The sequence below is a fragment of the Blautia sp. MSK17_66 genome (assembly GCF_020538025.1).
GTDB lineage: Bacteria > Bacillota > Clostridia > Lachnospirales > Lachnospiraceae > Blautia_A.
In genome coordinates, this window is record NZ_JAJBNQ010000020.1 from 1 (window position 1) to 57671 (window position 57671).

Annotated in this window: 44 protein-coding genes and 2 tRNA genes (1 of these 46 running past the window's edge); 43 read left to right on the forward strand and 3 right to left on the reverse strand. The window is 44.3% G+C overall.

The window, feature by feature from the left end; translation table 11 throughout:
• Positions 1–81: 81 nt before the first annotated feature.
• The 32 genes from LIR34_RS11455 to LIR34_RS11610 all read left to right on the forward strand — a co-directional run bounded on the left by LIR34_RS11455 (position 82) and on the right by LIR34_RS11610 (position 41488).
• Positions 82–816: a hypothetical protein gene (locus LIR34_RS11455; protein WP_173902807.1), complete on the forward strand. Its 735-nt coding sequence runs from the start codon at positions 82–84 to the stop codon at positions 814–816.
• Positions 817–841: 25 nt separating this feature from the next.
• Entirely contained in the window at positions 842–1270 is a 429-nt protein-coding gene (locus LIR34_RS11460; RefSeq protein ID WP_173902808.1) for a hypothetical protein, read from the forward strand.
• A 103-nt stretch (positions 1271–1373) separates the two neighbouring features.
• Positions 1374–3182 carry a translation elongation factor 4 gene (lepA, locus tag LIR34_RS11465; protein ID WP_173902809.1) on the forward strand — a complete coding sequence of 603 codons (1809 nt, stop codon included), beginning with the start codon at positions 1374–1376 and terminating at the stop codon, positions 3180–3182.
• A gap of 63 nt (positions 3183–3245) precedes the next feature.
• Positions 3246–3713, forward strand: a complete 468-nt coding sequence (locus LIR34_RS11470) for a hypothetical protein (RefSeq protein ID WP_173902810.1) — start codon at positions 3246–3248, stop codon at positions 3711–3713.
• Positions 3664–4839, forward strand: coding sequence for a radical SAM family heme chaperone HemW (gene hemW, locus LIR34_RS11475; protein ID WP_265107726.1), 1176 nt, complete (start codon positions 3664–3666; stop codon positions 4837–4839). The genes LIR34_RS11470 and hemW overlap by 50 nt, the downstream gene beginning before the upstream one ends.
• 69 nt (positions 4840–4908) lie before the next feature.
• A complete protein-coding gene (gene uvrA / locus LIR34_RS11480) occupies positions 4909–7746 on the forward strand; it encodes an excinuclease ABC subunit UvrA (RefSeq protein ID WP_173902811.1) in 2838 nt (945 codons plus the stop codon).
• A gap of 81 nt (positions 7747–7827) precedes the next feature.
• Positions 7828–8817: a rod shape-determining protein gene (locus LIR34_RS11485; RefSeq protein WP_161284977.1), complete on the forward strand. Its 990-nt coding sequence runs from the start codon at positions 7828–7830 to the stop codon at positions 8815–8817.
• A gap of 98 nt (positions 8818–8915) precedes the next feature.
• On the forward strand, positions 8916–11150 hold the full coding sequence (gene recD2, locus LIR34_RS11490) for an SF1B family DNA helicase RecD2 (RefSeq protein ID WP_173902812.1): 2235 nt from the start codon (positions 8916–8918) through the stop codon (positions 11148–11150).
• Positions 11151–11179: 29 nt separating this feature from the next.
• A complete protein-coding gene (locus LIR34_RS11495) occupies positions 11180–11875 on the forward strand; it encodes a ComF family protein (protein WP_173902813.1) in 696 nt (231 codons plus the stop codon).
• A gap of 194 nt (positions 11876–12069) precedes the next feature.
• Positions 12070–12504, forward strand: coding sequence for a hypothetical protein (locus LIR34_RS11500; RefSeq protein ID WP_161284974.1), 435 nt, complete (start codon positions 12070–12072; stop codon positions 12502–12504).
• Positions 12501–13613, forward strand: a complete 1113-nt coding sequence (locus LIR34_RS11505; RefSeq protein ID WP_173902814.1) for a hypothetical protein — start codon at positions 12501–12503, stop codon at positions 13611–13613. Before LIR34_RS11500 ends, LIR34_RS11505 begins: the two co-directional genes overlap by 4 nt.
• Positions 13614–13705: 92 nt before the next feature.
• Positions 13706–14593 (forward strand): diadenylate cyclase CdaA, encoded by an 888-nt coding sequence (gene cdaA, locus LIR34_RS11510; protein WP_173902815.1) that lies wholly within the window; start codon positions 13706–13708, stop codon positions 14591–14593.
• Positions 14571–15851, forward strand: coding sequence for a CdaR family protein (locus LIR34_RS11515; RefSeq protein WP_173902816.1), 1281 nt, complete (start codon positions 14571–14573; stop codon positions 15849–15851). Before cdaA ends, LIR34_RS11515 begins: the two co-directional genes overlap by 23 nt.
• Positions 15852–15867: 16 nt before the next feature.
• Positions 15868–16131: an HPr family phosphocarrier protein gene (locus LIR34_RS11520; RefSeq protein WP_173902817.1), complete on the forward strand. Its 264-nt coding sequence runs from the start codon at positions 15868–15870 to the stop codon at positions 16129–16131.
• A 29-nt stretch (positions 16132–16160) separates the two neighbouring features.
• Positions 16161–18785, forward strand: a complete 2625-nt coding sequence (locus tag LIR34_RS11525) for a L,D-transpeptidase family protein (protein ID WP_173902818.1) — start codon at positions 16161–16163, stop codon at positions 18783–18785.
• Between the two features lie 59 nt (positions 18786–18844).
• Positions 18845–19927 carry a dTDP-glucose 4,6-dehydratase gene (rfbB, locus tag LIR34_RS11530; protein ID WP_173902819.1) on the forward strand — a complete coding sequence of 361 codons (1083 nt, stop codon included), beginning with the start codon at positions 18845–18847 and terminating at the stop codon, positions 19925–19927.
• A 75-nt stretch (positions 19928–20002) separates the two neighbouring features.
• A complete protein-coding gene (locus LIR34_RS11535) occupies positions 20003–22126 on the forward strand; it encodes a pyridoxal-phosphate dependent enzyme (protein ID WP_173902820.1) in 2124 nt (707 codons plus the stop codon).
• Positions 22127–22128: 2 nt separating this feature from the next.
• Positions 22129–23316 (forward strand): ATP-grasp domain-containing protein, encoded by a 1188-nt coding sequence (locus LIR34_RS11540; RefSeq protein WP_173902821.1) that lies wholly within the window; start codon positions 22129–22131, stop codon positions 23314–23316.
• 15 nt (positions 23317–23331) lie between these two features.
• A complete protein-coding gene (locus tag LIR34_RS11545) occupies positions 23332–23712 on the forward strand; it encodes an EamA family transporter (protein ID WP_173902822.1) in 381 nt (126 codons plus the stop codon).
• Entirely contained in the window at positions 23712–24059 is a 348-nt protein-coding gene (locus LIR34_RS11550; RefSeq protein WP_161284964.1) for a DMT family transporter, read from the forward strand. The genes LIR34_RS11545 and LIR34_RS11550 overlap by 1 nt, the downstream gene beginning before the upstream one ends.
• A 20-nt stretch (positions 24060–24079) precedes the next feature.
• Complete coding sequence (locus tag LIR34_RS11555) at positions 24080–25018, forward strand: glycosyltransferase family 2 protein (protein ID WP_173902823.1); 939 nt, start codon at positions 24080–24082, stop codon at positions 25016–25018.
• Between the two features lie 44 nt (positions 25019–25062).
• Positions 25063–26190 (forward strand): dTDP-4-amino-4,6-dideoxygalactose transaminase, encoded by a 1128-nt coding sequence (rffA, locus tag LIR34_RS11560; RefSeq protein WP_173902824.1) that lies wholly within the window; start codon positions 25063–25065, stop codon positions 26188–26190.
• Between the two features lie 14 nt (positions 26191–26204).
• A complete protein-coding gene (locus LIR34_RS11565) occupies positions 26205–27461 on the forward strand; it encodes a D-alanyl-D-alanine carboxypeptidase family protein (RefSeq protein ID WP_173902825.1) in 1257 nt (418 codons plus the stop codon).
• Between the two features lie 31 nt (positions 27462–27492).
• The gene (rfbA, locus tag LIR34_RS11570) at positions 27493–28371 is read left to right on the forward strand and encodes a glucose-1-phosphate thymidylyltransferase RfbA (protein WP_161284960.1); all 879 of its coding nucleotides are present in this window, start codon (positions 27493–27495) and stop codon (positions 28369–28371) included.
• A gap of 1 nt (position 28372) precedes the next feature.
• Positions 28373–28942, forward strand: coding sequence for a dTDP-4-dehydrorhamnose 3,5-epimerase (rfbC, locus tag LIR34_RS11575; protein ID WP_161284959.1), 570 nt, complete (start codon positions 28373–28375; stop codon positions 28940–28942).
• Positions 28939–29745, forward strand: a complete 807-nt coding sequence (locus LIR34_RS11580; RefSeq protein ID WP_161284958.1) for an ABC transporter permease — start codon at positions 28939–28941, stop codon at positions 29743–29745. The genes rfbC and LIR34_RS11580 overlap by 4 nt, the downstream gene beginning before the upstream one ends.
• Before the next feature lie 13 nt (positions 29746–29758).
• Positions 29759–31015 (forward strand): ABC transporter ATP-binding protein, encoded by a 1257-nt coding sequence (locus tag LIR34_RS11585; RefSeq protein ID WP_161284957.1) that lies wholly within the window; start codon positions 29759–29761, stop codon positions 31013–31015.
• Positions 31012–33195, forward strand: coding sequence for a methyltransferase (locus LIR34_RS11590; protein WP_173902826.1), 2184 nt, complete (start codon positions 31012–31014; stop codon positions 33193–33195). Before LIR34_RS11585 ends, LIR34_RS11590 begins: the two co-directional genes overlap by 4 nt.
• 10 nt (positions 33196–33205) lie before the next feature.
• Positions 33206–35623, forward strand: a complete 2418-nt coding sequence (locus LIR34_RS11595; RefSeq protein ID WP_173902827.1) for a glycosyltransferase — start codon at positions 33206–33208, stop codon at positions 35621–35623.
• A gap of 22 nt (positions 35624–35645) precedes the next feature.
• The gene (locus LIR34_RS11600) at positions 35646–38090 is read left to right on the forward strand and encodes a glycosyltransferase family 2 protein (protein WP_173902828.1); all 2445 of its coding nucleotides are present in this window, start codon (positions 35646–35648) and stop codon (positions 38088–38090) included.
• A gap of 13 nt (positions 38091–38103) precedes the next feature.
• The gene (gene rfbD, locus LIR34_RS11605; protein ID WP_173902829.1) at positions 38104–38952 is read left to right on the forward strand and encodes a dTDP-4-dehydrorhamnose reductase; all 849 of its coding nucleotides are present in this window, start codon (positions 38104–38106) and stop codon (positions 38950–38952) included.
• A 4-nt stretch (positions 38953–38956) separates the two neighbouring features.
• A complete protein-coding gene (locus LIR34_RS11610) occupies positions 38957–41488 on the forward strand; it encodes a YfhO family protein (protein ID WP_173902830.1) in 2532 nt (843 codons plus the stop codon).
• A 64-nt stretch (positions 41489–41552) separates the two neighbouring features.
• Here the strand turns inward: LIR34_RS11610 and LIR34_RS11615 are convergent, their stop codons facing one another.
• The gene (locus LIR34_RS11615; protein WP_173902831.1) at positions 41553–42812 is read right to left on the reverse strand and encodes a D-alanyl-D-alanine carboxypeptidase family protein; all 1260 of its coding nucleotides are present in this window, start codon (positions 42810–42812) and stop codon (positions 41553–41555) included.
• A 229-nt stretch (positions 42813–43041) separates the two neighbouring features.
• Here LIR34_RS11615 and LIR34_RS11620 point away from each other — a divergent pair, with 229 nt between their 5' ends.
• The 10 genes from LIR34_RS11620 to LIR34_RS11665 all read left to right on the forward strand — a co-directional run bounded on the left by LIR34_RS11620 (position 43042) and on the right by LIR34_RS11665 (position 56826).
• Entirely contained in the window at positions 43042–44916 is a 1875-nt protein-coding gene (locus LIR34_RS11620) for a glycosyltransferase family 2 protein (RefSeq protein WP_173902832.1), read from the forward strand.
• A gap of 1 nt (position 44917) precedes the next feature.
• Positions 44918–45871, forward strand: coding sequence for a glycosyltransferase family 2 protein (locus tag LIR34_RS11625; RefSeq protein ID WP_173902833.1), 954 nt, complete (start codon positions 44918–44920; stop codon positions 45869–45871).
• 183 nt (positions 45872–46054) lie between these two features.
• Positions 46055–47458 (forward strand): undecaprenyl-phosphate glucose phosphotransferase, encoded by a 1404-nt coding sequence (locus LIR34_RS11630; protein WP_173902834.1) that lies wholly within the window; start codon positions 46055–46057, stop codon positions 47456–47458.
• A gap of 16 nt (positions 47459–47474) precedes the next feature.
• Entirely contained in the window at positions 47475–48992 is a 1518-nt protein-coding gene (locus LIR34_RS11635) for an LCP family protein (RefSeq protein WP_173902835.1), read from the forward strand.
• 80 nt (positions 48993–49072) lie between these two features.
• A complete protein-coding gene (locus LIR34_RS11640) occupies positions 49073–49996 on the forward strand; it encodes a glycosyltransferase family 2 protein (protein ID WP_173902836.1) in 924 nt (307 codons plus the stop codon).
• Positions 49997–50091: 95 nt separating this feature from the next.
• Positions 50092–51543, forward strand: a complete 1452-nt coding sequence (locus tag LIR34_RS11645; protein WP_173902837.1) for a S1C family serine protease — start codon at positions 50092–50094, stop codon at positions 51541–51543.
• A 159-nt stretch (positions 51544–51702) separates the two neighbouring features.
• Positions 51703–53127 (forward strand): ATP-dependent Clp protease ATP-binding subunit ClpX, encoded by a 1425-nt coding sequence (clpX, locus tag LIR34_RS11650; protein ID WP_173902838.1) that lies wholly within the window; start codon positions 51703–51705, stop codon positions 53125–53127.
• A gap of 28 nt (positions 53128–53155) precedes the next feature.
• A complete protein-coding gene (locus LIR34_RS11655) occupies positions 53156–53764 on the forward strand; it encodes a zinc ribbon domain-containing protein (RefSeq protein ID WP_173902839.1) in 609 nt (202 codons plus the stop codon).
• Positions 53765–55114 (forward strand): serine hydrolase, encoded by a 1350-nt coding sequence (locus LIR34_RS11660; protein ID WP_265107727.1) that lies wholly within the window; start codon positions 53765–53767, stop codon positions 55112–55114. It begins immediately after the preceding gene.
• A gap of 20 nt (positions 55115–55134) precedes the next feature.
• Positions 55135–56826, forward strand: a complete 1692-nt coding sequence (locus LIR34_RS11665) for a hypothetical protein (protein WP_173902841.1) — start codon at positions 55135–55137, stop codon at positions 56824–56826.
• Positions 56827–56922: 96 nt separating this feature from the next.
• Here LIR34_RS11665 and LIR34_RS11670 read toward each other — a convergent pair.
• Both LIR34_RS11670 and LIR34_RS11675 read right to left on the reverse strand, forming a co-directional pair.
• Positions 56923–57006: transfer RNA gene (locus LIR34_RS11670), tRNA-Leu, on the reverse strand.
• A 41-nt stretch (positions 57007–57047) separates the two neighbouring features.
• Positions 57048–57131: transfer RNA gene (locus LIR34_RS11675), tRNA-Leu, on the reverse strand.
• Positions 57132–57373: 242 nt separating this feature from the next.
• Here LIR34_RS11675 and LIR34_RS11680 point away from each other — a divergent pair.
• Positions 57374–57671, forward strand: partial view of a carbamoyl phosphate synthase small subunit gene (locus tag LIR34_RS11680; protein ID WP_173902842.1) — the 5' portion only. Its footprint extends 791 nt past the window's final position; only the first 298 of its 1089 coding nucleotides appear in the window; its start codon is at positions 57374–57376; its stop codon lies beyond the right edge, outside the window.

Here is a 57671-nt window from a genome sequence, read left to right on the forward strand (position 1 = left end):
ATCCCGCATAAAATCAAGGTATATTAGAATGTAGAATTTACTTTTTCATTCAAGCTAATAAAGAATGGATAAGGAGAATGTATGAAACAGTTAGAAAAGGCCAGGAAATACGAAGAACTGTATAAGGAATTGTTTGACAGGAACAGTAAGGTAACCACGATTTGTCTGCTGTTGTGTGGTGCTTTTTGGGTGTTAAAACTCTACGTGTTGAGTGAACAGTGTCTTATATTGTTTTTCTTTTCTGGCGGACTGTATGGGGTGAGGCGAATTCATCGAGAGCATGTTCAACTGGGCGAATATTATTTGCCAGATCAGCTAAGAACATCATCTATCTGTAACAAAGTACTGTATAAAGGTAATGTAATTCCTGTTAGCAGGGCAAATGTAATTGATGTCTGGATATTGGTATGCTGTTTGGGGGCGGCGACGCTTTTATTATGGATTGAATGCATCTTCGGTAAAGATATTGAAGGCACTCCGGCACTTATAATGTTTTATGGCATTGTGCCTGTTATATGTCTGGAATATATTTCTGGGTTTTGTACAGTGCATAGAAGGCTCAAACGTCTGACATGGAAAAATTTTCGATATCATATAGGTTGGTGTAACATCGGTGAAAAACTGCCGAAACAATATAAACTGGGAAATTGTGAGATAATAAAGGAAACCAGGATTTTTTTCAGGACATACTATACTGTAAAGACAACCAAAACTAATAACATCTATAAGAAAGTCATGTATTGTGGAAAAGAAGAGATAAATATAGGGTCTGTATACGTTCTGTACGAAATCTGCGGTGTCCGATATATACAATAGCAAATCCATAAATCGAGGGCAAAATATGTGGAATAAAGTGATCGATGATAAAACACGTACTGTTTTGCTAGAAGAAGCAGGATTTTTTCATGACACCTGTCTCACGGAACTGAGATATATCAGTGGTGCATACGTTGGTAAAGATCTGGCAATGTATCCGATCAATGATAAGCGAAAGGTAAATGTTTTTATTCAGCGTCAGGAAGTGGAAAGAAATACAATCGAACTGGAATTCTCGGGCATTGAGTATCTGAAATTATTTCCGTATGATGAAGAATATACCTGTGAAATCTTTGGAGTAACTCTGATATTGGAAGATGGCAAAATTTTCTGGTGTGACTGTGATGGCATATCAAAAGAAGAATTTCCAGATTACAGGGGAATTTCAATTTGCGCGTCGGAACTTAGGTGGCGCTGGGGAGATGGAAATAATATAGAAACAGAGCGGGAATAAGGGGCTAAATGGCTGGACGAAACGCGAATGGCTATGCTATAATGACCCACGATATAGAGAATTTTCGTGAAGCACATATATATAGAAGGGAGCACATCCAAGAATGATAGATCAGAGCAAAATCCGTAATTTTTGTATCATTGCACATATAGACCATGGCAAGTCTACGCTTGCTGACCGAATTATTGAGATGACTGGTACGCTGACTGAGCGTGAGATGCAGTCACAGGTTCTTGACAATATGGAACTGGAGAGGGAGCGTGGTATCACGATCAAATCCCAGGCAGTCCGTATCGTGTACAAGGCGAGTGACGGGGAGGAATATATCTTCAACCTGATCGATACCCCAGGACATGTCGATTTTAACTATGAGGTTTCCAGAAGCCTTGCCGCCTGTGACGGCGCAATCCTTGTCGTGGATGCGGCACAGGGAATCGAGGCACAGACACTGGCGAACGTATATCTGGCACTGGACCATGATCTGGATGTTCTTCCGGTCATTAACAAGATCGATCTTCCGAGTGCAGAACCGGATCGAGTTGTCAATGAGATCGAGGATGTGATCGGAATCGAGGCACACGATGCACCGAGGATTTCTGCCAAGACAGGACTGAATGTAGAGGAAGTTCTGGAGCAGATCGTTACGAAGATCCCGGCACCGAACGGGGATGTGGATGCACCGCTCAAGGCGCTGATCTTTGACTCCATTTACGATGCATACAAGGGCGTTATCGTATTCTGCCGTGTGCTGGATGGCCGTGTAAAGAAAGGTACACAGATCCGCATGATGGCAACAGGATTTACAACGGAAGTTGTAGAAGTAGGTTATTTTGGTGCAGGGCAGTTTATTCCGTGTGATGAGCTGACAGCAGGTATGGTTGGATATATCACTGCAAGTATCAAGAACCTTGGAGATACCAGAGTTGGTGATACAGTAACAGATAATGAGAGACCATGTGCCGAGGCACTTCCGGGATATAAGAAGGTACAGCCGATGGTTTACTGCGGACTTTATCCGGCAGATGGTGCCAGATATGGTGATCTGAGAGATGCACTTGAGAAGCTGCAGTTAAACGACGCTTCTCTGTTCTTTGAGCCGGAGACATCCGTAGCACTCGGCTTTGGTTTCCGCTGTGGTTTCCTTGGACTTCTTCATCTTGAGATCATTCAGGAGCGTCTTGAGAGAGAATATAATCTGGACCTCGTAACGACAGCACCGGGAGTTATCTACAAGGTCTACAAGACCAATGGAGAGATGATCGAACTGACCAACCCATCCAACCTTCCGGATCCTTCTGAGATTGAATATATGGAAGAGCCGATGGTAAATGCCGAGATCATGGTAACAACCGAGTTTATCGGTGCGATCATGGATCTCTGCCAGGAACGCCGTGGTCAGTATATCGGAATGGAATATATGGAAGAGACGAGAGCACTTCTGAAATACAAGCTTCCTCTGAATGAGATTATCTATGATTTCTTTGACGCACTGAAATCCCGTTCCAGAGGATATGCTTCTCTTGATTATGAACTCTGTGGCTATGAGCGCAGTGAACTGGTCAAATTGGATATCCTAGTTAATAAGGAAGAAGTCGATGCGCTTTCTTTCATCGTACATGCAGATACTGCTTATGAGCGTGGACGCAAAATGTGCGAGAAACTCAAAGAAGAGATTCCGAGACAGTTGTTCGAGATCCCGATCCAGGCAGCGATCGGAAGCAAGGTTATCGCCAGAGAGACTGTCCGTGCCATGCGTAAGGACGTACTTGCCAAATGTTACGGTGGTGATATTTCCCGTAAGAAGAAACTTCTGGAGAAACAGAAGGAAGGTAAGAAGCGTATGCGCCAGGTAGGAAACGTAGAGATTCCACAGAAAGCGTTTATGAGTGTTCTGAAACTGGATGATAAATAATTATTGTAACTGGGGTAAACAGTAACAATGAATGATCATCCGGAGATCGGAGGATAACAGAGAATGAAAAAAATAAGATCACGTTTATTGCTGACAGGAGCAGTTCTTCTGATGTGTACACTTCTGGCGGGCTGTGGATGCGGTAAGAAGAAGGCGGTTGATCCTGAAACGGAAGAAGTTATCAAGATCAGCATTACACCAGAGCCGACACCTACAACTGCACCGGAGCAGGTAAATTCCGCTGCGGTTGTTTCAAGCGGAGGTGTAACGATGGTGAACAGCTATCTTGATGAAAATGCCGGTTCTACATCGGCTAATACCACAAGTGGTGCAGCGGCTGTGTCAGACAGTACGTCAGCAGCAGATGCCGCGAATTCTGCAAATAATACATCTGCGGATGCAAATACATCTTCAGATACAGAAGGAGATTCTTCTGACAGCGGAGACAGCCAGGAATATTCAGAGGACGACAGCAGTCAGGATGATTCTGAATATGATGACAGTGAGGATGCTTACAGTGAGGAATACTAAGACACCACTGGAATTATATGTGCACATTCCGTTTTGCATCCGTAAATGCCAGTACTGTGATTTCCTTTCCGGGCCGTCAGACCAGAGGACACGGGACAATTATGTAGATGCACTGTGCCGGGAGATCAGGAGCATCTCACAGAAAGAATCATATGAGGTTGTCTCCGTATTTATCGGCGGCGGAACGCCATCTGTGCTCAGTGGGGAGCAGCTTTGCCGGATCATGGATGAGATAAGACAGGCATTTGATCTTAGCGAAGATGCGGAGATTACAATGGAGGCGAACCCGGGGACAGTCAGTCTGGAGCAGATGAAGCTCTGCCGTAAAGCCAGTATCAACAGAATCAGTCTCGGACTTCAGTCCACGGTACAGCAGGAACTTGATATGCTTGGCAGGATCCACACCTATGAAGAATTTCTCCAGAGTTATCAGTGGGCGCGGGAAGCAGGATTTGACAATATCAATGTGGATCTGATGTTTGCGATACCGGGACAGACCTGCGAGAGTTGGAAGCATAATCTGGAAACTGTTGCAGAACTTTTGCCGGAACATATTTCTGCCTACAGTCTGATCATCGAGGAGGGAACTCCTTTTGCCAGGAAGAAGCTGATTCTTCCGAATGAAGATGAAGAATACCAGATGTACGAGGATACTGCAGAGATTCTGAGAAAATATGGATTCCATCAGTATGAGATATCCAATTATGCCCGTAACGGATTTGAGTGCAGACATAACAAGGGATACTGGCAGCGTACAGAATATCTGGGAGCCGGTCTGGGAGCAGCATCGTTATTTCAGGGACAGCGGTTCAGCAATACATCTGATATGAAAGTGTACCTGTCTGACAGTACAGATCCGGAGAAAATCCGGGAGGATGTCACAACGCTTTCCGGCAGTAATGAGATGGAAGAATTCATGTTCCTGGGGCTGCGTATGACGGAAGGAATCTCAGAAAGACAGTTTGAAAGAAATTTTGGCTGCAGGATAGAGGATATTTATGGTTCTGTTCTGACAAAATATAAAGACATGGATTTACTGGAACACACCGGCGAGTTCTGGCGTTTTACCAGAAAGGGAATCCATGTGAGCAATCCGGTTCTGGCAGATTTTCTGCTGGATGAGTGAAAGAACAGTAATATTACAGAGAAACAGTGCAAATTAGATATAATGAGAAAACAGAGGAGCATAAGAACCATGGCGGAACATACAACAAAGAAGAAATTTATCCGGATTCGGGGTGCGAATGTAAATAACCTCAAGAATCTGAGTGTGGATATCCCAAGAGATGAGTTTGTAGTGCTGACGGGAGTCAGTGGTTCCGGCAAGTCTTCTCTTGCTTTTGATACGATTTATGCAGAGGGACAGAGAAGATATATGGAATCTCTGTCTTCCTATGCACGACAGTTTCTGGGACAGATGGAGAAGCCGGACGTGGAGTCGATCGAGGGACTGCCGCCGGCAATCTCTATTGACCAGAAATCAACAAACAGAAATCCGCGTTCTACCGTAGGAACTGTAACGGAGATTTATGATTATTTTCGTCTGCTGTACGCAAGAATCGGAATCCCGCACTGTCCGAAGTGCGGTAAGGAGATCAAAAAGCAGACGGTAGACCAGATGGTGGATCACATCATGTCTCTGCCGGAACGTACAAAGCTCCAGCTTCTTGCACCGGTGGTCAGAGGACGAAAGGGAACGCATGCGAAGCTTCTGGATCAGGCAAAGCGAAGCGGCTACGTCCGTGTCCTGATCGATGGAAACCTGTATGAGCTTTCCGAAGAGATCAAACTGGACAAGAATATCAAGCATAATATTGAGATCGTGGTAGACCGTCTGGTGGTGAAACCGGGAATTGAGAAACGACTTTCAGATTCTATCGAAACAGTTCTTGATCTTGCAGACGGGCTTCTGATGGTGGATACCATGGATGGGAATGTCATAAATTTCAGCCAGAGTTTTTCCTGTCCGGACTGTCAGATCAGTATTGATGAGATTGAGCCGAGAAGTTTTTCTTTTAATAATCCGTTTGGAGCCTGCCCGGACTGTTTTGGTCTGGGATATAAGATGGAATTCGACATTGATCTTATGATACCGGACAAATCATTGAGTATTTCAGAGGGTGCCATAGCTGTGATGGGATGGCAGTCCTGTACAGATAAGGGAAGTTTTACCAGAGCAATCCTGAATGCTCTGGCTGAGGAATACCATTTCAGTCTGGATACACCGTTTCAGGATTATCCGGAGGAGATTCAGAATATTCTGATCCATGGAACCAACGGACATGCAGTCAAAGTCTATTATAAGGGGCAGCGCGGAGAGGGAATCTATGATGTGGCGTTTCCGGGACTGATCAAGAACGTGGAGCAGAGATATAAAGAAACAGGTTCCGATGCGATGAAGCAGGAGTATGAATCCTTTATGCGCATCACACCGTGTAAGATATGTAAGGGACAGCGACTGAAGAAGGAATCACTTGCTGTCACAGTTGGAGATAAGAATATTTATGAAGTAACAGCACTTTCTATTGAGAAGCTGTGCGTTTTTCTGAAAGATCTGAAGCTTTCCAGCCAGCAGGAACTGATCGGAAAGCAGATCCTTAAGGAAATCCGTGCGAGAGTCGGCTTCCTTAAGGAGGTGGGGCTGGATTATCTTTCTTTAAGTCGTGCAACCGCGACACTTTCCGGCGGGGAGGCACAGAGAATCCGTCTTGCCACACAGATTGGTTCTGGTCTGGTCGGTGTTGCCTATATCCTGGATGAGCCGAGCATCGGACTTCATCAGAGAGATAATGATAAATTACTGAGAGCACTGATGCGTCTGCGTGATCTGGGCAACAGTCTGATCGTTGTGGAGCATGATGAGGATACCATGCGGGCTGCGGACTGCGTTGTGGATATCGGCCCGGGAGCAGGAGAGCATGGTGGAAAACTTGTCGAGATTGGTACAGCCGAGACTCTTATGAAGAATCCGGAGTCTGTCACAGGGGCATATTTAAGCGGCAGAATCAGGATTCCGGTGCCGACAGAACGCAAACATCCCACAGGATGGCTCAGGGTCCGCGGAGCGGCGGAGAATAATCTGAAGCAGGTCAATGTGGATGTTCCGCTGGGAATTATGACGTGTGTAACGGGAGTCAGCGGCTCCGGTAAGAGTTCACTGATCAATGAGGTTCTGTACAAGACGCTGGCAAGGGATCTGAACCGTGCAAGAACCATTCCAGGTAAACATAAGGAGATCCAGGGCCTTGACCAGTTGGATAAGGTCATTAATATTGACCAGTCACCGATCGGACGTACACCGCGCTCCAATCCGGCGACATATACAGGCGTGTTTGATCAGATCCGGGATCTTTTTGCTGCCACTGCAGATGCCAAGGCCAGAGGATACAAGAAAGGCCGGTTCAGCTTTAATGTCAAGGGCGGACGCTGTGAGGCGTGCAGCGGTGACGGAATCATCAAGATCGAGATGCATTTTCTGGCCGATGTTTATGTTCCGTGTGAGGTATGCAGGGGCAAACGATATAACAGAGAGACTCTGGAAGTCAAATACAAGGACAAAAATATCTATGATGTCCTGAATATGACAGTCGAGGAGGCTCTGGAATTTTTTGAGAATGTGCCGTCTATCCGCCGCAAAATACAGACATTGTATGATGTGGGACTTTCCTATATCCGTCTTGGTCAGCCTTCGACCGAACTTTCCGGTGGAGAGGCACAGAGGATCAAGCTTGCGGCAGAACTCAGCAAACGCAGCACCGGCAGAACGATCTATATTCTGGATGAGCCTACGACAGGACTTCATTTTGCAGATGTCCACAAGCTGGTGGAGATTCTGAAGCGGCTGACAGATGGTGGAAATACGGTTGTGGTGATCGAGCATAATCTGGATGTGATCAAGACAGCTGATTATATTATAGATATGGGACCGGAAGGCGGTGACCGTGGAGGTACGGTCATTGCGACAGGTACACCGGAGGAGATTACTTCCTGCCAGGAATCTTATACCGGACAATATGTAAAGAAATATCTGTAAAAAGAACAAAAAGTAAAGATTCAGCAGGTAATATCCCGAAACCGGGCTGAACATCTGCAAAATAACAGGAAGGGAATAATTATGCCAGCGAATGATATTGGAATAGATATGGGAACCAGCAGCTGTCTGGTTTATTCTACCGGAAAAGGCCTTGTTCTTAAGGAACCGACGGTGGTAGTATATGACAAAGATACCGAGAAGATCAAAGCCATCGGCGAAGAGGCAAAACAGATGGCGGGACACGCATCTTCTAATATAGAGGTGATCCGTCCGATCCGACAGGGTGTGATCACAGACTTCATTGTAATGGAAAAAATGCTGAAATATTTTATTCCCAAGGCGATGGGACGAAGAGCTTTTCGTAAGCCGCGAATCAGCATTTGTGTACCAAGTGGAATTACAGAGATTGAGCGTCACGCAGTAGAGGAAGCTACTTATCAGGCTGGTGCAAGAGAAGTTTTTCTTGTGGAAGAGCCAATCGCAGCGGCAATAGGTTCCGGTGTGGATATTACAAAGCCTTTTGGAAATCTGATCGTGGATATCGGGGGCGGTACAACAGATGTTGCTGTGATCTCACTGGGAGGAGTTGTTGTTTCCTCTACGATCAAGGTAGCGGGAGACACCTTTGACCAGGAGATTATGAGTTATATCCGTCAGGCACATGGACTTTTTATTGGTGAGGATACTGCAGAGATGATCAAAGTCAGGATCGGTACTGCAATCGAGGAAGCAAATCCAAGAGTTATGGAAGTCAAGGGAAGAAACATTCTGACAGGTCTTCCCAAGACGATCAAACTGACCTCGGAGGAGATTCGTGTGGCGCTTAAGGATGCAATAAACCAGATCACAGAGACGGTTCACAGTGTTCTGGAAAAAACACCTCCGGAACTCGCGGCAGATATTGTGGATCGTGGAATTGTTCTTGCCGGCGGCGGAGCAATGCTGAGTGGAATGGACACGCTGATCGAGCAGAGAACAGGAGTGAATACACTGACCGTGCAGAACGCCATCAATGTAGTGGCTATCGGAACCGGAAAGTATGCAGAGGTCATGGCGAGAATGGAAGAATGATCGCAGAGATCTGAAAAGAAAAACCAGGAATGCCTGAAATATGTTTCGGGTGTCCTGGTTTTGCTGTACAGACATCTGTGAATAGGAAATGAGGAATTATGAACGAAAGTGTGACGGGATATATCGATCATGTGATTTTTCGAAATGAAGAAAACGGATATACCGTAATGATACTAAAAGGAGTAGACGGTGAGGAAGAACTGACCTGTGTAGGGACTTTTCCGGTGCTTACGATGGGAGCTTCGGTAGAACTTACAGGAAGCTATATCCAGCACCCTGTTTATGGAAAGCAGTTCCAGGTGTCTGTCCTTACCGAAAAAATGCCGGAGGATGCCATGGCGATGGAACGTTACCTGGGATCCGGGGCCATCAAAGGAATTGGTGCAGCACTGGCAGCCAGGATTGTCCGGCGGTTTGGAAAAGACACCCTGCATATTGTGGAAGAAGAACCGGAACGTCTTGCAGAAGTTAAGGGAATCAGTGAAAAAAAGGCGAGAGAGATCGCGATGCAGGTTGCTGAGAAGGCAGATATGCGCAAAGCAATGATGTTTTTGCAGAAATATGGGATTTCTCTGAATCTGGGAGCCAGGATATATCAGAAATATGGTGAAACCGTATACAGCGTTCTCCAGGAGAATCCTTACAGGCTGGCAGATGATATCAGCGGTATTGGCTTTAAGATCGCAGATGAGATTGCTTATCGGATTGGAATCCATACAGATTCGGATTACAGAATCCGAAGCGGAATGATGTATACTCTTTTGCAGGCATCGAGAGACGGACATGTTTATCTTCCAAAAGAAGAACTTTTTCAGAAATCTTCAGAGCTTCTGGGTGTGGATTCCTCCTACATGGAAAAGCACCTCATGGATCTTTCTGTGGACCGTAAGCTGGTCCAGAAGGAAAAGGACGGAGAGATCCTTGTTTATCCGACGCTGTATTATTATCTGGAGCTGAATACGGCAAGAATGCTCAAAGAACTGGATATCCTGTATCCGGAAGAACCGGAAATGATGAATAAGCAGATTCTGCAGATTGAGAAAGAAACAGAGACTGTTCTGGACGAAATGCAGAAAAAAGCTGTCACAGAGGCAGCCTGTCATGGGCTGTTTATTCTGACAGGAGGACCGGGAACCGGTAAGACCACTACGATCAATGCAATCATTCGGTATTTTGAAGGACAGGGAGCAGAAATCCGTCTTGCGGCACCGACAGGCCGGGCTGCCAAACGAATGACGGAGGCAACCGGCTACGAGGCACAGACTATCCACAGGCTTCTGGAACTGACAGGGATGCCGGAAGATAATGACCAAAATGCACAGGCGGTTCATTTTGAGAGAAATGCAGAAAACCCTCTGGAAGCGGATGTGATCATCATCGATGAAATGTCCATGGTGGATATTCAGCTGATGCACTCCCTTCTTCAGGCGGTGATAGCGGGGACAAGGCTGATCCTGGTGGGGGATGAAAATCAGCTGCCAAGTGTAGGCCCGGGAAATGTACTGCATGATATTATCCAGAGTCAGGCATTTCCGGTGATAGAGCTTACCAAGATCTTCCGGCAGGCATCAGAGAGTGATATCGTTGTGAATGCACACAAGATCAACAGAGGAGAACAGATCCTTCTTAATAATAAGAGCCGGGATTTCTTCTTTCTCAAACGATATGATGCAGACATTATCATTCGGGTAGTGATTGCGCTGATCCAGGAGAAGCTTCCGCGATATGTAGAGGCAAAGCCTTTTGATATCCAGGTGCTGACTCCGATGAGAAAGGGGCTTCTTGGAGTGGAGAGGCTGAACCAGATCCTGCAGAGATATCTGAATCCTCCGGATGCGGCTAAGAAAGAAAGAGAAGGTATGCATGGGCTTTTGCGTGAGGGCGACAAAGTCATGCAGATCCGCAATAATTATCAGATGGAGTGGGAGATCAGGGGCAGATATGGCATTCCAATCGAAAAAGGGATTGGTATTTTTAATGGTGATACCGGAATTCTGCGAACGATCAATGAATTTGCGGAAACTGCAGAGGTGGAATTCGAGGATGGCAGATGGGCAGAGTATTCTTTTAAGCAGCTGGAAGAACTGGAACTTGCCTACGCGATCACCATACATAAATCTCAGGGCTCCGAGTATCCGGCAGTCGTGATCCCGATTCTGTCAGGACCAAAGATGCTTTTGAACCGGAATCTGCTTTATACAGCTGTTACCAGAGCCCGCAAATGTGTAACAGTTGTGGGAAGCGAGGAAACACTGCGTGAAATGATCCGTAATGAAAAACAGCAGCAGAGATACAGTTCTCTGGATCAGAGAATCTGTGAGATGGAAGAGTAAGAGCGTTTCATCGGGGAGAAAGGACTTACTTGGAAAAATTTCTGAATATTTTATACCCGAAGCGATGTCCGGTGTGTCATGGGATACTTTCGGACCGGGGAAATCTGATCTGCCAGTCATGTGAAAAATGGCTTCATCCGATAGTGACAGATTATTGTCTTAAATGTGGGAAACCGGTAAAGGCAGAAGAGGAACTATGTGGTGAGTGCAGGAAATCGCACAGGGAATTTGACAGGGGACGGAGCGTTTTTTTCTATAATGATAAGATGCGGCAGTCACTGCTTCGTTATAAATACTACGGAAACAGAGACTATGCGGAATATTATGCAGTTTCTCTGTGTCGCTATATGGAAAGAGAAATTCGTATGTGGAAACCGGATCTGATCGTTCCGGTTCCGATGCATCCGCGAAAACAAAGGGAGAGAGGCTTTAATCAGGCAGCAGATCTCGCCGAAAAAGCAGGAGGGATCCTGAAAATACCGATGTCAGATCAGGTAGTGAAAAAGACAAAGGCGACACGTTCACAGAAGAAGCTGAATGCCGCAGAACGAAAACAAAATCTCAGGATGGCTTTTCAGGCGACGGAGAGACTGGACGGACTGCGGATCCTGGTCATAGATGATGTGTATACGACAGGGAGTACCATAGAGGCAATGGCACATGTCCTTAAAGCGGCGGGTGCAGATAAGGTATTCTTTGTGACCTTATGTACAGGTCAGATCTGAACGGAACGAATGAATGATAACAGCTGTTTACAGGTGAAGCCGGAAGGGGCGGATACTGGATAAAAAAGGCTTTTCATGGTCATGGATATATGTTACAATTAATTTATATGAGTATTTTGTAACTGTGAGGGTACTGAACAGTTGCAGTATTTCTGCATAAGAAGCAGAAGATACGATTTTGTAAGGAGTAGAATATGATCAATGAAGAAAAAGTTAAGATAATGACAAAGCTTGCCATGTATGAGCAGGGCAAGGGCAGGAAATATCTTCCGGTCAGCAGATATTACAGAAGTGACTATATCGGACTTGCACTGATCAAGAATTTTTTTCTGGTTACGATAGGATATGCACTGATCGTAGCAGCAGTGGCAGTATATTTTGGGGAGTATCTTCTGGAAAATATTCATAAGATGGATCTGGTCACACTTGGAGTTTATCTGATCATCGGATATGTGGTGGTTCTTGTCGCATATTCTATACTGACGTATATCCAGTATTCGGTGAAGTATTATCAGGCCAAGAAAAGTGTGAGGGAATATTACAGCCGGCTTACTGAGCTGAATAAGATTTATGCAAGGGATGAAAAGAAAATGTCCGGCAGAGGTACAGCAGGAGGTTATCGGAAATGACAGCATTACTGGAGTTTAAACAGAAAATCAAAGGCTTATTTGCACAGTATGAAGTGTATATGATGCCATTTTTTAAATTTGTTCTGGCACTGGTTTATTTTGTATGGATCAACAGTAATATGGGATATATGAGAGCACTTGACAATATATTTGTAGTATTGATTCTGGCTCTGATCTGCAGCGTACTTCCAACGGGGATGATCGTTTTTACTGGATGTGTGATGATGACGGTACATTGTTATGCCCTTGGAATCGAGGTTGCCGGATTTATGCTGGTGATCCTGCTTTTTATGCTGATCCTGTTTTTGAGATTCAGTGCCGGAAAAAACATTGTTATGGTATTTACGCCACTGGCATGTGCGTTTGATCTTCCGGCATTGCTTCCTATCGGATGCGGCCTTTTGAGTTCTCCGGTTTCGGCACTCCCGGCCGGCGGCGGAGTGGTGATCTATTATTTTGTACGTTATGTGAGAGTGCAGTCCCAGGCACTTATGAACCAGGATGCACAGATCATAGATAATCTGACACTTTTGTCTGATGGAATTATGAAAAACGGAGAGATGTGGCTGACTTTGATCACATTTGTTGTTGTGATCCTTGCAGTATATCTGATCCGTACCAGACAGTTTGATTATGCGTGGAGAATCGGGATCATTGCAGGCGGTGTGATTTATCTTGTACTGATACTGGCCGGAAGTATGTATTTCGGGCTTCCTGTTATGGTTGCATCACAGAGTGTTTTTGCAGTGGTGGCAGTTCTTCTGGGAATTGTTCTTGAGTTCTTTGTTTTTGGAGGCGATTATACAAGAACAGAGCGACTGGAATATGAGGATGATGATTATTATTACTATGTCAAAGCCGTACCGAAGGCTCTGGTTGCAACTTCAGCGAGAAGTATCAAGAAGATCAATGGCGAGCCAATGCGTGATGACAGGAAACAGAATGAACGTGTAGTGAATTTCTCTGCACCGCTGTTCCAGGGGGCAGTTCCACCAAAGAAAGAGAAACCGGAACCAGAGGAAACAGAAAATACAGCAGTGATTGACAAGGCAGATATGGATGATATTGATTTCGAGAAGAAACTCGAGGAGTCATTGAAGGATCTGTGATCAGAGCAGCTTTAAGGTCTATTGTGAACGGAGTGAACAGTGACAGGGGCTGCAGTCTATAAAAGAAAGGTTGCAAGGAGGAAAGCGTGTTTATGCGGAATATCACGGGTATGATAGGCAGGTATCTTTCAGGAGTCAGTTTACCTTCTATGAATATCATTGATATTATAGAGATTATTCTGATTGCATTTTTTGTATATCAGTTTATGGTATGGATCAAGTTCACCCGTGCGTATACTTTGCTCAAGGGTCTTCTGGTTATTGGCGCTTTTCTTGTACTTGCATATATTTTTAAAATGAATACGATCCTCTGGATTGTATCCAAGCTGGCAGGAGCACTGATCACGGCAATTGTGGTCATTTTCCAGCCGGAACTTCGCAAGGTCATAGAGCAGCTCGGGCAGAAGAAGATCATGGCGTCGATTATTCCGTTTGATACCGGTAAGGAAGTGAAGGAACGTTTCACAGACAAGACGGTGAATGAACTGATCAAGGCCTGTTATGATATGGCGGAAGTTAAGACAGGAGCATTGATCGTGATCGAACAGGAGATTCGTCTGGATGAATACATTCGAACAGGGATTAATGTGGACGCAATCCTGACAAGTCAGCTGCTGATCAATATTTTTGAACATAATACACCGCTTCATGACGGAGCAGTCATTGTGAGAGAGAACAGAATCGTATCAGCAACCTGCTATCTTCCGCTTTCCGACAATATGGAACTGAGTAAGCAGCTTGGAACCAGACATCGTGCAGGTGTGGGAATCAGTGAGGTCACAGATTCAGTGACGATCATTGTCTCTGAGGAAACAGGGCAGGTTTCCGTAGCTGAGGGCGGACATCTGATGAGAAATGTCAGCAGTTCGGAACTTCGAGAAGTACTTGAGCGTGCACAGAACAAGAAAGTTATAAATAACAGTAAACTGCGGCAGCTTTTTAAGGGGAGAGTGAAACATGAAGAAAAAAATGGGAAATAATATTTCTCTGAAGATTCTGTCTCTTGTGATTGCTGTAGTCGTATGGCTTCTGGTTGTAAATATTGACAATCCTGTCGGGACGAAATCGTTTGTGATTTCAGATGTGCAGCTTCTTAATGAGGCATACATTGATGCAGATGGAAAGATGTGTATGCAGGACAGTGACCAGACGCCGATCCGCGTGACAATCAAGGCACAGCGAAAAACTCTGGATAAGATTACAGCCAGTGATTTTCAGGCGGTCGCAGATCTTCAGCAGGCGGTAAGCCTTGATACGGATCCGGTGATGGTTCCGATCACGGTAACCTGTAATAAACTTTCTCCGGGTAATATCGAAGTGACACCGAATAATCTGAGTCTTCATCTGGAAGATAAGGATACACAGGAATTTGTAGTAAATGTTACCACGAATAACACCAGGCCTGATAAGAGATATGAAGTGGGTTCACTGACTTCAAATCCTGAGAAAATCAAGATTACAGGACCGAAGTCCCTTATTAATAAAATAGATAAGGTAAATGCTTCTATTGATGTGGATGGGGCAACAGAGGACGTGACTCAGGAAACAGAAGTGAAGATCATTGATAAGAATGGAGAGGAATTCTCCGATACGGATGCGAGTTATCTTAATATTTCCAAAGTTTATGTGACTGCAAGGTTGTGGAAAGTCAAAACTGATGTTAAAATAAGTGCAGAGTACACAGGTACTCCGGACAGTGGATATCAGGTCGAGAGTGTCACCACAACTCCGAATGTGATCAGCATAGCGGGAAGTGAAGAGGCACTGAACAATCTGAAAAATCAGAATAATACGATCTGGATATCCGGCTCAGCTGTTGATATTTCAGATCAGAGCAGTGATTTTGAGGCAAAACTCAATATTTCCGACTACCTGCCGGAGGGACTGAAGCTGACCAGTGATTCCAGTGAGGATGTCTTTGTAAGAGTTAATATCCTGCCGGAAGGGAGTACTGCCTGCGAAATACTGACGAAGAATATTTCTGTTGAAAATCAGCCGGAAGGAATGCAGGTAGCATTTGATACAGCCAAGATAGAAGTCAGAGTTAAGAAATCAGAAGACGATCTTAAGGACCTGGACGAGAATGATATCAAGGCTTCTATTGATCTGGAGGGTAAGGAAGAAGGCAGCTATGAAGTGCCGGTCAAGGTAAGTATTCCGAAGGGATATGAACTGGTAGATGAGGTTACTACAGGAGTGGAAGTTTCCAGAATTTCCACAGCAGATACAGGTAATTGAACAGGAGATATATAGAATGATCAGTCAGAAGATAACAGTCAATAATCCGTCAGGGCTTCACCTGCGCCCGGCAGGAGCTTTATGCAATGAGGCGATTAAATATGATTCCAGAATTGAATTTATCTTTAATGGAGCCAGATCTAATGCCAAAAGCGTGTTGAGTGTTCTGGGAGCCTGCGTTAAATGCGGGGATGAGATTGAACTGATCTGTGATGGTACAGATGAGCAGGCAGCAATGGAAGCTTTGACCAGTGCGATCAGCAGTGGTCTTGGTGAATAAAGGTGTTACAAGAATAAGGAGGAGATGTTGTGAAGAAACGAGTTGTGGCAGTTTTACTGAGTCTGTCTATGTGCATGGCTACTGCAGCAGAGGCAACGGCTGTCAGTGCGGCAGACTTTTCAGCGGAGATTGCAGTTACAGAAGACAATGAGGAACCTGTTGCAGATGAAGAAGCAGACAGCAATGAGGAAACAGATGATCCTGCTGTGACCATAGACGAGGCAGTATCAGATGAGGGTGAAGAGGAAGATGTGGATTCCGAACCGGAATTCACAAAAGAATCTGAAGATGCAGATATGGATTTTGTATCTGAGGCGGACTTTACTTCTGAAGCAGATGTAACAGCAGATACTCAGGATATCCTTGAGGAAGAGAAAACAGAAGCTGTGGGAACGGTTTATCCGGGAGAGGAAGACAGCATTACAGAGGCGAAACTGTCTTATCTGCGCTGGAAGTATGAAGAGGACAGCAACGGGAAACTCCAGTGGAGACTTTACAAATACACAGGAGCTAAAGCAGGAACTGCGGAAGATGCAGCAGATGCAGCTGAAACAACAGGTGCTGAAGAAACAACCGTAACCGAAGGAACAGTAACTGAAGAAACCTCAGCCGCTGTGGAAACCGCAGAGGATATCCAGAATACCGAAGAAGCGGTGACAGAGGAAGTAGCAGAGGAAATTCCGGCTGACAGTACAGAAACGGATGCCGCTGAAGAAACAACGGATCCGGCAGCAGTAGCAGAGACGAAAACTCCGGCTTACTATACAGACAAAGATGGTCTTGTACAGATCACAACACTGGATGCAAGCGGAGCGGAAGTATTTACTGCAAAATATGCGTTCGATGCAAATGGATATCTGTGTACAGGTGATGCAAAGGCAGGAGACTCTTATTATTATTTCAACACAGTCAGTGATGTTAAGGTAATAAATCCTGATTTAAATCCGGCATTTGCCGATATCAAAGCACCGTACAATTCCAAACTTGGACAGATGCAGACAAACAAATGGTACTGGGATACATCTGCCAAAGCTTTTAAATACTATGACAATACAGGTGTAAGAATCAACATCGCAGAGAAGGTATATAAGATTGGCAAGGAATACTATTATCTTCAGAATAACGGTGTACCGTTTGTAGGAGAAAAAGAAACTACTTACAATAATAACAAGGGACTTTACTGGTTCAGAAGTGCCTCTGCAAATGAGATTGTACCTGGAAAGATGGTCAGAAACACATGGATTGGCATCAATAACAAGAGATGGCGTTACTTCGGAAGTGACGGACGTTATGTCAAGAAAGGCATTGGCGCCTATAAAGTTCTGAAGAACAGTTCCAATCTGTATCTTCTTGATGCAAATGGCTATCTGATCAAGGGAAAACAGGTCAAAGGTGCTGATGGATATTATTATATGTCCAATAGTTCCGGTATTGCTTATGCAAACCGTCTTGTCAAAATCGGTAATTACAGATATTACTTTACTTCAAACGGCCGTCGTGCAACCTGGAGAAATCGCTGGGTACAGCTGGCAGGTACAGGCTCCACCAAGTATGGCAGATATTATTACTTCGGAAACACTGCAGGACGTATACAAGAGAAGAAGGGAATGCAGAAGGTAACTGTCAATAATAAATTTATCGGATGGTTCCTGTTTACGAATGGTGGAAATAACTACCAGAACGCATGGAGTGGATCCAGATATTTCCTTCCTGACGGACGTATGGCAAGTGGTGTGACAAAGATTGGCAACAAATACTACTTCTTCCAGAGATCCAGCACAAAACAGTATCGTGGACAGATGTACAAGGGAACATGGATCAAATATAATAATAAATATTATTATGCAGCATCCAATGGTCTGCTTGCAGTTTCAGGTTGGAGAAGAATCAGATGTGATGGCAAGATGTATTACTTCTACTTCAAGGACTGTATAGCACAGACCAACAGAAGTATTACCCGTGCAGGAACCAAGGGATGGCTGGACAGCAGAGGAAGATTTACAACAGGATGGGTAACTATCGACTCAAGCAGAAACCTGGCACGTTATATTAACCCGAATACCGGTAAATGGTATGTGAATACAACAGCATGGATCGATGGTGTTAACTATCGTTTCAATAAATACGGAAACCGTGTGTATGACAGAACAAACGAGTTTAAACGCAGCAGATACTATCTGGAATGTGACCGTACCAACGGTGTTATGACGGTATATACAGACAGCAGCAAGAAATACCCGATCAAAACAATCCGTGTTTCTGTAGGTAATCCAGTTACACTGACACTGAAAGGAACTTACAAACTTACAAGATCTCTTCGCTGGCAGCCGCTGATGGGACCATCCTGGGGACAGTATGGAACTCATGTGGTAAATGGAATCTTTATCCATTCAGTAGCAAGTGGTCTGCAGAATGGAAATAACCTTCCGGCTGGTGAGTATCTGAAACTTGGCAGTCCTGCATCTCATGGATGTATCCGTGCCTGTGTTGCAGATGCAAAATGGGTATATGAGAACTGCAATGGCTCCACACTTCGTGTATTCGATGGAAAATACAGTGCAGATGAGTGCTATAAGGGACCACTGGGAAGAAGACCGCTTACACCACTGAGAGGAAGTAAGACTTTCGACCCGACAGACCCGGATTATCAATAATTATCAGTTAAATAAACGCTCTTCCATGAGGGAGAGCGTTTTTCAGGAGGAAAGGAAATATGAGAACATACCTAGTAACAGGCGGTGCCGGTTTTATCGGTTCTAACTATATTCACTATATGTTTCAGAAATATGATAATGAGATTCGTATTATCAATGTTGACAAACTGACCTACGCAGGAAATCTTGAGAATCTCAAGGACGTTGAAAACAGAGAAAACTATACATTTGTCAAAGCTGATATCTGTGACAGCGAGGCGATCATGAAGATCTTTGATGAGAATGATATCGACCGTGTCGTTCATTTTGCAGCTGAGAGCCACGTAGACAGAAGTATCCGTAATCCGGAAGTATTTGTCAAGACAAATGTACTTGGAACTCTGGTTATGCTGAATGCAGCAAAATCTGCATGGGAACTTCCGGATGGAACCTTCAAACCGGATAAGAAATTTCTCCATGTATCCACAGATGAAGTATATGGTTCGCTGGAAGAGGATGGAGGATTTTTCTATGAGACAACTCCGTATGATCCGCACAGCCCATACTCAGCAAGTAAGGCATCTTCAGACATGCTGGTGAAATCTTATATGGATACTTATAAGTTCCCGGCAAACATCACAAACTGCAGTAATAATTACGGACCATACCAGTTCCCGGAGAAACTGATTCCGCTGATCATCAACAATGCACTTCAGGGTAAGAAACTCCCGGTATATGGCGATGGAAAGAATGTTCGTGACTGGCTGTATGTTATGGATCATGCCAAGGGAATCGACATGGTGCAGGAGAAAGGCAGACTGTTTGAGACATACAACATCGGAGGACATAATGAGAAACAGAATATCCAGATCATCCATATTATTCTGGATACTCTTCAGGAGATGCTTCCGGAAGGAGATCCGCGTAAAGAACTTGTAAGTGAGAAGCTGATCACATATGTAGAGGATCGTAAGGGACATGACCGTCGTTATGCGATCGCACCGGACAAGATCAAAGAAGAAGTCGGCTGGTACCCGGAAACCTGTTTCGAGGATGGAATCCGCCTGACCATTCAGTGGTTCTTTGAGCATGAGGACTGGATGAAGAACGTTACCAGTGGTGACTATCAGAAATACTACAACGAAATGTACAAAACAAAATAAACGCTCCGATCAATCAGACGGAGACTGAAATTGCTGCAGGCATCGGAGGAGTTTCTGAGGCTTGCGGCATTTTTAATGTTAGAAAGGATTGTTATGAAAAAAATCGTGATCATTGGAGCAAATGATTTTCAGAAGCCTCTGATTCTGAAAGCAAAAGAAATGGGATATGAGACACATGTTTTTGCCTGGAGAGAAGGTGCAACAGGGGCAGAGGATGCGGATTTTTTTTATGAGATAAGCATTGTGGAAATGGATGAGATCCTGGAAGAATGCCGCAGGATAAAACCGGATGCAGTAGCAACAATTGGTTCTGATCTTGCAAATATTACGGTGCAGTATCTGGCAGAAAAACTCGGACTTCCGGGAAACAGTGCGGATTGCATCCGACAGTCCACGAATAAATATGCTATGCGCAGTGCATTCAAAAAGGCAGGAATTCCGGTGCCGTATTTTGAATGTGTGAGAGAAGGCGAGATAGCAGAGCCGAAGAGCTTTCCGGTGATCGTAAAGCCGACAGACCGCTCGGGCAGCAGAGCAATCACCAAGGTGACAGATCCGGCAGATCTTCCGGCGGCGATTGAAGCAGCAGTCGGACAGTCTTTTGAGAAAAAAGCAATCATCGAGGAATATATTTCCGGTGCGGAGTACAGTGTGGAGACGATCAGCTACCAGGGAAGACACACCTGCCTTGCAGTCACCAAGAAATTTACAACAGGAAGTCCTCATTATATTGAGGTTGGACATTTACAGCCGGCTCCTTTGTCAGAAGAGATGAGAAGGAAGGTGGAGAACGTTGTATTTCAGGCACTGGATGCACTGGGAGTAAAGTTCGGGGCAGGGCACAGTGAATTACGGATCAACGAAAAGGGTGATATCCGGATTATAGAGATTGGTTCCCGTATGGGCGGTGACTGCATCGGTTCTGATCTTGTACCGCTTTCTACAGGTCAGGATTTTGTCGGGATGGTTGTGGACACAGCAGCCGGAAACCCACCTGTATTAAAAAAAGCAGAGTCCCACATTTCTGCAATTCGTTTTCTTATGAATGAAAATGATCTGCGGCTTCTGGAAAATATCAGACAGAATCATCCACAAAACTTAAAGAAAGTCGTGCTGGAGGGCGATGTAAAAACTGCCAATATCACAGACAGCGGAAGCCGACCGGGATTTTTTATTCTGCAGGCAGAATCCTATGAAGAAATGGGCAGGCTTTTGCATCATGGACCATGGGAAAATCCGGTTTCTGTCTTTGATACACCGATCCAGAGACTTCGCTATACAGATAACAAAAATACATTTTTTATGAAGAGAGAGGATCTTCTTCCATTCGCGTTTGGCGGGAACAAAGTACGTTTTGCACGGAAATTCATAGAAAATATGCAGGAAGAAAACTGTGACAGTATGATCATCTACGGCAACTATCACTCCAATCTCTGCCGTATCCTTGCAACGCTTTGTCATGAACTGGAAATCCCCTGCTATATGATCCATAACACGGAAGATATCAAGGATAACAGAGAGACCTGTAACAGCCGTATTATCCGTAAGATGGGGGTTGTTGAAATACCCTGCGGTAAATCAGGGATTGCCACGGCTGTGGAGCAGGCAATGAAAGAACTTTATGAGAAAGGATATAAACCGTATTATATTTACGGGAATTCCAGAGGACAGGGCAGGGAATGGGTTCCGATGAGAAGTTATGAAGAGGTCTACGAAGAGATCTGTCGTTACGAAAATATGCGAGGAGTTCATTTTGACTATATTTTTCTGGCATCCAGTACCAATGCCACACAGTCGGGACTTCTTGCAGGAAGCCTGAACAGGAGAGATAACCGTAAGATTGTAGGAATTTCTGTTTCTCGGAATTCTGCGAGAGGAAAAGAAGTGATTGCAGGAAATCTCAGAGAATATGCAGAGAAGTTCCACAGAGTACTTCCGGAAAACATGGAAGATTCGATTCATTTTACGGATTCCTATATGGAGGGCGGCTATGGTGCCTGGTCGGAGCCGGTAGCTGATCTGATCCGCCGGATTTATGGCAGTGAGGGGATCCCTCTTGATATGACCTATACAGGAAAGGCATTTTATGGTATGGTTAAATATCTGGAAGAACATAAGATCCAGGGAAAACAGATTCTGTTTCTTCATACAGGAGGAACTCCGCTGTTTTTTGACTTTCTTGAACAAGAGGATAAATAAAAATGCAGAAATTAATGATTCTGGGGGCAAGTTATTCTCAGCTCCCTCTTTATGAAGCCGCCAGACAGCTGGGGGTATCGACTGTAGCAGCAAGTACGCCGGGAGACTGGCCGGGGTTTGCAGTGGCTGATGAGAGTGTATATGCAGATATTACCAGTCCCGAGGCAATTCTAAAGGCAGCACAGGAAAAAGAAATTGACGGAATCGCAACCTGCTGTTTGGATGCAGGCGTTCGTGCACTGGGATATACCTGTGAACAAATGGGACTGATCGGTCCTTCAGCCAAGTCAGCAGATATCAGCAACGACAAATTCAAAATGAAGGAAGCCTTTATGGCTGGTGGTGTGCGCTGTGCGAGACATATCTGCATCCACAGTCTGGAGGAGTTAGAAGAGGCACTGGAAAAACTGGAATTTCCGGTTGTGCTTAAGGCAGTAGATCTTATGGGGAGCAGAGGAATTTTTCGCTGTAATACCCGTGAGGAGACTTTCTTCTATTATAATAAGACCATGGAAGCAACCCGGAAAGATTACTGTCTGGTTGAAGAATTTATCGAGGGGCAGGTGCTTGGATGCGAGGCTATGATACAGAACGGTCGACTTTTGTATTGCCTGCCGAATAATATTGAGGCTTTTCAGAGCTATGTGCCAACTCCGATCGGTCATTCTGTTCCATATAAGAAACAGAATGAACTGGGAAGAGAGGTGGAAGATCAGGTTAAACTGGCAATCCGTGCTACAGGTCTTGATAATTGTCCGGTCAACTGTGATCTGATCGAAAAAAACGGGAAGATTTATGTGATCGAGATCACCGGAAGAGCCGGAGGAACCTGCCTGCCGGAGATGGTCAGCATTTACTATGGAATCAATTATTATGAAGCAATCGTTCGTCTGGCTCTCGGTATGGATGTGCAGGAGATGTTCCGTGACAAAATTTCCGGTACGGCAAATCTTTCCAGAACCTTACTTTCGGATAAAGATGGAATTGTAAAGGCAATTCACAATGCGAATAAACCGGCAGCAGACATCGTGGATCTGTCATTTAATATTGTGCCGGGAGATGAAGTCCATCACTATACAAATGGCAGAGATCGCCTGGGACAGGTGATTCTTCGCGGAGAAAGTCTTGCAGCATGTGAGAAACGTCTGGAAGAGATTTTGTCGAAAATAAACATTGAATTTACGGTATGATTGTGAGAGAATAACATGAGAAATTACATTAGTTCAAAAAAAAGTATTTTTCTGATGCTTCATATCAGCCTTCTGTTCAGCTCTTTGAGTGGAGTTTGCTCCAAAATGGCATCCCGATATACAGGAAATATCTTTTCCATAGAGTTTATTTTCTGGTTCGGGCTTGTTTTTGTAATTATGTTTGGATATGCGATCATCTGGCAGCAGATTCTCAAGAGAATGCCGCTGACAGTGGCCTATGCCAACCGACCGGTTACACTGATATGGGGAATTATATGGGGAGCATTGATTTTTGGTGAGAAGGTTACCTGGAATATGATCGCAGGTGCAGCCATCATCTTTGCCGGTATTTATCTTGTGACGGGAGAAGACAGTGAGAAAGGCGGTGAGCATTGATGAGTCGTTTGGAGATATCTGTCTGCATTCTGCTTTTTTCTGTGTTTATTTCATCCGTTTCACAGATTTTACTGAAGAAGGCAGCTGACAGAACTTACGAAAGTTCGCTGAAGGAATATTTGAATCCGCTGGTGATCGGGGCATACGGAATGTTTTTCTGTTCTGTGATCCTCACGATGCTGGCACTGAAGTATGTACCGCTTTCCATGTCACCAATTCTGGAATCAACAGGATATATTTTTGTATCGGTGATGGGATATTTTTTCCTGAAAGAGAAATTTACCAAAAGAAAGCTTGCGGGATTTGCACTGATTCTGGCAGGCGTTATTATATTTAACAAGATATAGAGAAATGAGGGATATAGGACATGCTGGTATCCATTGTCATACCATGCTATAATTCGGAACATACCATTGGAAAAGTGGTAGAATTGGCAATAGAGGAATTTGAAAAATTAAAGGACTACGAGTGTGAATTTGTGCTGGTCAACGACTATTCCAGAGATGGAACATGGAATGCGATCCATGCACTGGCAGAAAAACACTCAAATGTCAAGGGAATCAATCTTGCGAAGAATTTTGGACAGCATAACGCGATCATGGCGGCTATGAATTATACAGAGGGTGATCTGATCATCGGAATGGACGATGATATGCAGAACCATCCGTCACAGATTCCGCTTTTTCTGGATAAGATCCGGGAGGGATATGATATTGTATTCGGTGTGTTCAAACAGAGAAAATTTTCAGCATTCAAGAATCTGACAGGAGCAGTCAGCCGTTTCTTATTGTGGCATCTTCTGGACCGTCCGAAGGATATCCAGATGAGCAGTTTCTGGTGCTGCAGACGCTATGTGAGGGATGAGATTATAAAGTATGACGGATACAATATCTTTTTGCAGGTGTTGTTTTTCCGTACGACCCATAACATTGCAAATATTGAGATTGAACATTTTGAGCGAGAGGTAGGAACATCGAATTATAATTTCCGCAAGGGACTGAATCTTTTTCTTTCCTGTCTGAATTTTACAGTGATTCCTCTTCGGGTATCCACGTTTTTTGGAACATTATTTTCAGCAGCCGGATTTATCGGGGCAGTTGTGGTGCTTGTCCGTAAGCTGCTGGACCCGACAATTGCGATCGGATGGTCCTCTTTGATGTGTGCGATGCTGGTATTGTTTGGGATTACCTTCCTGATGCTTGGAATCATAGGAGAATATCTTGGAAAGCTGATGCTGAATATCAATAAGACTCCACAGTATGTGATCCGGGATAAGGAGAATATCTGTGAACGGAGTGAACAGTAACGCGAAGAACACATCAGAGAAGGAAGAGAGGTAAGATACAGAATATGATAGATTTTAACAGGCCGGCAATTGTCGGAAATGAATTAAAATATATCCAGGATGCAGTGGCACAGGGAATGCTTTGCGGAGATGGTAAATATACAAAGCTCTGCTCAGAGTGGATGAGGAAACGGTTTGATGTGAATCAGGTTTTTCTCACAACATCCTGTACACATGCACTGGAGATGGCAGCCTTCCTCAGCGATATCCAGCCGGGGGATGAGGTTATCATGCCATCCTATACCTTTGTTTCTACTGCGGATGCCTTTGTTCTTCGAGGAGCAAGGATTGTTTTTACAGATATTCGTCCGGACACTATGAACATTGATGAAAATCTGATCGAGCAGGCGATCACAGACAAAACAAAAGCAATCGTTCCTGTTCATTATGCAGGTGTGGGATGTGAGATGAACAAAATCATGGAACTGGCAGAGAAGTATGATCTCAAGGTTGTTGAGGATGCCGCACAGGGTGTGGAGGCATATTACCATGGCAGGGCACTTGGAACAATTGGAGATTTTGGCTGCTACAGCTTCCATGAGACCAAGAATTACACAATGGGCGAGGGTGGAGCCCTTGTTTTCCAGAAGAGCGAATATCAGGAAAAGGCAGAGATCCTCCGTGAAAAGGGAACAGATAGAAGTAAATTTTTCCGTGGTCAGGTAGATAAATACCGCTGGATCGATTATGGTTCTTCTTATCTGCCGAGCGAGATGAATGCCGCTTATCTTTATGCACAGCTTGAAGAATGTGAAAAAATCAATCACAAGCGTCATGAGATCTACGATTATTATCATACAAATCTCAAGAATCTTGAGGATGCGGGCAAGCTCCAGCGTCCGTTTGTGCCGGAAGGCTGTGTACACAATGCACATATGTACTACATTAAGGTCAGAGATCTGTCTGTCAGAAGCCGGTTGATCGCTTACCTTAAAGAGAATGACATCTGTGCTGCATTTCATTATGTTCCGCTGCACAGTTCACCGGCGGGAGAGAAGTTCGGCAGATTCTGCGGCGAGGATGTTTATACGACAAAAGAGAGTGAACGTCTGGTACGGCTTCCGATGTTTTATGATCTTTCCGAAACAGATATGGAATACATTGTAGAAAAGATACAGCAGTTTGAGTTTTAGACGGAGGTAATACAATGAAAAAAAGAATATGCCAGATAGCTGCGTTGGGAAGTGCTTTGATTCTGGCGTTTTCTGCACAGGTACAGGCAGCTGCCGTTACTGCAAACGGTACTCCGGCAGCAGTCGCAACCAACAATATCCAGAGCTGGCCGGCAGGGCCACAGACCACTTCTGAGGCAGCGGTTCTGATCGATGCAGATACAGGAGCAGTTCTCTATGACAAGGGAATGAATGAATGCCGGTATCCTGCAAGTACAACGAAACTGATGACACTTCTGGTAGCAATTGAGAACAGTTCGCCGAAAGATGTCGTGACATTTACAGAGACGGGAATTCGTGATGTTACCTGGGACAGCAGTAATATCAATGCCCAGCTGGGCGAGCAGATGACGATGAAGGACTGCTGGTTTGCTGCCTATATCAAGTCCGCGAATGAGGTTTGTGCCCAGATTGCAGAATATGTCGGCGGTACAGAGGCCAATTTTGTCGATATGATGAATCAGAAAGCCAAAGAACTTGGCTGTACGCATACACATTTTGTAAATGCCAGTGGTCTGCCGGATGAAAATCATTATACCAGTGCACTTGACCTTGCAAAGATCATGAAGGCTGGTCTTAAGAATGCAAGGTTCCGGAAGGTGATTGAAAGTGTTGGCTATACAATTCCGGCAACAAACTTAAGTGAGGCAAGACCAATGCATACTCATATGCCGCTTATGGCAAAAGAATCAGATCTTTATTATGAAGGCTGCATCGGTGGAAAGACCGGTTTTGCCAATGAAGCACAGCATACTCTGGTTGTTGCGGCAGAAAGAAACGGCAGGACATACATTGCGGTGACTATGAGGACGGTTGATCTGGGAATCAACTGTACAGACAGTACAGCGTTGTTTGACTATGCGTTCAATAATTTCGATACGATTGATGTGAATGGTACAAAGATGTCTGTACCTAAGGGAGTCACGGTCAATGATCTGACGACAGAAAGCACAGACAAAAACGGCAGGACCATGAACCGTTATTATTACAATGGTCAATATGTTGGCTATGTGATGGAAGCAGATCCGACACCTGCACCAACAGAAGCACCTGTACAGGAAGAAGTAACCGAAGAAACTCCGGCAGGAGAACAGACAGAAAACGCAGTATCAGAAATACAGAATGAAACAAAGGGATTTTCCAGGACATCCAAAATCCTTCTCGGAGTGATGGCCGGAATGGGAGTGCTTCTGGTCATTCTTCTGATCCTGCTTCATCGTAAAAATTATTAGAGTAGATATGTAAACAAAAGGAGGGCAACCCATGAAAGGTATTATTTTAGCAGGCGGTTCAGGAACCAGATTATATCCGCTGACCAAGGCAATTTCCAAGCAGATCATGCCGGTATATGACAAGCCGATGATCTACTATCCACTTTCCACGCTGATGCTTTCTGGCATCCGTGAGATTCTGATCATTTCCACACCGAGAGATCTTCCGGTATTCCGTGAACTTCTGGGAGATGGAAGTCAGCTGGGAATGAGATTTGAGTACGCAGTACAGGAACAGCCGCGGGGACTGGCAGATGCCTTTATCATCGGTGCTGACTTTATCGGTGATGATGCTGTAGCACTTGTTCTGGGAGACAATATTTTCTACGGACAGAGCTTTTCAAGAGTGCTTCTGAATGCATATAAACGCACAGAAGAGGAAAAGGGAGCAACTATTTTTGGATACTATGTAAGGGATCCAAGAGAATATGGTGTCGTAGAATTTGATGAAAATGGAAAGGCACTTTCCATCGAAGAAAAACCGGAGCATCCGAAGTCAAATTATGCAGTTCCGGGACTCTACTTCTATGACAATGATGTTGTAGAGATTGCCAAAAATGTAAAACCGTCTGCAAGAGGCGAGATTGAGATCACCAGCATCAACAATGAATATCTGAGAAGAGGAACTCTTAAGGTGGAGACTCTTGGACGTGGATTTGCGTGGCTGGATACCGGAAATCATGATTCTCTTCTGGATGCAGCTGATTTTGTTGCAGCATTCCAGAAACGTCAGGGACTTTATATTTCCTGCATTGAAGAGATTGCGTACAAACGTGGATTTATCACAAAGGAGCAGCTTGTTGAGCTGGCACAGCCACTTCTCAAGACTGCCTATGGAAAATATCTGATCGAAGTAGCGGAGGGATTATAAAATGGGTAAGATCACAGTAGAAACCTGTCATATCGAAGGACTGAAGGTTATCACACCGACCGTATTCGGTGATGAACGTGGTTATTTTATGGAAACATATAATTACAATGATTATAAGGCAGCAGGGATTGACATGGAATTTGTCCAGGACAACCAGTCCAGTTCCAGAAGAGGTGTCCTTCGCGGACTTCATTTTCAGATCAATTATCCGCAGGATAAGCTTGTACGTGTTGTGAGCGGAGAAGTTTTTGATGTTGCGGTAGATTTAAGAGAAGGTTCAGAAACTTATGGACAGTGGTACGGTGTAGTTCTGTCTGCCGAGAACAAGAAGCAGTTCTTTATTCCAAAGAATTTTGCACATGGATTTGTAGTTCTTTCTGATACTGCAGAGTTTGCTTACAAATGTACAGATTTCTATCATCCGAACGATGAGGGCGGTCTTGCTTACAATGACCCGGATATCGGTGTACAGTGGCCAATCCCGGAGGACATGGAACTGATCCTTTCCGAGAAAGATCAGAAGTGGGGAGGCCTCAAGGAATACACTGCAAACAGGAGTAAAAAGGATTGAATAAAAATACCTGGCTGCCCGGAGAAATCTACAAAAACAGAAGATTAGTCTTTTCTCTGGCAAAAAATGATTTCAAAACTAAATATGCCGGTTCCTATTTTGGAACGGTCTGGGCATTCATCCAGCCGATCGTTACGATCTGCGTATACTGGTTTGTGTTTGGGCTGGCGCTCAGAAACGGATCGGACAAAGGCGTTCCGTTTGTGCTCTGGCTGATCGCAGGTCTGATTCCGTGGTTTTTCTTTCAGGAGGGACTCACAGGAGGAACAAATGCACTTCTGGAATACAATTATCTGGTCAAGAAGGTGGTGTTTAATATCCGCATTCTGCCGGTAGTCAAAGTATTCTCAGCAGTGTTTGTACATGCCTTTTTTGTTGTGATCCTGCTGGTGATCTATACCTTTATGGGCTATCCGCCGAGTCTTTATGCACTGCAGCTTATTTATTACAGCTTCTGTATTTTTATGCTGATCCTTGCACTGACTTATATGACGAGTGCGGCAGTTGTTTTCTTTCGCGATCTGAGTCAGATCATCAACATTGCCCTTCAGGTGGGAGTCTGGGTAACTCCGATCATGTGGGATTTCAATGATCTTGGACTGGGCGGGATCCTTCAGAAGATACTGAAGCTGAATCCGTTGTTTTATATCGTTCAGGGATACCGGGATTCTCTTATCGGCAAGGTGGCAATCTGGGAGCATCCGGTACTGACACTTTATTTCTGGGTGTTTACAGCGGCAGTATTTATTTTCGGAACCAGACTGTTCAAAAAACTTCAGGTACATTTTGCAGATGTACTGTAATGTGGAGAGTAGAATGAGTGAATTTGCAATTCAGGTAAAGCATCTGGATAAGATGTACAAATTATATAACAAACCCTCAGACCGTCTGAAGGAGGCACTGGGATTTAAGGTTCCGGTGCGGGAGCATTATGCACTGCGGGATGTGAGTTTTGAAGTAAAAAGAGGAGAGACTGTGGGGATTATCGGAACCAATGGTTCCGGTAAATCCACAATTCTTAAGATCATCACCGGTGTACTGAATCCAACCGGCGGCGAAGTTGTGGTAGATGGACGTATTTCTGCGCTTCTGGAACTTGGAGCCGGATTTAATATGGAATATACCGGAATTGAAAATGTCTATCTCAATGGAACCATGATGGGATTTTCCAGAGAGGAGATAGATGCACGCCTGCAGGATATTCTGGATTTTGCGGACATCGGTGATTTTGTTCATCAGCCGGTCAAGGCATATTCCAGTGGTATGTTTGTCCGTCTGGCTTTTGCCGTGGCGATCAACATTGATCCGGAGATCCTGATCGTAGATGAGGCACTTTCTGTAGGAGATGTCTTTTTTCAGGCAAAATGTTATCGTAAGTTTGAAGAATTTAAGAAGATGGGAAGGACCATCCTTTTTGTAAGTCATGATCTGAGCAGTATCGCAAGATACTGTGACAGGGTTGTACTTCTGAACAAAGGCGTGAAGCTGGAGGAAGGTTCACCGAAGCAGATGGTTGATATGTATAAGCAGCTTCTGGTGGGACAGGATCCTGCAAAACAGCAGATTCAGGAGGAAAAACCAAAGGAGAGCTGGAGCGAAGAGTTCCAGGTCAATCCAAATATGCTGGAGTATGGAAGTAAGCTTGCTGAGATCACAGACTTTGCAGTGATCGATGACAAAGGAAGGTCAACCAATACCATAGAGAAGGGAAGTACTTTCCAGATCCGCATGAAGGTTGTGTTCCATGAAGCAATCCAGGAACCGATCATGGCATATACATTCAAGGATATCAAGGGTACGGAGATCACAGGAACCAATACCATGTTTGAAAAGATGCATATTGAGCATTCTGATGAGGGCGATACCTGTACCGTAACTTTTACGCAGAAGATGTTCCTTCAGGGCGGAGAATATCTGCTGGCATTTGGCTGTACCGGATACAGGGACGGAGAATTTACAGTTTTCCACAGACTCTATGATGCATGTAATATTACAGTTGTTTCTGAACAGAATACTGTAGGTTTTTATGATATGGACTCAAAAGTAGAGATACATTACGGAGAAGAAAAATGAGTGAAAAAATAGGACAGGTTGTGCTGGATGATACGTATTATCCGGGAAAAGATTTATATACGGACGGTGCGATCGAAGATGAGATGCTTGAGATCGCCAGAACTTATCCGGAGGAAGAATGGAATCAGGTGATCGCAGAGCGCAAAAGCTGGCCGATCCTGTATCATTTTTCACATATAAGAGAAAATATCTTAAGCTGGCTTCCGTTTACAGGAGAGGAAAACGTTCTGGAGATTGGCTCCGGCTGTGGTGCGGTAACAGGTGCTCTGTGCAAAAAAGCAAAGAAGGTGACCTGTATTGAACTGTCACGCAAAAGAAGTCTGATCAATGCCAACAGACATAAGGATTTTGATAACCTCAAGATTCTCATGGGAAATTTCCAGGATATTGAAAAGAATCTCACAGAAAAATATGATTATATCACACTTATTGGCGTATTTGAGTATGGAGAGGCTTATATCCAGAGTGATACACCGTATGTGGATTTTCTGAAGATCATTTCCAGGCATCTCAAGCCGGATGGAAAGATCGTCCTTGCAATCGAAAACCGTTTTGGTCTGAAATACTGGGCAGGCTGTACAGAGGATCATTTTGGTACATTGTTTGAAGGACTGGAAGGCTATCCGACTACCAGCGGAGTGAAGACATTTACAAAGAAAGAGTTTGGTTCGATTCTCAAAGAAGCAGGTGGTCTCAAAGCATCCTGGTATTATCCATTCCCGGATTATAAACTTCCAATGACTATTTATTCAGATGAGCGTCTTCCGTTCAAAGGAGAACTGAACAGGCTGGAAACCAATTATGACAGACTTCGTCTGCAGCTTTTTCAGGAATCTCCGGTGTATGATTCTCTCCTGGATAACGATCTGTTCCCGACATTTTCAAATTCCTTTCTGCTTCTGATCGGAAAAGAAAAACCGGAAATTGAAACAGTATATTCTAAGTTTTCAAATGAAAGATCAGCAAAATTCGCACTTCGTACAGATATCTGTAAACATAACAAAAAAGATGTATTTGTGCGGAAAGTCCCAACAGAAACAGCGGCGGAAGCCCATGTAAAGAATCTGGAATCCATCTCCAGAGAAATGTCAAGGATCTATGCAAAAGAAGGGCTGGAACTGAATCAGTGCACGCTGGATAAACAGGGAGTACAGTTGGAATTTCTCAAAGGCAGGACACTGGAAGAACATCTGGATATCTTTGTGAAGCAGGGCAGGAACGAAGAAGCAGAGAAGCTTTTGTTCCATTATATTGATAAAGTACGCCGGATCCACAGCAGAGAGACATTTTATAAGACACCGGAATTTGTCAAAGTATTCGGAAATGTTTCACTGGAAGGTACATTTTCCTGCAGTGGAATCTCAAACATTGACCTGGTACCGGCCAATATCCTGATCGATGACGACAGGGTTTCCGTGATCGATTATGAATGGTCTTTCCGTTTCCCTGTTCCTGCTAATTATATAATTTACAGGATGATCCACTATTATCTGGAAAGCGACGGCAAACGCCGTGCACTGAAAGATCTGGATTTCTACAGCAAGGCCGGACTTACAGCGAGGGAACTGGAAGTATATGAAGAGATGGAGCACAATTTCCAGAATTATATCAAGGGCAGCCATGTTCCGCTTCTTGATATGTATGAAGATGTCTCTCCGGGAAAAGCCGATGCATTGTCATTCTATGAACAGCTTCGTATTGCGGGGGCGGAAAGAAAACTTCAGGTTTTTTATGACAGAGGTAAAGATTTCAGTGAAAATGATTCGGAGATTTATCCGATGGCAAAGGCAGGTCTTTGTCTGAAAATACGGATCCCGCAGGGAGTAAAGAGACTGCGCCTGGATCCCGGTGAGGCAATGGGCGGACTTCTTCTTAGGAAACTTGCATTTGAAGACGGCAGACCGGTTATTTTCCAGACCAACGGATTTGATATGGGAGATGGAAAATATTATTTCGGAGCAGGTGATCCGCAGTTTATCATCGATGATATTCAGGGAAATACACTGGATATTGAAATCGAGGTATTGAAAGAGCAGGAAGCCAGAGAAGAATTCTGGCGGAAATTCTCACAGGTGTCTTCACAGAAGGATATGGAGATCCGTCATCTGAACGAGAAAATCCGGCAGATGGAAAACACCAGAGTCTGGAAACTGTACCGTAGCATCAAAAAAAATCAGTAGGGGATAGAACATGGAAAATTTTTGTTTCAGCATAGATGAAGAACGTTACGATGACAGACATGGACATGTTCTGAGCCTGGATGGCTGGTATGCACATCCGGAAAGAAAAGTATATGAGTTTGAACTTCTGGGAGATGGCTATGACACTGTTGAACTTCCGCAGATCCAGCGAAGAGAACGACCGGATGTCGCACAGGCACTTGGCTGTGAATTCGGAGATTTTCTTCCTGGGTTTACAGTCCGGATTCCGGAGGTACTGAAGCTGGCAGAAAAATATCAGAGCCTGGAATTGTTTCTCCGCCATGATGAGGAGCGCATCAGTATCTGGGAGATCAATGCAGAGGAGCTTGATGAGCTGATCAAGGAAAATCTGGTAGAATATCACCTGGACCGGGTAGAAATCCTTTACGATACGATGCTGGAGATCCAGGGCTGGGTTGTTGACCAGAGGGGAAGCGTGGATGTGACCGTGCATCAGGAGGACGCATCACCTCTGGACTGCCGGATCAGCCGCGGACGCAGACCGGATGTGGTTGAACGAAGAAATCTTGATGAAGAATATAAGACGCAGGAAATTGGATTCCGCATATCAGCGGCACTTCCGGAAATCAAAGGAAGAGAGATCATTCTTCATTTCTGCGGTGATTCTGTCACAAAAACATGTGATATTGATATTGAAGCACTCCGAAAAGAAAATAAGCCGAAGGGATTCTTTGGCAGACTCTTTGGAAAAGAAAATGTGGCTGAGGGCGGTTATGAAGCGTGGTTCGCACGGCATAAAGCAGATAAGCGGGTACTCCGCAGGCAGAAGCATGCTTCTTTTGCACAGAAACCGTTGATCAGCATTGTAATTCCGCTGTACTGTACACCGCTTCCGTATCTTAAGGAGCTGATCGAATCTGTCCGCAGACAGTCTTACGAAAACTGGCAGCTGTGTCTGGCCGACGGAAGTCCGGATGATAAGGCGAAGGAGTTTCTTGAAAAACATTACGGAAGAGAAAAACGTATTGTCTATCAGAAACTGAAAGAAAACGGGGGTATTTCAGCCAATACAAATGCGGCGGCAGAACTGGCGAAGGGCGAGTATCTCATGTTCTGTGATCATGATGACACACTGGAGCCGGATGCTCTTTATGAAATCGTAAAAGCCATAAATGACACAGATGCAGATGTGATCTACACAGATGAGGATAAGGTCAGTATGGACGGGCAGCACTATTTTGACCCGAATTTCAAGCCAGATTTTAATCTCTTTCGTCTGAGAGAAAACAATTATATCTGTCATATTTTTGTAGTCAGAAAAAGTCTGACAGATGAAACCGGAATGCTCCGTTCGGAATTTGACGGGGCACAGGATTTTGATTTTATCTTACGCTGCTGTGAAAAGGCGAAGAAGATCACACATATCCCGAAAGTGCTGTATCACTGGAGATGTCACATGGATTCCACTGCGGCAGATCCTTCCAGCAAGGCATATGCCTATGAGGCGGGAAGAAAAGCTATCCGTGAGCATTATCAGAGAATGGGAATTGATGCGAAGGTAGATATGACGGAGCGTCCGGGCTGGTACAGAAGCCATATAAAGGTTCAGGGAAATCCTATGGTATCGATCATCATTCCGAACAAGGATCATACAGATGATCTGGAACTGTGCCTTTTTTCCATGTCACGGAAATCCACCTACCGTAATTACGAGGTTCTGATCGTGGAGAATAACAGCGAGAAGGAAGAAACCTTTGAATATTATAAAAAACTTCCGGAGCGCTATCCGAAGGTAAGGGTGCTGACCTGGGAAAAAGAATTCAACTATTCTGCGATCAATAATTTTGCTGCAAAGGAAGCACAGGGTGAATACCTTCTGTTTCTGAATAATGATGTGGAAATCCTGACACCTGACTGGATCGAGGAAATGCTCCAGAACTGTCAGCAGGAAAATGTGGCGGCTGTGGGAGTAAAACTGTACTATCCGGATGATACGATCCAGCATGCGGGCGTTGTTCTGGGACTTGGCGGAATCGCAGGGCATATTATGTGCCGTGCTTCCAGAGAAGATCCGGGATATTTTGGACGTATGATCAGCGTGCAGGAGATCAGTGCAGTGACGGCAGCCTGCATGATGGTAAAAAAATCTGAATTTGATTCGGTGAAAGGTTTTGATGAAACCTTCCAGGTGGCATTTAACGATATTGATCTGTGCATGAAATTCCGTGCGTCAGGAAAGAAGATTGTTTTTACACCTTATGCAGAGCTGTATCATTATGAATCAAAATCAAGGGGACTGGAAGATACACCGGAAAAACAGTTCCGTTTTGATAAAGAGGTAAAGAGATTCCAGGAGAAATGGGCGCAGCAGCTTGAAATGGGAGACCCGTATTACAGCCCGAATCTTTCTGTGACAGAGGGGGATTGTTCCCTGAGAGAAGACTGAGAAATGAGGTTGGATATAGATTATGGCAAGAGAAATTTTTGAAGTGACCAAAGACAGGTTTCATCTTCAGGATCCGTGTTGTTACATCCTTCAGGGGACATGGCCGAAAGAGGCAAAAATGCGTGCCTGCCTGGACGGGTCAGAGGTAAAAGCGGAGATCAAGAAGCTTGAGATGGTCAGCGCACTGGAGAGATTCAAGGATCCTGACCTTATGCGGGGGGAGAGGATCACAGCTGAGATTTGTCTTCCGGAGTCGCTGGATGGATTTCAGAAACTTTCTATTTATGCGGATATGCCGGACAAAACTTTCTGCTGGTTTTCTGTTCCTGTCAAGGATCTGGAAAAGCGAAGAAATAAACCACAGTTTTTTATTGAAGAAGAGAAGGTTCAGCAGGGATTTCTCAGGGTACGTGGCTGGGCTGTTGCGGCAGAGCCGGTGAGGATCCAGATTTTTGATGAAAATAAACAGAAGATCCAGGCAGAGATCCTTCGCACGGAGCGAGTGGATGTGGAGCAGCTCTATGAAGAAACAGAGATCCATGATAAGACAGGATTCTTTGTGGAACTGACAAATCTTACCGGAAAAGTAGTTTACATCGTTTTTTATGCAGGAAATACTAAGGCTGTCCATATTGCACATCTTCAGCCGGCAGTTGTTCTCAGCAAAAAAATCGAGAAGTATGCAAAGAAGGGACTGCGTTACTGGAGAAGTCAGGGAAGTGCAGCACTTGCAGGTAAGATCGTGGCAAAAGTCAAAACGGCTTCCACAAGAGAGATTCCATATCAGAAATGGATTCTCCGACATCTTCCGAGTCAGAAAGAACTCGAAAAACAGAAGAGGGAGAAGTTTGAATTTCAGCCAAAGATTTCAATTGTAATCCCATTATACAAGACTCCCGAGAAATATCTCAGACAGCTGGTGGAGACGGTCAAAGCACAGACATATCCGAACTGGGAACTCTGTCTTTCTGACGGAAGCGGGGCAAATTCTCCGATAGCAGGACTGCTCAAAGAACTGGAAGCCTCGGATGAGAGGATCAAAGTGGTTTCTCATGAGAGAGCACTGCAGATTTCAGAGAATACAAATGCAGGAATCGAGATCGCCACAGGTGATTATATTGCTTTTGCAGACCATGATGATGAGCTTACACCGCACGCACTGTTTGAGTGTGTCAAGGCTCTAAACAAAGACAGAAAGATTCGTGTTCTGTATTCTGATGAGGATAAGATGTCTATGGATGGGCATAAATTCTTCCAGCCGCATTTTAAACCGGATTATAATCCAGATCTGCTCTGTACGGTAAATTATATCTGTCATTTGTTTGTGGTTGACAGAAAGGTCATTGACAAGGTTGGCATGCTTCGTTCAGAATTTGACGGAGCACAGGATTATGATTTTATTTTCCGTTGTATTGAGGCAGTGGATCCGTCAGAAATTTATCATATTCCCAAGATTCTGTATCACTGGAGATGCCATGAGGATTCTACAGCTGAAAATCCGGAAAGCAAAACTTACGCATTCGAGGCAGGAAAACGCGCAATCGAGGCACATTATGAGAGAACCGGCATCCATGCAGAAGTTTATCAGGGAGAATTTCTGGGACTTTACAGGACAAGATTTATTCGTGACCATGATCCACTGATCTCCATTGTCATTCCGAACAAGGATCATATTGAGGATCTGAAACGCTGTATGGATTCTATTGATAAGAAGTCAACGTATCAGAATTATGAGTATATCATTGTGGAGAACAACAGTACAGACGAGAAGACATTTCAGTATTACAAGGAACTGGAGGCTTCCAATCCGAAAGTGCATGTGGTCTACTGGGACAGAGAGTTCAATTATTCCGCAATCAATAATTATGGTGCATCCTTTGCGAAAGGGGAATATCTGCTTCTTCTTAACAATGACACGGAGATCATCAATCCGGACTGTCTGGAGGAGCTTCTTGGCTATTGCATGAGAAGTGATGTGGGAGCGGTCGGAGCGAGAATGTATTATGAGGATGATACGATCCAGCATGCCGGTGTTGTGATTGGCTTCGGAGGAATTGCAGGTCACTGTTTTGTGCTTCAGCCAAGAGGAACTACCGGATACTGCCACAGGATTATCTGTGCACAGGATTACAGTGCGGTGACGGCAGCCTGCATGATGGTGAAGAGAGAAGCCTTTGATAAGGTCGGTGGTCTTACAGAAGAACTTGCAGTTGCTTTTAATGATATTGACTTCTGTATGAAGCTCAGGGCGGCAGGATATCTGATCGTATACAATCCATATGCGGAATTGTATCATTATGAATCCAAGTCCAGAGGTCTTGAGGATACTCCGGAAAAGGTTGCGAGATTTAATAAAGAGATCCAGATCTTTGAGAAACGGTGGCCGGATATTCTGAGAAACGGAGATCCGTATTACAATCCGAATCTGACCCTGAAGAGTCAGGATTTTTCACTGAGACGTATATAGGAGGATTTTGGAAATGAAAGTATTAGTAACAGGCGTAAAGGGACAGCTTGGATATGATGTGATGAATGAGCTGGCCAGAAGAGGTTATGAAGGTGTCGGCGTTGATGTTGCAGAGATGGACATAACAGACAGTGAGGCTGTAGAAAAAGTAATGACAGAAGTTCAGCCGGACAAGGTCGTCCACTGTGCTGCCTGGACTGCAGTAGATGCTGCTGAGGATAATCAGGAGGTTTGCCATAAAGTAAATGTGGATGGAACCGCAAATATTGCAAAGATGTGTGGAAAACTTGATATTCCGATGGTATATATCAGCACGGACTATGTGTTTGACGGTCAGGGAACCCGCCCGTGGGAGCCGGATGATCCGGTTGTGGAACCGCTGAATGTCTATGGTCAGTCCAAATATGAGGGAGAGGTTGCAGTAGAAAAGTATGCTCCTCATTATTATATTGTCCGTATTGCGTGGGTGTTTGGCCTGAATGGCAAGAACTTCATCAAGACTATGCTGAATCTCGGCAAAACCCATGACACTCTGACGGTTGTAGATGATCAGATCGGTACACCGACCTATACCTATGATCTGGCAAGACTTCTGGTGGATATGCTGGAAAAAGAAGAGTACGGAAAATATCATGCGACCAATGAGGGCGGATATATCTCCTGGTGCGACTTTGCAAAAGAAATCTTCTGTCAGGCAGGTATGGATGTCAGGGTTCTGCCTGTAAGCTCCGCAGAATATCCTGCAAAGGCAAAACGTCCGTCGAACAGCCGTATGGAGAAAAAGAAACTGGAAGAGCATGGATTTACTCGTCTTCCGGATTGGAAAGATGCTCTTAAACGTTATTTGAAGGAAATTATGTAAACTGATGAATAAAAAAAATAATTCCAGACCAAAGATCCGGACAGCACAGAAGCTGTCCGGATTTTGTCAAAGCCCTGACGTGAGGGCACTTTGCTTTTTGTTTCTGCTGCTGAGTGCAAGCTGCAGCTTTATGTTCCGGGATTATCTCTATGGAAATGATCTGATGATCTTTAATGATATCGGAAGTGATAGCTGGCAGCAGTATATCATGAATTATACCAGTATTGTAAATCATCTGAGAGATGGAAGCTTTTCTCTCTGGGATTTTAATAATGGACTGGGAATCAATCAGTTTAACTTTAATCTGTTTGATCCATTTCTGATGCTGCTTTATGGAGCCGGAGTGGTTCTGGGACCGGCACATATGCTTCTCTACATCAATGTGATCCAGATTCTCAAGATCATGGTGGCGGCATTTGCTTTTTACTGGTTTCTCTCGCAGTTTTCATTCAGTGTGCTGTCCAGGATGATCACATCTTATGCATATGCTATGAATGGTTTTCTTCTAGTGTGGGGACAGCATTACCAGTTTGGAACTGTTGTGATCTATTTTCCGCTGATGCTTCTTTTCTGTGAAAAGTTTATTCAGAAGAAAAAGGGTAAGGCACTGTTCCCGGTCATGGTATTTCTGTGCGGAATCTACAGCGTTTATTTCACATATATGTGTCTGGCAGCGACAGGACTGTATCTTGTGTTTCGAATTCTGATGCTGGACGGGCTTAGCTGGAAAGAGAGAATCCAGAGATTCCTGCTAGGCTGTGCAGAAATGATCCTGGGAGTGGGGATGAGCCTTGTGGTCTTTCTTCCGATGGCAGAAGTTCTTTTGAATGTGTCTTCCAGACTGGACAGTGACGGAACCGGGCTTCTGGATTTTCTGAGGCAGTGTTTTACACCGTATTCGCGAAAGTTTTATCTGTCCATGCTCAAAAGAATGTTCTCAAGCAACCTGCAGAATGGTTATGGACTGGCAAAGGGACCTCAGCAGTATGTGATGAATTATTATGAGGATCCAGCACTTTTCTGCTCAACACTGGCTGTTTTTCTGAATGTGCAGTTTCTTGCAGTCCTGCACAGAGCAGAGATGACAAAACGTGCCAGAAGAGTCCTGTACGGAGCGGCTGTCCTGATTTTTGCCGGTGTGGCACTCCCGATCGGTGGAATGGCATTTAATTATTTTACATTGCCGACGCAGCGTTATACATTTGTTCTGATGCCGATATTACTGCTTCTGATGGCATGGATGTGGGATTATATGCGAAAAGGCGGACGGCTGAATCTTGTGCTGATCCTCGGAGTAACTGTCCTTATGGGATGGGTATACAGATGTGGATATGAACAGGCTGGATTTCAGGAATATAAGACAAACATCCTGATCCTGACAGTTACAGGAATTCTGACAGCCCTGTGCCTGACGGTACTCTGCTTCCTGAAAGATACACAGATCCGAAATGTGATCCTTGGATTTCTGGGAGTTGTGCTTGTTGTTAATGTGGTGTCTGAGGGAGGTACAAACTATCAGAATCGTGTGACGATGAAAAAAGCAGATGTTCCGGCAGAAATGATGGAGCAGGAGACAAAGCGTTATGAAGAGATGAAGACCTCAGAGGATAAAGAGACAAAATACAGGGCAGAGCTTGAAAAACCGCAGGATTTCTTCCGGGAAATGTATAGAGTTGATCTTAAGGACTGCTTAAACTATCTAAAAGAAAAAGATCCGACCTTCTATCGTGTGGAAAAGGATTATATTTCAGGAACTGTCTCCATGGATTCATCCGGTCAGGGATATCGGGGAATCTCAACCTATAATTCTGTTATGAACGGAAATATCAAGGAATTTGTCGAAATCTGTTATCCGGAACTGTTCTTTGCAGATCATAATCATTATACCTTCTGGAATAATGTGGAAGATAACTGGCTGGCGGCTTTTCTCGGCGTGAAATATATTCTGTCGGGAAACAGCGAACCGGATGAAACGAAGTACAGACTTCTGGATCAGGTAGGAAGCCTTTATATCCATGAGAATATACGGGATGCAGAGACTGCACATTTCTATTCACAGGATATCTCGGAGGAAAGTCTGAAGGAACTGTGTACAGAAGAAACCAGAGAAGAACTTCTGGGAGAGGCGATCGCACTGGAAGACGGGACAAAGATCCAGGATGTATCTGAGATCCGGAAACTGAAATCAGAAGAACAGAAAGCAGCGGAAGAAAGTTCTTCTGTGATGCTGTATGCACCGCAGAAGGATTCTGTTGTCACGGGAAGCATCCATGCAGAGACGGATGGATATGCCATGTTTATGATTCCGTATGAAAAGGGATGGAGTCTTATGATAGATGGAGAAGAGACAGAGCTTCTGCGTGGCGATATTGGTTTTCTGGCGTGTAAAGTGCCAGAGGGAGATCATACAGTTCTTCTTACCTTCCGGGCTCCGGGTCTTAGAGAAGGTGCGGTGGGAAGTATTCTGTGCTGGATTCTGTTTGCAGGAAGCAGGATACTGATCCTGTACAAAAAAGAAAAATCAGCGGGTGCCTGAAGGCATACCGCTGATTTTTCTTTTTGGTGTTTCGTGGGCACTGTTTTATAAAAATACAGGTTCCTTATGATTTCGCAATTTTGATGATCCTCCACAGAATCAGAAGGAATACTACGAGTCCGGCACCGCCGATCAGAATGTATGGAAGATTGTTTGTGTTCTCAGAGTATGCTCTGGCAGCTTCCAGATTCTGTTCGCTTTCGTGGTCGAAGGAAGTTGTCTCTTCCGGTACGTCCTCCATGACAGCAGTTCCAACGGCATTGCCGCCAAAGAAATACTGTCGGGTATACTCGCCATCCTGAATCTCGCCGTCCTCAGTGGTGAGGCTGTCGGCTGTGGCACCGGTCGGAACATAAACATCTCCTCCGGAAACCATATTGAAGTCGTTATTTCCAAGAGAAAGAGTCTGGAAATTATCGAACCCATAATCAAGAAGACTTCCCGCTTCCGTGGCAGTCGTTCCGGAAGCACCCTGAAGTACGACTGCAATCAGAGTAGTATTGTTTTTTTCAGCAGCACAGACAAGCGTGCTTCCAGATGCTTCGGTATAACCCTCTCTTCCGCCGAGACAATACTGATAGTAAGCAGCATTGGAGGCGGACATCATAGAAAAGTTATTTGTAAGAACACGATCACCGCCGGATACGTTTGTAGCAGGGATAGTATAGGAAGCGGTGCCGGCAATGGTCCGGAAGGATTCATTATCGATGGTTGCCTTCATGATCAGTGCCATGTCGTGCGCTGTCGTATGCTGGTTTTCGTCCGGAAGTCCTGTTGGATTTGTAAAAACAGTATTTGTACATCCAAGCTGTGCAGCACGGTCATTCATCATCTGTACAAAAGCGTCCACAGAGCCCCCGATATGTTCAGAAAGCTGAAGTGCGATATCGTTGGCGGAACTGAGCATGATCGCATAGAGGCATTGTTCTACAGTAAAAACTTCATCCAGCTGGGCGGAAATATTAGCACCGCCGTCGGTAACACCGGACACACCGGTTGCTGTCATGGTAACCTGATCCGTGAGCTGACAGTTCTCCAGGGCAAGAAGAGTTGTCATAATCTTGACGGTGGCACCGGGATAAAGTACCTGATCCATATTTTTAGAATAAAGAAGAGTCTGTGTGGCGTCCTCCATGATCACAGCAGCGGAGGAAGTGATCTCCGGGCCCTGCGGCCATCCGGGAATACTGTTGGTGGTTACGGCAGAGGCATCCGTCTGTGTATCTGTGGTTGTTTCTTCCGCTGCAAAAACCGGTGTCTGGAACATTAAAGAACAGGAAATTCCCAGAGTCAGAAGACCGCGGCATAATTTTTTTAATTGCATAATCTATTCTCCTGTGACTGATAAAGTAGTATATTTTTTGTTAAAGAAAAATACGTAACTGCGAGGATATTGAACAGTTACAAAAATACATATCAACTCTTATAATATCCCATTTTTCGACGCAATTCAAGCAGAATGACATAGCCCCTTGCAAAAACAGGCCCAGAATGGTAAAATAAAGCCACTTATGAATAAAAATAGTGTAAATAAAAAGTCCGAGGACACATATATGAATAAAAAACAACAGGCTGTGGGAGGAATCCAGTGGGGGCGTATGCTTAAGAAACTGAATCCCTACACAATTCAAAAAGGATTCCGTTATCTGAAGCATTATGGTCCAAAAGAATTCTGGATTCGTCTGCATGAGCGTTTTGAACCGGAAGAAGTTCCGTATGGTCCGTGGTATGAGGCATATATCCCGGATGCGGCAGAACTTGAGAAGCAAAAGAAACACAAGTTTGGCTATACGCCGCAGATCAGTGTCGCAGTACCGGTATTTCGTACACCGGAGGTTTTTCTGCGTCAGATGATCCAGTCTCTTCTTGATCAGACGTATCCGAACTGGGAACTCTGTATTGCAAATGGAAGTCCTGAGGACACCGCAATGGCAGCTGTTCTTAAGGAATATAGTTCCAGAGACAGGAGAATCTGTGTCAGAAATCTGGATGAGAATCTCGGAATCGCGGGAAATACCAATGCGGCGCTTACCATGGCAGGAGGAGAATTTGTAGGACTTCTTGACCATGATGATCTTCTGGCACCGAATGCTCTCTATGAAATCGTAAAGAAACTCAATGAAGACAGGCAGCTGGATGTTGTTTATACAGATGAGGATAAGGTCACAACTGACCTCAGTGAACATTTCCAGCCACATCTCAAGCCGGATTTTAATCTGGATCTTCTGAGATCCAATAACTATATCTGCCATTTTTTTGTGGCCCGTAAATCCATCGTGGATAAGGTGGGGGGATTTCGGCAGGAATTTGACGGTGCACAGGATCATGATTTTATTTTCCGCTGTGTAGAAGAAGCTTCCGGAAGAGTGGGACATGTACCGGAAATCCTTTACCACTGGCGCACACATAAAGCGTCGACAGCAGATAATCCTGCCAGTAAGATGTATGCATTTGAGGCAGGCAGGAGAGCAATCGAGGCACATCTTGGGAGAATGGGCGTTGAAGGCGAGGTAAGTCATACACCAGATCTTGGTTTCTTCCGCGTGAAGTACCCGGTTCATGGTGAACCGATGGTCTCTATCATCATTCCGAATAAAGATGAGAAGGAATCCTTAAAGGCATGTATAGAGTCAATCAGAGAGAAGACAGAATATCAGAATTATGAGATTTTGATCATAGAAAACAACAGTACTTCGGAGGAGATTTTTCATTATTATAAAGAACTTTCCAGAGATCCGAAGATCCGTCTCCTCAGATGGAAGAAAGAATTCAATTATTCTGCCATCAATAACTATGGAGTACGCCATGCAAAAGGCGAGTATCTGCTCTTTTTGAACAATGATGTAACGGTGATCACCCCGGGCTGGATCAAGGAAATGCTTGGTGTCTGTCAGAGAAGAGAAGTCGGGGCAGTTGGCGTGAAGCTGATTTACCCGGATAATACGATCCAGCATGCGGGATGTGTGATTGGGATCGGTGGTATTGCAGGGCATATGTTTGTCGATATGCCGGCGAACAGGACGGGATATCTTCACAAGGCCTCGATTCTTCAGGATATGAGTGCGGTGACAGCTGCCTGTATGATGATGAAGCGCAGTGCTTTTGAGGAGGCTGGTGGTTTTACGGAGAAACTGTCCGTTGCATTCAATGATGTGGATCTTTGTCTGAAGGTACGTAAGAATGGAAGTCTGATCGTATATGATCCATATGTTCAGTTATATCATATGGAATCCAGGACAAGAGGGGCAGAGGACAGTGAAGCCAAGGTAAGACGTTTCCAGGAGGAAATTGAATATATGCGTTGCCAGTGGATCGATATTCTCAAAAAGGGTGATCCTTACTATAATAAGAACCTGTCTCTGACGAAATGGAATTACTCCCTTCGACCGATCCGGGGAATGGAGAAACATGGCAATAAGGAGAAATAATATGGAAGTATCGGTTGTCATACCGAATTATAACGGGATTGCGTTTCTGGACAGTGTGCTTGCAAGTCTGGAGGGGCAGACTCTCAAAAATTTCGAAGTTATCTTTGTAGATAATGGTTCTTCAGATGGAAGCTGCTCGTTTGTAGCGGGGAATTACCCGTGGGTGCACATCATCGAACTGCCGGAAAACTATGGGTTCTGCCGTGCGGTCAATGAGGGAATCAAGGCATCCAGAGCACCCTATGTACTGCTGCTCAATAATGATACAGAAGTGAAGGAAGATTTTCTGGAAGAGATGACTGCTGCGATCCGGAGACACAAGAAAGCTTTTTCCTGTGCGGCCAGGATGGTTCAGTATCATGACAGGGATCGTCTGGATGATGCGGGAAACTTTTACAATGCACTGGGCTGGTCCTTTGCCAGAGGCAAGGGAAAGGACATTCATACCTACGAGGAGGAAGAAAAGATATTTTCTTCCTGTGGAGGAGCGGCAATCTATCGAAGGAAGGTCTTTGAACGGATCGGTTATTTTGATGAAGAACATTTTGCTTATCTGGAAGATACGGACATCGGATATCGTGCGAGAATATACGGCTATGAAAACTGGTACGCACCGAAGGCAGTTGTCTATCATGTGGGAAGCGGTACCAGTGGCTCCAGATATAATCAGTTCAAGACCAGATATTCTTCAAGGAATAATGTCTATCTGATCTATAAGAATATGCCGTTGTTCCAGATTATTCTGAACCTTCCGTTTCTTTTGGCAGGATTTCTGATCAAGTTTCTGTTCTTTGCTGCAAAGGGAATGGGAAAGGAATATCTGGCAGGTATCAAAAATGGTTTTTCTATCAGCCGTAAAGGCCATAAAGTACCGTTTTCGATGAAACATCTGCCAAATTATGCAAGAATACAGCTGGAATTGTGGAAGAATATTTTTCTACGATTTACTGCATAAAATTCTGCTTACAGAGAAACTGATAAAATTTTATAAAATAAAATCTGGTATTTTATTGATTTTAAGAAATAACTATTATAATATAAAACACACATAACTGTTCAGAAATCTCACAGTTACGAGTCAAAATGCATTTTAAATTACCTTCTGAATAGTTACAAAAAAATGGAGAGGTGACAGAACTTGATTCAGGATAATCAGAAGAGTTTCAGTCGTCTCCAGATGCTGATAGATGCCGTTGTCATTGCAGCAGCCTATGTTGTTGCCTGGATGATCCGCTTTATAGGTCCGTTTGCATATTCTGCAGTCCGGGCACTGGCGTTCGAGCAGTATATGTTTGCACTGATCTTTATCATTCCGGGATATCTGCTGCTGTATCAGGCATTTACCCTGTATGAACCTCTGCATATGCAGGGAAGGCGGCTTGTGCTTGCCAATATCATCAAGGCAAATGTGCTGGGACTGCTTCTTGTTGTATTCAGTCTTTATATGATCGGTGAGCCTGATTTTTCCAGACTTACAGTTTATATTTTTTGTGTTGTTAATATTTTTATGGAATGGGGAGTCAGACTTCTGATCGATTCCCTTCTTAAAGATATGCGCAAGAGAGGGCTGAACCAGAAACAGATATTGCTGGTAGGTTACAGCCGTGCGGCAGAAGAGTACATTGACAGAATTATGCAGAATCCTCAGTGGGGATATATTGTCCGTGGAATTCTGGATGACAATGTGCCGGCAGGGACTATATATAACGGAGTCAAGGTGATAGGACGCATTGCGAATCTTACCGTGATTCTGCCTGCAAACAGACTGGATGAGATTGCGATCACATTGGGTTTAAGTGAATATTATCGTCTGGAGGAGATTGTTGCAATGTGTGAAAAGTCCGGAGTACACACAAAATTTATTCCGGATTATAACAAGATCATTCCTACAAAGCCATATACGGAGGATATTCTGGGACTACCGGTGATCAACATCCGTTATGTGCCTTTGAGTAATACATTTAATGCAATGGTCAAGCGAATAATGGATATTGTGGGTTCTGTTATGGCAATTATCGTTTCTTCGCCGGTCATGCTTCTGATGTGTATCCTCATCAAAGCAACATCACCGGGGCCGCTTATCTACAAACAGGAGAGAGTAGGTCTTCATAACAAGACATTTCGAATGTATAAATTCCGTTCCATGGAAATTCAGCCGGAAGCAGAAGAACGCAAGGCATGGACCGTCAAAAATGATCCGAGAGTTACCGGAATCGGTAAATTTATGCGAAGGACGAGCATTGATGAACTTCCACAGCTTTTTAATATTCTGAAGGGCGACATGAGTCTGGTAGGTCCAAGACCCGAAAGACCGTTCTTTGTCGAAAAGTTCAGGGAAGAAATACCAAGATATATGGTCAAGCATCAGGTGCGGCCGGGTCTCACAGGATGGGCGCAGGTCAATGGATTCAGGGGAGATACATCTATCCGGAAACGAATTGACTGTGATCTGTACTATATTGAGAACTGGAGCATAGGATTTGACATAAAAATTTTGTTTCTGACAATTTTTAAAGGTTTTATTAACAAAAATGCATACTAAGTAAGAAGGAGAAAAGATGGCAGGAAAACGCAGATCAAAAAAGAAAAAAGTACTTTTTGCGGTTGAGATCCTTGTACTTCTGGTATTTATCGGTGGACTTTATGTCTATGGCCAGCTGAATACCAAACTGGACAAGATTCAGCAGCCAGTATTGGATGAGAGCAAAATCAAGGTGAACCAGGAAGTTCAGGATTCTATTAATTCCGAAACCTCTACGCTGACAGGATATACCACATATGCGTTATTTGGTATTGACCACCGTGACAAAAACACTGCTCTTGGCGGCGAAAACAGTGATACGATCATTATTGCGAGTGTCAACAATGATACCAAAGACGTAAAACTTGCATCAGTTTATCGAGATACACTTCTGAACATGGGCTTCAGTGACAAGGAAACCTATTCCAAAGCGAATGCGGCATATGCGTATGGTGAGGCTGAACAGGCAATCACAATGCTGAACACAAACCTTGACCTGAATATTTCTGATTATGCAACTGTAAACTTTAATGCACTGACAACCATCATTGATGATCTCGGTGGTCTGGATATGGATATGTCCTATGCAGAGATCGTTCATATGAATAACTACTGTGTAGAGACTTCTGAGGAAACAGATAAGGATTATACACCGATTGAACTGCCGGAAGAGCCGGAAGACATTGAGAAGATTCAGTATACCTATCATTTGAATGGTGTACAGGCAACTTCCTACTGCCGTATCCGCTATACAGCAAGTCTTGACATGGGACGTACAGAGCGTCAGCGTAAAGTGATCCAGATGATCGTAGATAAAGCGAAATCAGCAGGACTGAGCACAATTTTCAAGATCATGGATGATGTATTCCCGATGGTAACTACTTCTATGGATAAGACAGAAATCCTTCAGATGCTTCCGACCCTGGTCGGATACAGCGTTAATGATACAACTGGTTTCCCGAGTTCTTTCAAGTTCTCCAATGTTAAAGGAAGCGTTATTGTACCAACTTCACTGGAATCAAATGTTATCGAACTTCACAAGTTCCTCTACGGAGATGAGGCATATACACCTTCAGCGACGGTACTTGCCAACAGCCAGAGAATTCTGGAGATCGTAGGTGGTGAGGCAAGCCTTGAGGATACACAGAAGGTAACAGAAGAGAATACTGCAAATGATAACGTCATCTTCGAAAATAACGGAACATCATGGGAAGAAACAGCCGGAAGTGACGACAGCAGTGATAATACAGATTCCACCAGCGGCGGAGACAGCGGAAGTACCGGAGGAGATGATTATACCGGTGGCGGAGACAGTGGAAGTACCGGAGGAGATGACTACACCGGCGGAGGAGACAGCGGAAGTACCGGAGGAGATGACTACACCGGCGGAGGAGACAGCGGAAGTACCGGAGGAGATGACTACACCGGCGGAGGAGAAGAATCTGGCGGAGGAAACGAATCTGGCGGTGGAGATGACGGCGGCTACACAGAACCGGATTATGGCGGAGATGGCGACGGTGAGGATGTCGCTACAGAATCAGTAGAAGCAGCCTGAAACGCAGTGTAATAATATAAGACGATTTAGAAGGGAATTTCTCAGGCAGGAATTCCCTTCTGCTATAGATGGAGATTTATATGATGGAGAAAACAATAGATGTGATCATTCCCACATATCATCCGGGAAGGGAATTTGAACAATTGATCGAACGACTTTATAAGCAGGACTGTCCGATAAACAAAATTATCATCATGAATACAGAAGATGCATTATGGAATAAGGAATGGGATGAGAAATATCCGTTTCTGGAAGTACATCACATTCCAAAGGCAGAGTTTGACCATGGCGGCACCAGAAAAAAGGCGGCAGGACTGTCTGAGGCAGACATTATGGTTTTTATGACTCAGGATGCACTTCCGGCGGACAGGCATCTGCTTTGGAATCTGACCGCAGCACTGTATGACGACGAACAGACAGGAGCAGCCTATGCAAGGCAGCTTCCGAATGCAGACTGCAGCTTTGTGGAGCGTTATACGAGATCTTTTAACTATCCGGAATTCTCTTCTGTCAGAACAAAAGCAGACCTTCCGCAGTATGGGATCAAAACCTACTTTTGCTCGAATGTGTGTGCCGCCTACAAAAAGGATATTTTTGAAAAGCTGGGCGGATTTGTAGACCGGACGATTTTTAATGAAGATATGATCTATGCCGGAAATCTGATCCAGGCAGGATATAAGATTGCATATGCAGCAGAGGCGAGAGTGATCCATTCTCATAATTATTCCTGTATACAGCAGTTTCACAGAAATTTTGACCTGGGTGTTTCTCAGGCAGAACATCCGGAGATTTTTGAATCTGTGAAGTCAGAAGGAGAAGGGATCCGGCTGGTAAAACAGACATTTTCCTATCTTATCGCAAAGAAAAAAATATGGCTGATCCCAGGTTTTATCATGCAGTCAGGATTTAAATATGCGGGATATCTGGCAGGAAAGAAATACAGGAAACTTCCATCAGGAGTTATCATGTGGTGCACGATGAATCCTTCTTACTGGAATGTGTGAGAAACACGCTTTTTTAAAGGAGTTATCACACTTTGAACACAATTGCTTGTTACACTGTCTTCATATAAAAAAGGGATACAGAAGGGAGCAGAAAGATGGACGATGAAAGTAGATGGAATCCGGCTCCGCAGAATAAGAAGACAGTAGAAGATTCGAACGTGCCGCCTTCCTATGCACATTATCATATGCATCAGGGAACCTCGACACAGAAATCAGAGATTTCAGACAAAAAACCGACTCGTAAGAAACAGAGATCCAGGAACAAATTAGGCACTACGATCGGACTTGCAGTTGTATTTGGTCTGGTAGCGGGAATTGTTTTCCAGGGTGTAAATCTGACAACAGAAAGATTTCTTGAAACAGATACAGAACAGAAAAATCAGGTAGAGACAGCACAGCTTACGAAGGAAACTACAGCGGATTCAAAAGATACACAGAACAGTGCAGATTCTTCTGAAGTTACAGGAAGCGTGGCGAGTGTGGCAAAGACCGCAATGCCGACGGTTGTGGCGATTACTTCTGTAAGCATTCAGGAGATTCCATATTATTTTGGATTTGGCTTTTCGTCGAGAAGTACACAGCAATATTCCAGTGAGGGCAGTGGATCAGGTATTATCGTTGGGGAAAATGACGACGAGCTTCTGATTGCTACCAATAACCATGTAGTATCCGGTGCGACGACTTTGAATGTGTGTTTTATGGGATCGGATGTTGTCAGTGCAGAACAGGAAACAGCAGAAACGGCCGCGGATGATTCAGCAGATATCAATGTAGAGGATGCGGTCAGTGCCAAGATCAAAGGAACGGATGAGTCAAACGATCTGGCAGTAATTGCAGTTGCAAAAGCAGATATTCCGCAGGATACACTTTCTGAGATCAAAATCGCACAGCTTGATATCTCCGATGATCTTGAAGTTGGAGAGCAGGTTGTTGCGATCGGTAATGCACTTGGTTATGGACAGTCTGTAACTTCAGGATGGATCAGTGCACTGAACAGGACTATCTCCACAGATGATATGACGGGTTCCGGTCTTATCCAGACAGATGCAGCGATCAATCCCGGAAACAGCGGTGGTGCACTTCTCAATATGAAAGGTGAGGTTATTGGTATCAATTCTGCCAAATTTGCAAGCAATGCAGTGGAGGGAATGGGATATGCTATTCCAATCTCCAAGGCACAGCCAATCCTTGAAGATCTGATGAGCCGTGAAACAAGAGATAAGGTAGACAGCTCGGAGGCATCCTATCTTGGAATCAACCCGCTGGATCTGTCGGCAGAGGTAACAGCAATGTTTGATATGCCGGAGGGCGTTTTTGTAAGCAGCGTAAGCACAGGTGAGGCAGCAGATAATGCCGGAATCCGTAAGGGGGATATCATTACAGGCTTTGATGGTCAGACAGTGACCGGCAGGGACGATCTTAATGATAAGATGAAGTATTATGCCGCGGGAGAGACTGTGGATATTACGATCGCAAGAGCGCAAAACGGGCAGTATGTGGAACAGACCGTGCAGGTAACTCTGGGAAGCAGACCTGACGCAGATTGAAGCAGGTGATTTGCAAAGCATTTTATAAAAACTTTAGTTTACAGCTTGAATGGTTATGTTATAATGAACGCATAGACTTCGGAGTGGAATAAGGCTCCAAAGATCTGTGCGTTCTTTGTTTTAAAAAGAACGAGAAACCGAAAGGAGATAATGTAAATTATGTCAGACAAATATGACGATGAGATCATAGAGGAAGAAATCAGAGACCAGGATGATGATGACAAGCATGAGCCGGAGAAATTCTGTACGCTTTGCCGCAGATCAGAAAAGCAGGCCGGTAAGATGATCGATCTTCCAAATAATATACATATCTGCTCCGACTGTATGCAGAAGAGCTTTGACAGTATGAACCAGCAGATGAGCAGCAGTAATTTTAATTATAACGATCTTTTTAATATGCCAAATATCAGCATGATAGACTTAGGCAGTCTGTCAAATCCGATGCAGCAGAAGAAGGTCAAACCGAAAAAGAAAGAAAAGAAGGCCGAGCCGGTACTGGATCTTAAGAAGATTCCGGCACCGCATAAGATCAAGGCAACGCTGGATGAGTATGTGATAGGTCAGGAACATGCCAAGAAGGTTATGTCTGTGGCTGTATACAATCATTATAAGAGAGTTGCAACAGATACGATGGACGACATTGATATTGAGAAATCCAATATGCTTATGATCGGACCTACAGGCTGTGGTAAGACTTATCTGGTCAAGACACTGGCGAAGCTTCTGGATGTGCCGCTGGCAATTGCGGACGCCACATCTCTGACAGAAGCAGGTTATATCGGAGATGATATTGAGAGTGTTGTATCGAAACTTCTGGCTGCGGCAGACAATGATGTGGAGAAGGCAGAACATGGAATCATCTTTATTGATGAGATTGACAAGATCGCAAAGAAGAAAAACACCAACCAGAGAGATGTCAGTGGAGAGGCGGTACAGCAGGGAATGCTGAAACTTCTTGAGGGAGCAGATGTGGAGGTTCCGATCGGTGCCAACAGCAAGAACGCAATGGTGCCTTTAACTACAGTAAATACCAGAAATATTCTGTTTATCTGTGGAGGTGCTTTCCCGGATATCGAGAGCATCATCAAGGAGAGGCTGAACAAGCAGGCATCTATCGGATTTTATGCTGATCTGAAGGACAAGTATGACAATGATCCTCACCTTCTGGAGAAGGTGACCGTGGATGATCTTCGAAACTTTGGAATGATTCCGGAGTTCCTTGGACGTCTGCCTGTCATTTTTACCCTGAATGGTCTGAATGAGGATATGCTGGTGAAGATTCTTTCAGAGCCCAGAAATGCAATTCTGAAACAGTATCAGAAACTGCTTGCGCTGGATGAGGTGAAACTGGAGTTTGATGAGGGTGCACTTCATGCGATCGCAGCCAAAGCAATGGAAAAGAATACAGGAGCCAGAGCACTGCGTGCGATCCTGGAAGAATATATGCTGGATATCATGTATGAAATTCCAAAGGATGACAGCATTGGCCAGGTAATCATCACAAAAGAATATATCGAGGGAAATGGAGGACCACAGATTCTGCTTCGTGGACAGGAAGTTCCGCTTCTTCCACATAATGACTAAGATTCTATAAGAAAGAGAGGGCTTTATTATGACAAAAGATTTTTTTGGCAGTTTAGGAGAAACATTGACAAAGACAGCAAGAGAACTGAGCGACCGTGCAGAAGAAGTCTATGAAACACAGCGCCTCAAAAACAAGATCTCAGGAGAAGAGAGACAGATAACCAAAGCGATGGCAGATATCGGAAAAATAATCTATAAACGATACAGAGATGGTGTTCCGCTGGCAGAGGAAGAGAAGGCAATCTGTGAGCAGATTGATGAAAGAAGAGTACAGATCGACAAATACAAGGAAGAGATGAACGGTGTCAAAGGAAGCAGGTTCTGTCCTTCCTGTGGGAATCCGCTTGGCAGAAACGATGCGTTCTGTTCCAAATGCGGTGTGGCCTGCCCGAGCCCGGAGCCGGAAGAAGCAGCCGGTGATACCGTGGATGGAACTGCTGAGGAGATTTATGAGGCAGAAGAAGTTTCCGATGAAGCGGATATGGCAGAAGAAGTTTCAAGGGAAACAGATGTGACAGCTGGAACAGAAGAAACCGGGAGTAAAGTCAGCCTTACCAAAGAGGAAGCAGTCGGTGAAGCCGAGACGGAAAAGGTTCCGGAAACAGAAACCGGTGTACAGGAAGAGAAATCTGAATAAGTGAAACGGGAGACGGGAGAGAGTATGAGAGGGAATATTCAACTAAAATCTGGCAGAAATAAGATGAAATGTCTGCTGTTTGCGGTATTATTTCTGATCGCAGCTGTTGGAGTTCTGACATTTTCAACAGCAGAAACGCAGGCTGCTACATCAACAAAGAAAACTGTAAAGATCAAACTGGCAGATAAGAGTGGCAGATATTTGCTTGATACAGGTTATAACTGGTGGCTCAAAGATAAGAGTGGAAAGCGCATTGGTGGATTCAATTACATCAAAGTGCCGGCAGGAAAAGGCTTAAGCAGTGGGTATTATATGTTTGACAAAAGAGGCCGGCTTTGTAAAGGCAGGCATTTTCATAAAGTAAACGCTGTGATCGCAGGCAGGAAATTTAAGGGAACCTTTTATTTTGGCGGAAAGAACGGAAGCCTTTACTGCAAAAGAGGATGGATCAAGATAGGAAGCCAGAAATATCTTCTTAGTTCTTACGGGAAACGCTATGAGAATTGCTGGAGATGGGGCTATTATCTTCAGGCAGATGGAACCATTGCCCGCAGTAAGAAACTTCCGGATGGAAGTTATGTGGATTTTGAAGGACACAAATGCACAAAGAAAGATATGGAACTGAACGGTCTCAAAAAGAAACTGCGTCAGATGCTGAACGGATATGGTGGAGCCTGGTCGGTTTATGTCAAAGATCTTAAGAGTGGGGCTGTGATCAATCTGAATGATCAGGAGATGTATCCGGCGAGTACGATTAAGGCATTTGTTATGGCATCCACTTTTGATCAGATCCAGAAGGGAAAGCTTAAATACAATGCGACAGTAAAGAGTCTTCTGACAGACATGATCACTGTGAGTGATAATGAGGCATGCAACCAGCTGATAAGATATAACAGCAGTTCCAGAAGCTTTCTTGATGGTGCCAAGACGATCAACCGTTATCTGAGTGCAAATAAATACACGGAAACAGGATGTCATCACAGTCTTCATCCGGCAGCTTCTTCTTATGCAGGAGATGGCAGAAGCAACGTGTCTTCGGCAAAAGACTGCGGAGTTCTTTTGGAACATATTTACAATGGTACTTGTGTATCACAGAAATACTCCAAAGCAATGTTGAATCTTCTTCTGAGACAGACCAGGAGATGGAAAATACCGTCAGGTCTTCCGTCTGGTGTCAGAGTGGCAAATAAGACAGGAGAAACTTCCAGTGTGGATCATGATATGGCAATTGTTTTTGGGAAAAAGACAGATTATGTAATCTGTGTTTTCTCAAGGACCGGAAGTGAAGGATATGCGATCCCGCGTATCCGGGATATTTCGGGAACAGTCTATAAATATCTGAATAAATAAATTTGACAGGAAATGACAGAATGCAGGACAGGACTTATTTAAAACAGAAATACAGAAAAATATCTGTGGCACTGATATCCAATCTTTTAATACTGGGAGCTATGGCGGCATTTATGCGTCCATCATTTGAGACAAATGATGACATTGTTTTTGCAGAGCTTGGGAGTGGTCTGCGAGGCGTAAAGGATGCACATCTGGTATTTCAGAATTACGGACTGGGAATGATCTACCGCCTTCTGTATGGAGTGACAGGCAGACTGCCATGGTATACAATTGTTCAGTATATGATCCTTTTTGCGGCATTTACTGTGGTTACTTATGTGTTGATAAGCAGGCTGGGAGAAATTTCCGGCCTGTGTCTTTTTGTGATTCTTGCATGCGGATTTGGATATGAAGGATATATTCATCTGCAGTTCACCAAAACAGCAGGGATCGCAGCAGCAGCGGCAGTATTTCTCTTACTTTATCTGCTGGAGCAGGAGAAGTATTCCTGGTGGGGGATTGCAGGAGGGATTTTACTGGCGGTCATCGCCTATATGTACAGAGAGGATCAGTTCTGGGCAAGCTGTGGACTGATGGCAGGGGCAGGATTGTTGTTTTTGTTCGATCTTCGAAAGTACAGGAACAAAAAGCTTCGCAGACTTGAAATCTGCGTTCTGACATTTGGAGTACTTCTTTTGAGTGTATTCGGTGTGGACAGGTGGGATTCTTCAAAGTACCGGAGTGCAGAATGGAAGGAATATCAGGAATTCAACCAGCTGCGTTCGGAACTTCTGGATTATGGATTTCCAGATTATGACAGTAATCAGGAGATTTACGAGGAACTTGGGATCAGCAGAGAGGCATATGAATTATACAAAAGCTGGAATTTCAACGATACAGAGAAATTTGATACAGAGGTCATGAAGAAACTGGTGGATCTGAAACAGAAGAGACCGCTGACGATCCGGACAGTGACTGCTTTTCTCAGAAGGTTTCCGTCCGATCTTCTCAGGATGCCGATGTTTTATTTCTTTGCAGTCTTTGCTGTGCTCTGGCTCTTATGCGGAAAAAAAGATGTCTTTTCTATAATTTCAGTACTGGCAGAATGTCTGCTGCTTGTGGCGGTATATTTTTATCTGTATTATCAGGGACGCTATATGGTCAATCGTGTAGATGTGGGTCTGTGGTTTAGTGCATGTCTTGTGATGCTGTGGATTTTTTCATCTGGAGAAGTCAGATATATGAATACAAAGGTGTCGGTGCTGTTGTGTATGATCTGTGTGGTGCTGGGACAGTTCATGATGTATAAGGACTGGCGGCTCGCAACATCCTCCATACCGGAAGCAAGGGTGAGTCAGAGAGCGGTTCTTGAAACAATAGGAACAGATAAGGAGCATACCTATCTTGCAAAGAGCGGCATGCTGTCAGAGATCGTGTGCTATGGGCCTTTTGACCGTATGCCTGAGAATCTTCTTGATAATGTATACTGGTTTGGCGGCTGGGAATGCCGGACGCCGGGATATACCAGAGCCATGGAAGTACGTGGGATCATAAATCCGTACAGAGATGTGGTCAATAATGAAAATGTCTATCTGGTGGATGACAATATTGATCTGACCCTTAAGTATATACGACAGTATTATGCCGAGAATGCAGAGGCTGTTTTTGTAAAAACAATCGGAAATGTGGATGTATATCAGATTACAGATGATTCTGTGAAGAAGGAGTAAATAAAATCCCGGGAATTCTGAAATTGCTCAGAAAATCCCGGGATTTTGCTCTGAAATAGTTTGCTCGGATATAAGATATTTTTTGCAAAAAAAGAATGCAGGAGATGGGACTTGAACCCACACGATCTTGCGACCACAGGCACCTGAAGCCTGCGCGTCTGCCAATTCCGCCACTCCTGCATTTCATATGAACCAGACATCCTGTAGAATTGTCTGATTAATGCAGGAGATGGGACTTGAACCCACACGATCTTGCGACCACAGGCACCTGAAGCCTGCGCGTCTGCCAATTCCGCCACTCCTGCATTCATAATAATCAATCGCACTCGTCGACTGCTTGACTATCATAACCCATAGAACACAAAAAGTCAAGAGAAAATTTGAAAATTAGTGTAATTTTTTTGTTTGTCTTTTCAACTGCAACAATTCACCGAAGAAAAGTTTTTGAGTGCAACTGAATTATTTTTAGCATCGGAATCTGTTGAAAAAGTGAAATTCATATGATATAATCTCGAAGATTTAGATAAAAAACAGAAAGGGAGATTATATGAAAGCATTTCTGATATTAGAAGACGGCCATGTGTTTAAAGGAACCAGTATCGGTTCGACAAGAGAAGTTATCAGTGAGATTGTTTTTAATACTTCCATGACAGGATATCTTGAAGTAATGACCGACCCATCGTATGCAGGACAGGCTGTCTGCATGACTTATCCTTTGATTGGCAATTATGGTATTTGTTATGAGGACCAGGAGTCCAGGAAACCCTGGATTGATGGTTTTATTGTTCGTGAATTATCCCGTATCCCAAGTAACTTCAGAAGTGTGGATACGATCCAGCATTTCC

Bases quoted from the DNA above. Each gene is read 5' to 3' on its own strand.
- LIR34_RS11505 (WP_173902814.1), top strand. From the start codon at position 12,501: ATGACAGCATTACTGGAGTTTAAACAGAAAATCAAAGGCTTATTTGCA.
- LIR34_RS11620 (WP_173902832.1), top strand. From the start codon at position 43,042: ATGAATAAAAAACAACAGGCTGTGGGAGGAATCCAGTGGGGGCGTATG.
- LIR34_RS11540 (WP_173902821.1), top strand. From the start codon at position 22,129: ATGCAGAAATTAATGATTCTGGGGGCAAGTTATTCTCAGCTCCCTCTT.
- LIR34_RS11550 (WP_161284964.1), top strand. From the start codon at position 23,712: ATGAGTCGTTTGGAGATATCTGTCTGCATTCTGCTTTTTTCTGTGTTT.
- uvrA (WP_173902811.1), top strand. From the start codon at position 4,909: ATGGCGGAACATACAACAAAGAAGAAATTTATCCGGATTCGGGGTGCG.
- cdaA (WP_173902815.1), top strand. From the start codon at position 13,706: ATGCGGAATATCACGGGTATGATAGGCAGGTATCTTTCAGGAGTCAGT.
- LIR34_RS11520 (WP_173902817.1), top strand. From the start codon at position 15,868: ATGATCAGTCAGAAGATAACAGTCAATAATCCGTCAGGGCTTCACCTG.
- lepA (WP_173902809.1), top strand. From the start codon at position 1,374: ATGATAGATCAGAGCAAAATCCGTAATTTTTGTATCATTGCACATATA.
- LIR34_RS11610 (WP_173902830.1), top strand. From the start codon at position 38,957: ATGAATAAAAAAAATAATTCCAGACCAAAGATCCGGACAGCACAGAAG.
- LIR34_RS11555 (WP_173902823.1), top strand. From the start codon at position 24,080: ATGCTGGTATCCATTGTCATACCATGCTATAATTCGGAACATACCATT.
- LIR34_RS11590 (WP_173902826.1), top strand. From the start codon at position 31,012: ATGAGTGAAAAAATAGGACAGGTTGTGCTGGATGATACGTATTATCCG.
- LIR34_RS11470 (WP_173902810.1), top strand. From the start codon at position 3,246: ATGAAAAAAATAAGATCACGTTTATTGCTGACAGGAGCAGTTCTTCTG.
- rfbA (WP_161284960.1), top strand. From the start codon at position 27,493: ATGAAAGGTATTATTTTAGCAGGCGGTTCAGGAACCAGATTATATCCG.
- LIR34_RS11625 (WP_173902833.1), top strand. From the start codon at position 44,918: ATGGAAGTATCGGTTGTCATACCGAATTATAACGGGATTGCGTTTCTG.
- clpX (WP_173902838.1), top strand. From the start codon at position 51,703: ATGTCAGACAAATATGACGATGAGATCATAGAGGAAGAAATCAGAGAC.
- LIR34_RS11535 (WP_173902820.1), top strand. From the start codon at position 20,003: ATGTTAGAAAGGATTGTTATGAAAAAAATCGTGATCATTGGAGCAAAT.
- rfbC (WP_161284959.1), top strand. From the start codon at position 28,373: ATGGGTAAGATCACAGTAGAAACCTGTCATATCGAAGGACTGAAGGTT.
- rfbD (WP_173902829.1), top strand. From the start codon at position 38,104: ATGAAAGTATTAGTAACAGGCGTAAAGGGACAGCTTGGATATGATGTG.
- hemW (WP_265107726.1), top strand. From the start codon at position 3,664: ATGATTCTGAATATGATGACAGTGAGGATGCTTACAGTGAGGAATACT.
- LIR34_RS11455 (WP_173902807.1), top strand. From the start codon at position 82: ATGAAACAGTTAGAAAAGGCCAGGAAATACGAAGAACTGTATAAGGAA.
- LIR34_RS11655 (WP_173902839.1), top strand. From the start codon at position 53,156: ATGACAAAAGATTTTTTTGGCAGTTTAGGAGAAACATTGACAAAGACA.
- LIR34_RS11635 (WP_173902835.1), top strand. From the start codon at position 47,475: ATGGCAGGAAAACGCAGATCAAAAAAGAAAAAAGTACTTTTTGCGGTT.
- LIR34_RS11565 (WP_173902825.1), top strand. From the start codon at position 26,205: ATGAAAAAAAGAATATGCCAGATAGCTGCGTTGGGAAGTGCTTTGATT.
- LIR34_RS11665 (WP_173902841.1), top strand. From the start codon at position 55,135: ATGCAGGACAGGACTTATTTAAAACAGAAATACAGAAAAATATCTGTG.
- LIR34_RS11640 (WP_173902836.1), top strand. From the start codon at position 49,073: ATGATGGAGAAAACAATAGATGTGATCATTCCCACATATCATCCGGGA.
- LIR34_RS11645 (WP_173902837.1), top strand. From the start codon at position 50,092: ATGGACGATGAAAGTAGATGGAATCCGGCTCCGCAGAATAAGAAGACA.
- LIR34_RS11595 (WP_173902827.1), top strand. From the start codon at position 33,206: ATGGAAAATTTTTGTTTCAGCATAGATGAAGAACGTTACGATGACAGA.
- LIR34_RS11545 (WP_173902822.1), top strand. From the start codon at position 23,332: ATGAGAAATTACATTAGTTCAAAAAAAAGTATTTTTCTGATGCTTCAT.
- LIR34_RS11515 (WP_173902816.1), top strand. From the start codon at position 14,571: ATGAAGAAAAAAATGGGAAATAATATTTCTCTGAAGATTCTGTCTCTT.
- LIR34_RS11460 (WP_173902808.1), top strand. From the start codon at position 842: ATGTGGAATAAAGTGATCGATGATAAAACACGTACTGTTTTGCTAGAA.
- LIR34_RS11485 (WP_161284977.1), top strand. From the start codon at position 7,828: ATGCCAGCGAATGATATTGGAATAGATATGGGAACCAGCAGCTGTCTG.
- LIR34_RS11600 (WP_173902828.1), top strand. From the start codon at position 35,646: ATGGCAAGAGAAATTTTTGAAGTGACCAAAGACAGGTTTCATCTTCAG.
- LIR34_RS11500 (WP_161284974.1), top strand. From the start codon at position 12,070: ATGATCAATGAAGAAAAAGTTAAGATAATGACAAAGCTTGCCATGTAT.
- rffA (WP_173902824.1), top strand. From the start codon at position 25,063: ATGATAGATTTTAACAGGCCGGCAATTGTCGGAAATGAATTAAAATAT.
- LIR34_RS11615 (WP_173902831.1), bottom strand. From the start codon at position 42,812: ATGCAATTAAAAAAATTATGCCGCGGTCTTCTGACTCTGGGAATTTCC.
- LIR34_RS11585 (WP_161284957.1), top strand. From the start codon at position 29,759: ATGAGTGAATTTGCAATTCAGGTAAAGCATCTGGATAAGATGTACAAA.
- rfbB (WP_173902819.1), top strand. From the start codon at position 18,845: ATGAGAACATACCTAGTAACAGGCGGTGCCGGTTTTATCGGTTCTAAC.
- recD2 (WP_173902812.1), top strand. From the start codon at position 8,916: ATGAACGAAAGTGTGACGGGATATATCGATCATGTGATTTTTCGAAAT.